This is a genomic window from Aliarcobacter vitoriensis, from assembly GCF_003316695.1.
In the GTDB taxonomy this organism is placed as follows: domain Bacteria; phylum Campylobacterota; class Campylobacteria; order Campylobacterales; family Arcobacteraceae; genus Aliarcobacter; species Aliarcobacter vitoriensis.
The window spans coordinates 57,672-115,342 of sequence record NZ_PDKB01000004.1 but is presented as its reverse complement, the minus strand read 5'-3'; the positions used below and the strand labels follow the sequence as shown (position 1 = coordinate 115,342).

Below are 57,671 nucleotides of genomic sequence, written 5' to 3'. Positions count from 1 at the left end.
AAGTTTATGAGAAACTAAACTATATTTTAAAAGAACAAAAGATAAGTAAAAGAAATTTTTCAAATAAATTAAGAGATTTAGAGCCAAAATTAAAAACAACTGGTAATATACCATCTGAAAATACTATTTATAGTTATTTATCAGGAAGGATAACTATTCCAATAGAATTAATACCATATATTGCAGATGTTTTAAATATAACAGAACAAGAACTTTTTGATACCTCAAATTATTCAAAAAAAAGATATATCAATTATTTTGTAAAAAATATTCAAAAAGTCGATAAAGTTGATTTTGAATATTTTAAGAATTTAATTGATAATAAAATAAATAATAATTTAAAAGAAGATTCTAATGTAGATTTTTATAAGTTAAAAGAACTTTTAAAATATGCTCCAACTAGTTTTATAAATAAGCTAATTGATAGATTAGAAGAATTTAAAACATTGGATAACATAGATTTTAAATAAAAACTACTTACTATTTTTAAATTTCTTATATTGATACAAAATACCATCATCAAAAGCTACCCATTTTGAAGCAGGCAGTTTTGCTTTTTTTAAAACATTATTTGTCCAAGTGTTACAAGTGTGAAATATACTATAACTTCCACTAGCTTCATAAAAAGAGTCATTTTCTCCATATTGTGCAGTTGTTTTTATATTTATTGGTTTATCATTTTCATATTTTAAAGATTCTTTCACACTTTGAACTATTGACAAATATTGCTCTTTTGAAATATTTATAGAGTAAGTTAAATCATCTTCAAAAATATCTTTATAATATGTGATATGAAAAGCTGCATTTCCAAGTCCTGTTCCAGCTATAAGTGCTGTTGAAACTTTTAGTTCAGCCCAAGTTGGAGTATCCAAATAAAACCCTTTATCTCCCCATCCAATAGAAATATATTCAAAATCATCACTTTGACTTTTTGTATCTTCAAAAGGAAAATATTCATTCCAAATAAAAACATAATTTTTTAAAGGAAGTACAATATCTGTATGAACACCATTTGATTTTATAAAAATTTTATAATCACTACCCTTTAATTCATAATTTTGACTAACTCTTGACAACATAAACTCACTTGAAATATATAAAATCACAAATAAAAATATAAATATCAAACTAAAGAATATAGTTTTTAAAAGATTTTTCAAGATAATCTCACTTTCTAATAATTGTTTACTTAATTTTTATATTTTATTTATAAAAGTATGGTTAAAATGACGAAATACAAGCTAAATCAGTAATTTTTATTAATTTGAGGGGAAAATGAAAAGACTTTTTATCGTAAGACATACTACAAAGAATCGTGAAAATCTAAACGAATATGATTATGATATAGAGCTAACTCAAGAAGGAAAACAAAAAGCTCAAGATATGGCAAAAGAGTTAGCTTTGTCAAATCCAAATATTGACTTGATTGTAGCAAGTCCAGCTATACGTACTAGACAAACTGCTGAAATTTTTGCACAAGAGTTGTCTTATGATAAAACAATTATGCTAAATGAAGTTTTATATATGGCATTTGTAAATGAACTAATCGAAACTATAACTTACACTTATGACACTGTTGATACTATGCTCTTAGTTGGTCATAATCCATCTTTAACAGCTTTAGCTTTAACTTTAGTTGGATTTAAAGAGAAGTTTGAAGAAGGTGCTATTATGCAAATAGATTTTGATTGCAATAGTTGGATAGATATAGATAAAACAAATGCAAATTTAGTAAGCTATAAAAAATAGCTTACTTTATATTCTTATCCATCAATGCTATTGTTGCCAAATTTGTAAGTTCCATCAAAGTTTTTGTATCAAGTTGTCTATCACCAATTACAAAAGAGAAGATTTCTACAAAGTTATCTTTACCCCAGTTTCTAAGTTCTTTAACATTTAAAAACTCGTTCGTTGTCAAAACTTCACCTTTTTTATTTTTAATAGTTATTTTTGCACTATCACTATTTTCAAAATTGCCTTTTATACCATCATTATTTTTGATTTGATAACTTACAACTGCATCAAAAATCTTACCAGTTACTAAGCTTCCATCATCAACAACTTTTTTTGGGAAACCACTATCGTTTAAAAATTTATCCCATTTATCTGCAAATAAAGTTGTTGAAGTCAAAAGTAAAATAAAAATTACAAATTTTTTCATATCATTTTCCTAAACAAAATTCACCAAACATTACATCTAGCATCTCATCATTTTCATAAGGTCTTGTAATGTTTGATATTTCATACAATGCTTCTGTTATAAAATGTGCAAAAAACTCCAATTCTCCACTATGCAATGGATTTTTAGATAAGTTTATATTTTCTAAACAGTTTTCAACACTTTTTATTTGTCTTTTTGAAACTAAAGTTAATTCATCTTCTTGTGTATTTTCATCTAATATTTTTTCAACTTTTTTAATAAGTAAATTTATATTGTCTTTTGTTGAAATCTCTATAAAATCAATAATTCTACTTTTATCAAAAGAGTTTTCTAAATCAGATTTATTTAAAACTTTTATAATATTTTTATCACTATTATCATTTAAAAGATTTAAAATTTTTTCATCTTCATCATCACAAATTTTACTATTATCAAATAAAGCAACCACAATATCAGCTTCATTTATAGCTTGAATAGATTTTTCGATACCAATTTGCTCTATTACATCACTTGTATTTTCTCTAATACCAGCTGTATCAACTATTTTTATAATATGAGTTCCTATTTTAACACTCTCTTCAATAGTATCTCTTGTAGTTCCTGCAATATCACTAATAATTGCTCTATCGTAGTTTAAAAGTTTATTTAAAAGGCTTGATTTTCCAACATTTGGTTTTCCAATAATTGCAACTTTAAAGCCACTTAGCATACCTTCTCTTCTTCGACTAGCATCTAAAGTATTTGATAATTTTATTGTGATATTTTCAATCTTCTGATTTATTTTTTCAAATATATCTGTTGGTAAATCTTCTTCAGCATAATCAATACTAACTTCAGTATAAGCTAACATAAAAAGTAAATCTTCTCTTATATCTTCGACAAAATCTTTTAACTCACCTTTTAATTGTCTAGCCAATAGCTTGACAGCATCACTACTTTTTGCCTCTATTATTTTTGATATTGCTTCAGCTTTACTCAAATCAATTTTATTATTTAAAAAAGCTCTTTTTGAAAATTCCCCAGCATTTGCCATTCTAGCACCAAAATCTAAAACAGTATCAACTACTAAATTTGCAATAGCAATCCCACCATGACACTGAAACTCAACAATATCTTCTCCAGTAAAAGAAAAAGGAGCTTTAAAATAGATAATCAAAGCTTCATCAATTAATTCATCATTAGTATTATGTAGATATGAAAGTGTTGCAAAACGAGGTTTCAAACTATCTTTTTTTGAGATTTTTAAAGCTATTTCGAGAGCTTTTTCTCCTGAAACTCGCACTATTGAGATAGAGCCAATTCCAGAAGCAGTAGCAATAGCTACAATAGTATCATCTAAAGTATATTCACTCATCTTTTTGCTTGTACTCATTTACAAGTACATATTTTTCACCTTTGATATTTGTTTTAACAGCAACATATTTATTAGGGAATTCTTCTCTTAATCTTTTTAGTGCAATATGAACTAAAATACCATCTAAAGGTTTTGTTTTAAAACTACCTTTCTCTTTTATCAATTCAATTACAGGATCAAGATATGCACATATAGCTTCTTCTTGATTTTTCAAAAATTCTGCAACTTCAAGTCTTAACATAAGACCATATTTATCATTTATCCAATTAAATAAAATATATGATAGAGCTTTATATCTATAACCTTCTTTTCCTATAAGTAAAGCTGAATCTTCACCTAAAAACTCTATATACAAAGTTTCATTATCATAAAAAGAGACTCTTATATCATCTAATTTAAAACAAGTTGTATCAAATAAAAGATTTAAACCATCTTTTACCTCTTTTAAAATATCTTCTTTAGACTTTTTTATAATAATTTTTGAAATCTCATTTTCTGAATTATCTCCATAAAAATTATCAAAAATCTTCTCTTTTGATTCAACTTTTGGAACTTTTGTAACACTTTCCAAATCTTTTTCAACTATTGGTTCTTCATATATATGTTGATTTGAACTCTCTATTCTTGAACTTACATCTTCTATTTTTACATTTTTATTTTTATAAGATTTTGTAACTAAACTATCTTGTTCTTTTTGAGTTTTACAATAAGCACAAATAATTGCTTTTTTCTTTCCAAACCCTAAAAATCCACTACTTGGTTGTTGAATTACTTCGATTACAAGTTCTGTAATCGAGCAATTAAACTCCAAAGTCGCTAGTTCATAAACCTTTTCTAAACTTTCAGCTTCAAATTTCTTCATCAATTTTTCCTACTTAATTAGCTTTTGCGACTCTTTTTTTCTCAAATATTCTATTCATAGTATATTGTTGAGCAATAGTAAATAAGTTATTTACAAACCAATATAAAGTTAATCCTGCTGGGAACCATATAAAGAAGAATGTGAATATGATTGGTAGCATTTGGAATATTTTCTTTTGTAATTCATCTTGTACTGCTGTTGGTGTAATTTTTTGTTGAATATACATTGTAATACCCATTAAAATTGGTAATACAAAATATGGATCCATCTCTGCTAAATCTTGTATCCATAAAATCCACTCTGCACCTTTTAACTCAATAGCATTAATTAAAACCCTATATATTGCAAAGAATACTGGAATTTGTAAAAGCAATGGTAAGCATCCACCCATAGGATTTGCACCATGCTTTTTATAAAGTTCCATCATATGCATAGACTGTTTTTGTTTGTCATCTTTATATTTAGCTTGAATCTCTTTCATTTTTGGTGCTAATTCTTTAAGTTTTTGCATAGACACCATACCTTTATATGATAAAGGATATAAAACAAGTTTTATCAAAATAGTCAAAATAACAATAGTCCAACCCCAGTTTCCTACATAACTTTGAATAAATTGAAGAAGAGTAAACATAGGTTTTGCAATAAATGTAAACCAACCATAATCAATTACATCTATTAACTCTTTGTTTAAAGCTTCTAAATCTTTATAATTTTTTGGTCCCATAAATCCACTAAAACTAATCGCACTATTTCCGTGAATAAATGCTTGTGGATTATTGTTCTCATCAGGCATAAGAGTAATAGCTAAAGATTTTTGAAAATTATAAACAACAGTTGCATAATATCTATCAAAATTTGATATAAATTTAAGTCCTATTAAATCTTTATTATTTTTTAAATCACTATCTTCTATAACTTCTAGACTATCATCATTTAATTTTGCCATAAAGCCATGAACTGCATACATATCTGCAATTACATCTGGTCTAAATCCATTTGTGATAAAAAATTGTTCATTATTTGTAGAAGTAACTTCTAAATCATAATGTCCATCTGGATAGAAAATGAATTTTTTAGTTAAAACTGTACCACTTAGATTTTGTGTTAAAATTAATTCTTGTTGTTGTGTTGTTGCATCAACATTTGATGAAGTTGCTACCATATCAACTTTAAAAGCTTCATTATTAATATTTCTATTGCTAAATCTAACTTCCAATGGTTTTAATTGATTAGATTTAAATAATTTAATCTGATTTGAATTCTCATCTTTATATTGATGTTCCATTAAAGTTACTTGTGCAACTCTTCCTAAATTATCTATTTCAATAATATTTTTTGCTGTTTTTATTGTAGTAATGATATTTTGACTAGCTTTATCATCAACTATTGGTGCATCTGCACTATTTACTTGAGTAGTAGTATTTGTACTAACTACTTCTGGTGCTTGATTTTGTTGTTGCTCTTGCTCGATTTTAGCTTGAGCCATTCTCTCTTCTTTTTGTGGCTTTAAAACCAAAAACTCATACGCTATAAAAAATACAAAAACCAATACTGTCATTAGTATAAGTCGCTTTTGCATACCATTACTTTGATTCAAATTACTCATTCTATTTCTTCCACTCCCTGTTTTTTACTACTAAATACTTTCCATTTTTTAATGGAACATACCAATATATTATTCTTATTTTTTTATAATTGATATTTTGATTAAATCTCAACTTATTTATAACTGGATAATCAAATCCACCATCAAAAAGTTGATTGCACTTTAAAATGCGTATTATTGTAAAATAAAATGCCTTAAAAAACCCATTATTATCTAGTTGCCATAGTGCATATTGTGAACAAGTTGGATAATATCTACACGAGCCAAAAGAAATTACTGATAAATATTTTTGATAAAACCTTATTAAATATTTAAAAAAGGCTCTCATTTAAGGAGTTCTAATCTTTTTATAGCAAAATCAAAATCTTTTTTTAGTTCTATAAAATTTCTATCTTTGATTGATGATTTTGCAACAAAGATATAATTACCATTTTTTATTTTATTGTCATAAGTTAAAAGTACAGCTCTCATTCTTCTTCTTGCAAGATTCCGTGCAACGGCATTTCCTACTTTTTTAGAAGCAACAAAAGCTATTTTTGTTGTAGTTTGTAAATTAAAAAAAGCGACAAAGCTTGGCGTATGCCAACTTTTGCCGCTTTTGTATAGTTTTGAAAAATCTCTTTGAGTATTTAATCTATACTCTTTGCTTAAACAGCTAATCTTTTTCTACCTTTAGCTCTTCTAGCATTAATTACTCTTCTACCATTTTTTGTAGCCATTCTTACTCTGAACCCGTGAGTTCTTTTTCTAGGAGTATTATGGGGTTGATATGTTCTTTTCATCTTAGTTTTTCCTCAAAATTGCGAAATAAGTTGTGGATTATAGGTAAAATTTACTTAAATTATCTTTAGCTTTAAGATATTTTTACAACAACTTCATCATCTTTTATATCAAATTCTACTTTACTTCCTTCAAAAATCTTATCTTCTAAGATTAAATCAGCAAGTTTATCTTCAACTATTTCATAAATTGCTCGTTTTAATGGTCTTGCTCCATAAACTGGGTCAAAGCCTATTTTAGCAATATACTCTTTTGCTTTTGATGTTAAAGATATAGTTATATCTTTCTCTTTTACTTTCTCTTTTATATTGTTAAATAATATATCTACAATATTTGTAATAGCACTTAAATTTAATTGTTCAAATATCACAATATCATCAAGCCTATTTAAAAATTCAGGTCTAAAATGAGATTTCAATTCATCTAAAACCGCTTTTTTTCTTTGTTCTTTATCGTTAATTTCAATTATTCTTGCACTTCCTATATTTGAAGTTAAAATAATAATTGTATTTTTAAAATCAACTGTAACACCTTTATTGTCAGTTAATCTTCCATCATCTAAAACTTGAAGTAAAATATTAAATACATCTGGATGTGCTTTTTCTACCTCATCAAATAAAATAACACTATAAGGTTTTCTTCGTACTGCTTCAGTTAATTGTCCACCTTCTTCATATCCAACATAACCTGGAGCTGCTCCAACAAGTCTTGAAACAGCGTGTTTTTCCATATATTCACTCATATCAAATCTTATAAGAGATTTTGGGTCATCAAATAAAAACTTAGCTAAAGTTTTTGCACTTTCAGTTTTCCCAACTCCAGTTGGTCCTAAAAATAAAAAACTTCCTATTGGTCTTGAAGTTTCACTAAGCCCTGCTTTATTTCTTTTAATTGCCCTGCTAATTGCTTTTATAGCTTCATCTTGTCCAATAACATCTTGTTTTAAAACTTCTTCAACTTTTAAAACTTTTTGTTTTTCACTATCCATCATTTTATTTACTGGGATTCCTGTCCATCTTGAAACTATACTTGCTATTGACTCTTCATCAACACTATTTCGCAACAGAGTTCCCTCTTTTTGCATTCTATCCCATTTTTCAGAGTTTTCTTTTATTTTTGTTTCAAGTGCTGGGATTTCTCCGTACTCTATTTTTGCTGCTTCTTCAAATTTTGATTCACGTTTTGCAATATTTGCTTTTGTTTTTAACTCTTCAATTTTTGCTTTTAGCTCACTTGTAGCATTAAATGTTTGTTTTTCATTTTCAAATCTAGCCTCAAGATTTTGTTTCTCTTCATTTTTATTTGCTAACTCTTTTTCTATTTCAACAAGTCTCTCTTCATTTTTTTTATTTTTTTCCATTTTAAGAGCTTCTTTTTCTACATTTAAAGTTTGAATCTCTCTTTTAATTACTGAAAGTGCTGTTGGTTCACTCTCTATTTGCATTTTAAGTTCTGCTGCTGCTTCATCTATTAAATCTATTGCTTTATCAGGTAAAAATCTATCAGTTATATATCTATTTGATAGTTTTGCAGCTGCAACCAATGCACTATCATTTATAGTAACATTATGGTGTGCTTCAAGTCTTTCTTTTATACCTCTTAAAATTTGTAAAGCTTCATTTACTGTTGGCTCATCAACTTTTACTGGTTGAAATCTTCGCTGCATTGCTGCATCTTTTTCAAAATATTTTCTATACTCTTTTAAAGTTGTTGCACCAATAGTGTGAAGTTCACCACGAGCCAGACTTGGTTTTAAAATATTTGCTGCATCCATACTGCCTTCACTTGCACCTGCTCCAATAATTGTATGAATCTCATCTATAAAAAGTATTATATTTCCAGCTTTTTTTACTTCATCGATAACTGATTTTAGTCTATCTTCAAATTCACCTCTATATTTTGCTCCAGCAATCAAAGCACTCATATCAAGAGTAATTACTCTTTTATTTAATAAACTTGTAGGAACATCTTTATTTACTATTTTTTGAGCTAAGCCTTCAGCTATTGCAGTTTTTCCAGTACCTGGTTCTCCTAAAAGTATTGGATTATTTTTTGTTTTTCTTATCAAAATTTGCATCATTCTAGTGATTTGTTCATCTCTTCCAATAACAGGGTCAAGTTCACCATCGATTGCTTTTTTGTTTAAATCTATTCCATATTTACTTAAAGCCTCTAAGTTATCATCACCACTATTACTATCTATAGTTTTCCCAGCACGCATAGCTTCAAGTTCTTTTTTTGCCTCTTTTAAATCTATATATTTTCCTAAAACATCTTTTATTGTTTGATTATCAAAGTTTGAAACAAGCCAAGTATCAATAGCTATAAATTTATCTCCATTACTTGCCATTTGACCTTGTGCTTTTTGAAAACTTTCATAAAGCTCCCTTGAAAGTTTTATATTCTCCTTTGTAACACTACTTACACTTGGAAGTTTACTTGCATTTGATTTTGCTTCAAGTTCAATAGCTGCTTTATTTACATTCATTTTATTTAGTAGTTGATTTAATACAGAATTTGTATTTGTCAATAAAGCCCAAAGTATATGCACAACTTGTACTTCTTGGTTTTTATTATGTAAAGCTAAAGCAACACTAGAGTCTATTGTTTCAGCTAGTTGATTTGTCATTTTTTCAAATATATTTTCTTTCATTTAGCACTCCTTATATTTAACTGCCAATAAAATTATATAACTTTAGTCTATCTTTGTCAAGTCTTAATAGAAATATATCTTTTATTATAATACTTTTTAAAAAATTTTTAAAGGCTTTTATGAAAAATTTATGTGGAATTGATGAAGCGGGAAGAGGACCACTTGCGGGTCCAATGGTAGTTGCTGGTGTTATACTTTTAGAAGATATTGTGGGATTAAATGACTCAAAAGTTTTAAGTGAAAAAAAAAGAGAAAAATTATTTGATGAAATAATTGAGAAATCAAAATATCATATAGTTTTTAGTAGTGCTAAAGAAATAGATGAAAAAGGTATAAGCTATTGTCTAAAAAACTCTATTTTAGAGATAATGGAAAATTTAAAAGAGTTTACAAGCGCATTTTTGATGGATGGAAATACAAATTTTGGGATACAAACTTTACAAAAAGAGATAAAAGCAGATGCAAAATATGCACAAGTAAGTGCTGCTTCAATCTTAGCAAAAGTAAGTCGAGATAGATTTATGGATGAAATTTCATCACAATACCCAAAATATGATTTTCACAAACACAAAGGTTATGGAACAAAAGCTCATATTGAAGCTATAGAAAAGTTTGGAAGAAGTGATATTCATAGACACACTTTTAAATTAAAAGCTTTAGGTGAAACTTAATAATATTTTATATTAAGTTCGGTTATAGTTATTAAATTTTTATTTTATTAAGGAGCAAATTTGAAATCAAAAATAAATATTTACACAATTCTTTTAATTGTAATGTTAGCTTTTAGTGGTTGTGATACTAAAATTGAAACAAAAGATGAAATAAGTTTAGCAGGTAAAATTTTCGAATATGATTATGGAACAGCTGGTTATCGTGTAGAGTATAAATCAGATGATGTACTTCACTGGAAAGCTATCAAAGGTGAGGAAACTGGTAGAGAATCTGATGAAGCATATAAAATGCAAAAGCTTGGTGAAAATGTATATTTTGTATCTTGGGTTGAAGCAGATGGGCTTGGTGCAAGTATCGTTCTGAATCTTAAAGAAAATAAAGTGAATGCTTTTTTGAAAATCGATAGAGAGATTATTCCTCTAAGTGGAACAGTAACTATTATAAAATAAATTATTTTGAATAATTCTGAAGTTTTAACTCTGGAATTATTCAAAACAGAACTAGTTTTCAGATATTTCCTTTATGTAGTTTCTTATTTCATATTTTCTATCGTATAGTAAACCTTCTTTTTTCATTCTTTCTCTATCCATAACATCAATTTTTATAGAGTTAAATATTTCATATATATCTTGGTTAAATTGATTTTGCATATTTTTTAAAATTTGTTCTTTTGTTTCATTATTATTTTTAAATATACTATTCTCAGGATTATAGCTGTATGAATAGGATAAATGTAAAAGTTGTTCGTATGTATTTTGGATTGGTTCTAAACTATAAAAGCTACAATAAGTTTCAAACAGTTGAGTAACTATTTTCTTTTTACCAGTAGAAATGTTATATATATTAGAAAGTTCATTCCACTCTAATGTCCTACATTTCATTCCATCTATATAATCTACAAAAGCTCTATTGTATCTTTTTCCATAGCGTTTAGTATATTCTATAATATTTTTATTTTCATTAACTTCTTTCTCAAAAAGTTCAAGATTTTCTTTGTTGAAATATTTATTAGAATCAAAAAGATATGTTTCTGATGAATGTTTGATATGCACCATCTCTTTCATCTCATCTGGAATATCTCGAATCAAAACAATTCTATCTAAATGATCGATAACTTTCCCAGTAAATGGTATGCTCATATTATTTGGAGCACTTACAGACAAAACTTGTCTTTTACTAGAAATCCTTATATTATCAAGCATATTTGTAGTTGATAAATATCCTTCTTCTTTTACTACACAACCAACAAATAAAAAACTTATTAAAATTAATACTACTAGATTTTTCATTTTTTATACCTATAAGTGCTACTAATCATTTTGTTTTAAAGCTAGAGTTTAATAAAAAGTAAGTCTTTAAGATTAGCAAATTTATTAATTTCTTATATATATATTCCTAATGTTAATATTCTAAATCAAATAAATAAATTTTATTTTTTCTCTATAACTCCAGTAAAGTTCTTATAATCAAGATGAGTTTTATATAAATATGAAATATTAATTTGGAAAAATATATTTAAAATAATTATATTAGTTTATTAAATTCTTCTTGTAATAATTGTCTATTCATTTCTCTAATAACTTTTAATGCAATTTGGTATTCTTCTTTTGAAATATTATCAAGGGAACAACATAAATTATGATCCGAAATTCTATCTAATTCATCTTTTAAATCAAATGCTTTTTGACTAGCTGATATAATAGTCGTTCTTTTATCTTTTGGGTGCTGAGACTTTTCAATATACCCATTTTCATTCATTCTTTTTAATATCATAGTTATATTTGAAGCATCTGATGAAGTTTTTTTACAAATTTCGCTCTGGCTCATTGCTTGATTATCAAATAATAATTTTAATATTTGGCTTTGTTCGAATGTTAAATTATATTTCTTAAGCTTTTGTGTCATATTTTTTTTAAATCTTAAATAAACATTCGAAACACTATCTATTATACAATCTTGAATTTCTAAATTATTTTTCATATTTGGAGTATACATTTTTTAAAATTAAACTTTAATTCCTATTATATATTTAACTAAATAGTTAACTCATTAACTATTTAGTTAAATATTGGCATAATTCAATCAACTATTATTTTATAGTTAATTTTAATATAAGGAATATAATTATGCTATTCGTACCTACATTAGAAAGTCTTTGGTTAAGCTGTATATTAGCTATTGCTACAAGTATTATATCTATTACCGTTACACAAACAGAAGTAACTCGTCCGTTAAGAGAATTTCTAAATAAAAAAAGTAAATTCTTTGGATACCTATTTTCTTGTTTTTATTGTCTTTCTCATTGGATTGTTTTTATACTTGTATATTTATATCATATACAATTAGTCCCATCTGAAAATTTCTTTATAAATTTTGCAGTAACAAGCTTCTTTATAATAGGACTTTCTACACTGTTTAGTGGGTTTGTTTTTAAAGTTAAAATTCTTGCAATGAATCGACATAAAGCAGAAATAGACATGTTAGAGAAAATGAAAACTAACTAATAATTAAATCATCCATTTACAAGTTATATTTTGGAAATGGATGATTTTAAAGAGATTAATATGTTTTACTCATATCTTAAAGCTTCGATAGGATTTAATCTTGCAGCCTTTCGTGCAGGGAAATATCCAAACACAACTCCTATTAATGTAGAGAATACGAAGGAAATCAATATTATTTGCTCATTTATGATAAATGGTAATTGCATAACATTTACAACTCCATATCCAATTCCAAGCCCCAAGAAAATACCGATAATCCCACCCCAAGTTGATAAAACTATCGCTTCAACTAAAAACTGCATTAAAACTTCATTTTCCATAGCTCCAATAGCAAGTCGAGTACCTATTTCTCTTGTTCGTTCAGTTACAGAAACAAGCATAATATTCATAATACCAATTCCACCAACAAGTAAAGAAATACCAGCAATAGAACCCAACAAATATGTAAGCATAGTTGTAGTTGATGTCATTGTTTCTAAAATATCTTTCATATCTCGAATATGAAAATTATCTGGCTCTCCTATTTTTATGGCTCTACGCTCTTGCATTAGCGATGTTATATCTGTTTTTGCGTCTTCAATATATTGCTCTTGTGTAATTGATATAATTACAGATGAAACATCTTTCTTACCCAAAATTTTTCTCTGAAACATACTTACAGGAACAATAACTATCTCATCTTGATCATTTCCAAAAGCTGCTGCTCCTTTTGACTCTAAAACTCCTATTACATTACAAGTAATATTTTTTAATCTTATATTTGCACCTATTGGATTTTCATCACCAAAAAGTTGCTTCACTATTGTTGTCCCAATTATACAAGATGATTTTCCACTTGCGATTTCACTATCTTCAAAAGTTCGTCCATCTTGTAAAGCCCACTCTTTAATAATAAAATAGTCATTATCTGTACCTATGACACTTGCAGCATGGCTTTTATTTCCAAAAACTATATTCATTCGTGAAGAGCCTTCAGATGTAGCTGCTTTTATATTTGCAACCTCACTTTTTATAGCTACAACATCTTCATTTGTAAATGGTTTTGAACTATTATCTTCTCTTGGAATACCTCTTCTTTCTTGCCCCACTCGTAAAGTTAGCATATTGCTTCCAAGTTTTGTAATACTATCTCGTACATTTTGAGTTGTTCCATCACCTATCATAACCATGGCTATAACAGAAGCAACACCTATAACAATTCCTAAAATAGTAAGAACTGATCTAAGAATATTTCTTTTTATCTCTTTTATAGCTATTAAAAAAGCATTTACTAACATTATTTAAATCCTTTTTTTAAACTATCTTCTATATGACCATCTCTAAAATAGATTATTCTATTTGCATAAGCTGCCATATCTTCTTCGTGAGTTACCATAATAACAGTTATTTTCGACTCTTCATTTAACTTTTTTAATAAATTCATAATCTCTATACTTTTTATACTATCAAGATTTCCAGTTGGTTCATCTGCTAGTAAAACCAAAGGGTTTGTAACTATTGCTCTTGCTATTGCGACACGTTGCTGTTGTCCACCACTAAGTTCTGCTGGAGTATTTTTTATAACACTTCCAAGCCCTACTTTATTTAAAGCTTCAGTAGCTAAAACTTCTCTTTGTTTTGCTGGAACTTTTCTATATATCAAAGGAAGTTCTACATTTTCTAAAGCTGAAGTTCTTCCAAGGAGATTAAACCCTTGAAACACAAATCCTAAATAATTTCTTCTTAAAAGAGCCATTTGATTTCTGTTTAATTTTTCTACATTTATTCCATTGAACAAATACTCTCCACTTGTTGGTTTATCCAAACAACCAATCATATTCATAGATGTAGATTTTCCACTTCCACTAGCTCCCATAATAGCAACAAATTCACCTTCATATATCTTTAAATCTACTCCATTTAAAGCATGTGTTATATTTTGTCCACTTCCATAACTTTTAACAATATTTTTAAATTCAATTATTGTCTTTTTATTTTGCATTATCACTCTTTTGTGAAATTATTACTAAATCTCCAATATTCAAATCTTTTGATTCAATAGCTGATGACTTTCCATCTGTATCTAAAATTCTTACCATAACTCTTTTTGCTTGCCCATTTTCCAATATAAAAATAGGAGATAAATTTTGTTTACTTAAATCCTTTGTAACAGGTCCTGGTCTATTTGGCATATTTGGACCAGCAAGTTTTACAGGTCCACTACTTGCTTGTTCTTGAACTTTTGGCTTAAATCTCAATGCACTATTTGGAACTAAAATATTATCCTTACTATCTTTTGTAACAATTTTTGCTGTTGCTGTCATACCTGGTTTCAATACTAAATCTTCATTATTTACCTCAACAACTGTTTCATAAGTTACAACTCCATTTGAATCAATAGGATTTAATCTTACTTGCTTGATTTTTCCATAAAATGTTCTATTTGGATATGCATCAACAGTAAATGTAACTGGTAAATCTTTTTTAATATCAGCAACATCAGCTTCATCAATACTTACTATTAAATCCATATTTTTCAAGTCTTTGGCTAATGTAAAAAGTTTTGGAGCAGACATAGTTGCTGCTAAAGTTTGCCCTACTTCAACTTCTCTATTTAAAACTATCCCATCAATAGAAGATTTTACAGAGGCTTTTTCAAGATTTTGTTTATCTGTTTTTACATTTGATTCAGATTGTAAAACTTTTGCCTTTGTTGCTTCAAGAGAAGCCAAAGCTGCTTCATAAGAAAATTTAGAATCATCAAGTTCATTTTTTGATGGATATTTTCCATTTGATTCATTGTACATTTTTAAAGTTCTATCATATAAAACCTTTTTATTTTTCACATTTACTTCACTCTCTTTCAAATTTGCTCTTGCTATTGCTAAAGCCGCCAAAGAGCTATCAACTTGTGATTGTAACTTTACAGTATCAAGCTTTGCTAAAACTTGTCCAACTTTTACTTCATCATTGTAATCAACAAAAATCTCTTTTATTGTTCCTGAAACTTCTATTCCTATTTCAACACTATTTGTTGGATTTATATTTCCTGTTGCACTTACAATTACAGATAAATCACCTTTTTCAACAGCCTTTGTTATATACTCAACTTTTGTTGTTTTATTTGCTGAATTAAATATAAAAAAATATGCAAAAATAAAAGCTACAACTATTACTGTACTTACCCAAATATATAATTTTTTTGAACTTTTTGTTTCATAACTATTTAGTTCATTTATTAAATTTTCATTGCTCATTGTTAATTAACCTTTTATTTTGAAATATAATTTTGCATATTGAAGTTTGATATTTATATCGTTTATTATCATATCATATTCGTTTATCAGTTTTGTATTTTTTAGAATATCTAAATCAAATTCTGAAGTCATTCCAGCATCATTTGAAATTTGATTTGCTGATATCAAATCATCATATAATCTGATATTTTCTTCAATTGTTTTGATATGTTTTTCGTAAGTATCAATTTGATTCAAAATCTGTTCATAATCATATGCTACTTCATTCTTTAAATCATTTACTTGAATTTTCTGTTTTAAATAATCAATTTTAGCTAATTGTATTTTATTTGAACGATTATAATCAAAAAGTGGCATAGAAAGAGTCAAGCTAGTAGTTGATTGTGCATCATCTTTTCTCGTATCTCTTGACATTCTACTAAAATCACTATCACTAGAATTGTAATTAGCATTTGTTGAAAGTGAAACTTTTGGCAAATAATTTGTTTTTGTCTTTTTATAGTTTGTATTTAACATATCAACTTTTGAATCTTCTTGTAAAATATCCAAATTGTTATTTATAAAATCATCTTTTGAAACTTCGCTAAAATCCAAGATTTCTATCTCATCATATTTAAGTTCAGTATATTTAGATAATTCATACTCTTTTTCTTTTAAAGAATTTTCTAAACTGATATTTTCTTTGTATTGGTTGTTTTTTAACATAACTGCATTATTCAATTCAATAATATCAGTTTTTCCAGCTTCATATTGAATTTTTTTGATTATTAATTCAATATCCCTATTTTCCAATCTATATTTACTTTGTGCAATTTGTAACTTTAGTTTTTTAATATCCAACAAAGTAGTATAAATAGTTTGTAAAATTTGCTGATTCTGATTTTCCCAAGATAATAAATCATACTTTAATTTATCTTTTGCATAATCAATTGAAAGTAAAATTCCTCCAGACCTAAAAATATCTTGAGAAAAACCTATTCTTGCAGATTTACCATACCTACTATCATCTGTTCTATCTTTATCAAAATTATGATTTCTATTTACACTTGAACTTATATCGATAGTCCCTATCCAATCGTTTTTCAAAATATCATAATCTGTTTGTATTGACTCTTTTTCAAGTTCTCTTAACTCTTTTTTATCTTTTTGTAAAATATCCAAATTATTTGTATTTGCTAAAGCAATACTACAAAATATTGAAAATAAAAATATTTTATGCAATTTTTGTCCTTAAATTTTGATGTGGAATTATAAGTTTTGATTTTTAACGGTATTTTAACAAATTTTTAATTCATCCTTACATTATGATAGTTATCATTAATATAAAATTAAAGTTTTTTGATTATAATTACAAAAATTTTAGCGTAAAGGAAAAAAATTATGATGGAAAATATAGAGACACTAAAGCATTTAGTTGATTATGGAGTTATAGCTTTACTTGTTGTAATGAGCTTTGTTGCATTCTTCTTTTTTGTAGAAAGAGTACTATTTTATAAAAAGATTGATGTAAAAACATATAAAACTAAAAAAGCTTTGGATGTGGCTTTAACAAAACACTTAACTATCATTGGAACAATTGCATCAAATGCTCCTTATATTGGATTATTAGGAACTGTTTTGGCTATTATGCTTACATTTATGACAATGGGAAGTGGAGAAATTGATGCAGCCAAAATTATGGAAAGTTTAGCTTTAGCATTAAAAGCAACTGCTGTTGGACTTGTGGTTGCTATAGTTTCAATGGTTATGTATAATATTTTAGGAAGATCAGCAGAAGTTTTGGAGAGTGATTATGAAGCTACAGAAATATGATTCAATAAATGTAATTCCGTTTATTGACGTTTTACTTGTACTGTTAGCCATAGTTTTATTAACTTCAACATTTATTACAAGAGGTATTATCCCTGTTGCTTTGCCAAATTCTAGTAGTGCAGAACAACTTAAACCAGATAAAGAAATAGTGATAGTAATAAATGAAAACGGTGAGTTTTTCTTAGAAGATACTCCTATTGTACTTGAAGAATTAGAAAAACAAATTTTACAAAAATCTGTAGAAACACCTGTACATATACATACAGATAAAAATACAAAATTTGAATCATTTGTAAATATATTAGATATGCTGAAAAAAAATACATACTCAAATATTTCAATAGTGACAAAGAAGTAAAAAATGAATAGATACCAAAGTTCATTCATAATTACAAGTATAACTTATGCAATAGTTGGATTTTTTGCATTTTTTGTTTTTGCGAATGCTTTTGTTATAACAGATAAAGCAACTGAAGAGGTTACAACAATCTCTTTAGCAACAATAGAAATGGCTCCTCCACCTGAACCAGAGCCGACTCCACCAGAGCCTGAACCTGAACCAGAGCCAGTTGTTGAGAAACCAACACCCGTAAAAGTCCCTCCTAAGCCTAAAAAACCAAAAAAAGAACAAAAACCTATAGAAAAACCTGTTGAGAAGGTTGTAGAAGCAGCTCCTGTACAACAAGAAGTTCCTGTTGCAGATGTTCCTATTAAGAAAAATGTAAATCCTGCTCAAACACAAAATTTGGAAAATATTTATTTAGCTAAAGTTAAAGCAAAAGTTGAAAAACATAAAGAGTATCCAAGAGTAGCAAAGAGATTAAATCAGACAGGAAAAGTTGAAGTTAATTTTGATGTATTTAAAAAAGGTCATGTAAAAAATGTAAAAATAGTTAAAAAATCTAAATTTGATAAATTAGATGAAGCAACATTAGAATTATTAATTAAAATTGCTATGTTTGAACCAATACCTGATGAGTTAGATAGAGAAGTTTGGAATATAACTATTCCTGTAGATTATCAAATTCAATAAAAAATATTAAAAAGTGTAGTTAATAACTACACTTTTTCTACTAAATCTTTAACAAACTGTACAGCCATTCTTACACCTGTACCACTTGCTCCATATGGATTGTACCCCCAAGGTTTTTCTACAAAAGCAGGTCCAGCGATATCAAAATGTATCCATTTATTTTTATTTTCTTCATAAATAAAGTTATCTAAAAACATTCCAGCAGTTATTGCTCCACCATATCTAGTATTTGAAATATTACAAACATCCGCTATTTCAGATTTGATACATTTTTTTAAATATCTATTGAAATCTAATTTAGTAGCATATTCACCTGAATTTTGGCAAGAATTCAAAGCTTGTTGTTTTAAGCTTTCATTATTTCCCATAATTCCAGTTGTATACTCTCCAAGACCAACTACACAAGCTCCAGTTAATGTAGCAAAATCTAAAATATAATCTATATTTTTTATTGTATCTTGTGCATAACAAAGACAATCTGCAAGAACCAATCTTCCTTCAGCATCAGTATTTCTAACTTCTATTGTTTTACCATTCTTTGCTTTTAAAATATCATCTGGTTTATAAGCATTTCCACCTATCATATTTTCAACTGCTCCAATAATTGCATGTACTTCTATTGGTAGTTTTAATTCAGCAATTACTTTTATACTATTTAAAACAGCAACTGCGCCAGATTTATCAGCTTTCATTGTAACCATAAAATCACTTGGTTTTAAAGACAATCCTCCACTATCATAAGTTAATCCTTTACCGACCAAAACAACTTTTTTTAGTGCTTTTTTTGGCTTATATTTCAAGTGGATCAAATGTGATTCATGGACAGAAGCACGACCAACACTATGCATTGCCATCATATTGTTTTTTTCAAGATATTTTTCTCCATAAACTTCACAATCAAGTTCTAAATCTTTTGCTATCTTTTGTGCTTCTTTTACAAAAATTTCTGGATAAAAATCAGCTGGCGAAGTATTTACCATATCTCTTGCTATATTTACAGCTTTTGATATAGTCAATGATTCTTTTAAAATCGCATTTAAATTAGAGTTTTTTTCTTCAACAACAAAAAACAACTCTTGTTTTTTTATATTTTTTTCACTTTTATAAGTATCAAAACTATAATTTCCTAAAACTGCACCTTCAACTAAAGCTTTAAAATTTTCTTCTAATTTAGTATTTAAAACAATTTTTGCACTTTTAAATTTTGTAGATTTAAATTTTTTAACTGCTGTTGCTATTGAAATAGCTAAAGAATCATAACTATACTCTTCAAATCCAACATATATTTTTTTACTTTCAACCAAAATAGTTGATACTTCATCTTTTGCTTTAAATTCTAATTGTTCTAAAGTATTTTTATCTTTGCTATCAATAATTTCCTCTAAACTATTTATAAAAACTATCTCTAAATCAAAATCTTTATTTTTATTAAGTTCTACAATATTAATCTTCATCTCTTACCCTCTTTTCAATTTTTTTCGTTGCTTTATTAAAATAATAAATTATTCCCCCACCCAAAATAATAGCCAATGGAATAGCCATGTACCAATGTTCTTTTGCCCAATGAAGAACAACCATAATCTGATCTCCAAAATACCAAACAGGAACTATAGTAATTGCTGCCCAGCACCATGCAGAAATAAGGTTTATAAAAGCAAATTTTCTTGCATCATATCTTGTCAAACCTATTGAAATTGGAATAATTGTTCTCATACCATACATATATCTTTGAGTAAAAATTATTGGCCAACCGTGTTTTTTCAATAAAAGATGTGCAAATGCGAACTTTCTTCTTTGCCCTCTTAATCTTTTTAAAACAGATGTTTTATTAAATCTTCCAATATAAAAATATACTTGATCTCCAGCAAATCCACCAAGTCCAGCTACAAAAATAGCCAAGAGAACATTCATAGAACCATCGTGACTTAAAAGACCAGCCATAATAAGACCCATTTCACCTTCAAGCATACTCCACACAAAAAGTATTATATATCCATATTGTTTTAATAAATATATAAACTTTTCTTCTATTCCTTCAACGGGCGCATTATATAAATTGTATGCTAGAAAAGATAAAAATGTTATCAATCCTACTGCAAAAATTTTTCCTGTATAAGGCTGAATTTTTAAAAATAGTTCTCTCATCTTAATCCTTAATCAAAATTTAGTAAGCTTTTTGCTTGAATCATATCTTTATCACCTCGTCCAGATAAACATACAATGATTGTTTTTCCTTTTATTTTCTCTTGAGCTTTTTTCAAATATGCAATAGCATGAGAAGACTCAAAAGCTGGTATTATTCCTTCTTTTTGACTTAACCATACAAAAGCTTCTAAAGCTTCTTTATCAGTTATATTGTCATAAATTACACTTTTGTTATCTTTATGAAATGAGTGTTCTGGTCCAACACCAGGATAATCAAGTCCAGCACTTATACTGTGAGCTTCTAAAACCTGTCCATCTTCATCTTGCAATAAATATGAACATTGACCATGAAGTATTCCAGGACTTCCAAGTGCTAAACAACTACCATGTTTTGGTGTATCAAGTCCTAAACCACCTGCTTCAATACCAACACAAGTAACACTTTTATCTTCTAAAAAATGTGAAAACATACCAATAGCATTTGAACCACCACCAATACATGCAACTACATAATCAGGTAGTTTTTGTTCTTTTTCTAATATCTGCTTTCTTGCTTCATATCCAATAATTGCTTGAAAATCTCGAACCATCATAGGATATGGATGCGGACCTGCAATAGTTCCAATTATATAAAAAGTATCTCTTGCATTTGTAACCCAATATCTAATAGCATCATTCATAGCATCTTTTAAAGTTTTACTTCCACTTTCAACTGCTACTACTTTTGCACCTAAAAGTTTCATTCTAAAAACATTTAATTCTTGCCTTTGAACATCTTTTGCACCCATAAAAACTGTACATTCAAGTCCCATAAGTGCAGCAATAGTTGCTGTTGCAACTCCATGCTGTCCAGCTCCAGTTTCAGCAATAACTTTTGTTTTCCCCATTTTTTTTGCTAATAAACCTTGAGCTATTACATTATTTACTTTATGAGCTCCAGTGTGATTTAAATCTTCTCTTTTTAAATAAATTTTTGCTTCTAGTTCTTCACTTATATTTTTGGCAAAATACAAAGGATTCTCTCGTCCTACATAATCTTTTAATAAATAATTTACTTCTGCCCAAAAATCTTTATCAAATCTATATTTTTTATATGCTTCTTCTAAATCTTTTAAAACTGGCATCAAAGTTTCTGGAACATATTGCCCACCAAAAACACCACCAAATTCACCTTTTTCGTTTGGATCAAAAATACTTTTTTTTGGAATATAATCACTCATAAAAACTTTCCTTAAATCTCTAAAACTGAATAAACTGGTACTAATTTACTCAACTTTTCTTTTCCATCTAAAACTGTAAAATTCATCAAAAAACAACTTTCAACTAAAGAAACATTTAATTTTTGTATTAAATTTGCACTCGCATATGCAGTACCACCACTTACAATTAAATCATCTAATAATAAAACCCTTGCATTTTTTTTATCATTAAAAGCATCTAAATGAATCTCTACTTCATCAAATCCATACTCTAACTCATATTTCTCACAAACTGTTGTACTAGGTAATTTACCTTTTTTTCGCACTGGAACAAAACCTATTTTAAGTCGTGTAGCTAACGCTGCCGCAAAAATAAATCCTCTTGATTCAATTCCTGCAATAAAATCTAAATTATAAGATTTATATCTATTTTCTAAATGATTCATTAAAAGTTCAAAAGCATCTTTATCGTTTAACAAAGTTGTAATATCTTTAAAAATTATCCCAGCTTTGGGAAAATCTGGTACACTTCTTATACTATCTAATAAAATTTTCTTATCTTTCTCATTTAAAACTACATCTTGCCCCAAATTTTATCCTTTGTATAATATAAAGTCGGTTCATTTTAACCAAATAATTATTATGTTTTTATGATAATTTTTAAGAATAAAGCAAATATAATCCTATATTTCAGATAAAGAGCTACTATGAAACTTATTCTTATTTTTATATTATCTATTTACACATTTGCAATAGACTTACAAAAAGCAACTATATATGATGAAAGAAAACACAATATTAACAACTACTATATGAGTGAAAAATTAGATGGAATTAGAGCATATTGGAGTGGAAAAGAGTTACAAACTAAAAATGGCAATAAAATTTTTGCTCCACTTTGGTTTACTCAAAATTTTCCTCCATTTGAACTTGATGGTGAACTTTTTACAAAGCAAAATGATTTTGAAAATATCCAAAGTACAGTATTAAGTCAAAAAGAACCTATTGAATGGAAAAATATTACATATAATATTTTTGAAATACCAAATGTAAAAGGTGATTTTAAAGAACGACTTGATTTTTTAGAAAATTGGTTAAAAGATAATCCAAATAAATTTATAAAAATAATTCCACAAAAAAAGATAAATAGTAAACATGAATTAAATATATTTTTAGATGAAGTTTTAGCAAAAAATGGAGAAGGAGTAATACTCAAAAACTATACTTTGAACTATTTTAGTGGAAGAAGTGAAAATGTTTTAAAAGTAAAAAAGTTTTTTGATGATGAAGCTGAAGTAATTTTTCAAAATTTTAGAAAAGATGGAAGTTTAAAAAGTTTAAAAGTTAGACTAAAAAATGGTGTTGAATTTAATCTAGGAAATGGATTTTCGAATAAAGATAGAGAAAATCCACCCAAAATTGGAAGTTTTGTAACTTTTAAATATTATGATTTAACAAAAAATGGAAAACCAAAGTTTGCTTCTTTTTTAAGAGTTAGACAAAAAGAATAATCAATCAGCTGTTGCTTCATGAATTGATTTTTTAACTCCTTGATAAGCTTCACTTGATGTATCTTTTGTAGCTTTCCATGCTGTTTTACTATCTTGTTTTACTCCACTCCAAGTAGCACAACCTTGAAATAAAATTATCAATATAACTAATAATATACTTTTAAACATATCTTATCCTTTAATCTTAGTCAATATTTTATCTATATTTATACCAAATTTTCTATCAAATTATATTAAATAAGTTTTGGTACAATTTGCCAAAAAATTAAGGGATTTAAAAAACTTATGAAAGAAAATATACAAACAAAAATATGCCATCAAACACAATTTGCTCCTTTTGAAGATATTGCAGGAGCTTCTCATTTTCCTATATATAACACTGCGACATTTGATTTAAAAAAACAAAAAGGTGAAAAAATATACGATTATACAAGAAGTGATAATCCAACAAGAGAAACATTGGAAAATCTTTTCAGCTTTGTTGAAAATGGAGCAGGAGCAGTATGTACTCATACAGGAATAGCAGCGGTTAGCTTACTTTTTGAAACTGTTTTAAAAGCGAATTCATCTATTTTAGTAGAAGCTGATTGTTATGGTGGAACATTTAGGCTATTAAAAGTATTCAAAGAAAAATATAATATTCAAGTAAATTTTGCTGATTTCAATGATACAGATATGGTAGAACATATTTTAAAAACAAATAATATTGATTTAGTTTTATGTGAAAGCCCTACAAATCCAGGGTTAAAAATCATAGATTTAAAACTTATTGCTTCAATATCACATAAATATAATGCTTTATTTGCTGTTGATAATTCACTTGCAACTTTTATAAGTCAAAAACCTTTAGATTTAGGAGCTGATTTTAGTCTATTTTCAACTACAAAATATATTAGTGGACATGGTGGAGTAATAGCTGGCGCAATTGTTGCAAAAACAAAAGAGTTAGCAAATCAAATCCATTACTATGCAAATGCACATGGAAGAAGTCAAAATCCATTTGATGTATATTTAATCTCTTTGGGAATTCCTACTTTAAAAATAAGAATGAAAGAACACGAAGCAAATTCTATAGAAATTGCAAAATTCTTACAAAATCAAGACTATATAGTAAAAGTAACTCATCCAGGATTGGAAAATCATCCTCAACACGCCCTCGCAAAAAGTCAAATGAAATATATGACTGGAGTTTTTTGTGCTGATTTTACAAGTGTTGAATTAGCAGAAAGATTTATAGAAAACAGTAAAATATTTGGTGAAAAATGTTCATTTGGAAGTGCTGATAGTAGAGTTGAAATTCCTGCAAAAATATCTCATGCAAGTTTCTCAAAAGAGGAGTTAAAAGCTATTGGAATAAGTGATAGTACAGTTCGATTTTCTATTGGTTTAGAAGAAGTTGAAGATTTAATAGAAGATATAAAACAAGCAGTAAAATAGATGAACAAAAAGCAATTTTATCCAATACCATGTGGACAAACTCTTCCACAAAATAATATTCACGCAGTATCTACAAGTATGCCAAATCTACAAGATGTGATTGATTATGAAGAGCAAACACCAGAAATTTTAGAAAAGATAACTGTTGCTTATCCAAGATTTATAGTTCATCCATATTTAAAAAAGTTAGCTAATTATTTAAAACAAAAATATAGTGTAGGAGATGAATATGAACTTATACTTTTAAGTAGCCAAAAAGCAATTAAAGTTGTAAGCAATAGATATTTTATACACAATAAATTTGAATTTAATGAACCTTTTGGAGTTATAAAAGTAGTAAAAGGAAGACAATATCAAAAAGTTTTAAAATTTATTCAACATGTAGGATATAACCTATCTTCAAGACTAGCTGAGGATTATTTATATAAAGTCGGAATTATAAATAAGATTCATATTGAAGAACTAGAAGATAAAAATAAGGCAAAAAATATAGTTATTGAAACTTTAGGTAGTGCATATAAACAACCAGTTGAAAATATTTGCTTAAATCCATCTGGAATGAACTCAATATATTGTGCACTAAAAGGAATAAAAAATATTCAAGCAAGAAATGGGCGAACTATTTTAGTACAACTAGGTTGGTTATATCTTGATACAACAAATATAGTTGAACACTATTTTGAAGAGAGTAAAGTTTTTCATGATGTTACAAATATTGATGAATTTGAAGAATTTTTAAAAAAAGATGGGCTAAAAGTTTCAGCAATAGTTACAGAGATTCCTACAAATCCACTTTTGCAAACTGTGGATTTAGAAAGACTAAAAAAACTTTGCAACTCTTACAATATTCCTATCATTGTAGATTCAACTTTTGCAACACCTTATAATTTAGATTTAAATCCTTTTGCTGATATTTATGTTGAGAGTTTGACAAAATTTGCTTGTGGAAATGCTGACGTTTTGATGGGTGCAATTATTTTAAATAAAGATTCAAAAATCTCTCATATTTCAAATGAATTTTTTAAGTATGCTGATGAACCATATATAAAAGATATTCAAAGAATGGCTTTAGAAATAAAAGATTATAAAATAAGAGTAAAAAAAATAAGCCAAAATAGTTTAAAACTAGCTTCTTATTTGGAAAATGCTCCTTTTATAGATAAAGTTTTTTACTGTTTAAGTCCTGATTTTAAAGAGAATTATGAAAAATTAATGATTGATGACAATAGTTTATGTGGGATAATATCTGTAACATTTAAAAAAGATTTTCAAAAAGTTTATGATAGTTTAAATTTTGCAAAAGGTCCAAGTCTTGGAACAGAATTTACACTTCTTATGCCTTACACTTATCTTGCTCACTATGATTTAATTACAAGCCAAAATGGAAGAGAATTTTTAGAAAAAATCAAACTTCCAATAGAACTTTTAAGAATATCTGTTGGAACTGAAAATATAGAAGATATTATAGGAGAGTTTGAGAAAATAAACAATATTTAAGAGTTTTTTACTCTTTTTTATATATGATTTGCTCTATTAAATAATTTTAGGGGAAATTATGGAAATATTGTTAAATGGCACAGTTTTTAAATCTTATAATCTAAAAAATAAAAATCATTCAGAAACTCAAAAATCTTTTGAAGAAAATTTACAAAATAAAACTCAAAAAGCTTATCAAACAAGTATAAACTTTTCAGAAAATAGATCTAAAACAGTTTTTACAGACCCTATAAATGGCAAAAAAGTATCTGTAAACTTAGAAAATAGAACTATTTTAAAGTTAGAAAATAATTTTGGAATAGATAATATAACAAAAGATGAATCTGGAAATATACATCTAAGTGGAGAAGCTCAAAATTTTGTGTCTGCTTGGTTTACAGATATTGCCTATATAAGAGAATTTTTGAAAGCAGATATAAATCAAGATGGTAAATTAAGCCAATTTGAGTATAGTAACACTAAAAATGGTTTTAGTATATTACAATCTCTAAATTTTAAAAAAAATAGTTTAGAGGTTATAAATGAAGTGTTTGACAGCTATATAAAATCTAATTCACAAAATAATATGTATAGATATGAAGATTCTATAATAGCAATAGATGATGAATTAAATCATACTTTAAATATGGATAGTAATTTTGATGGAAAGATAACTTTGGAAGAGTACTATAATATGAGTTATTCTAAAAATGAAAAAATTGTAGATGAAATAAAAGCACAATGGATTACTTCAAAATATTTTCAAAAATTACTTCCTTCAAATATTGTAGAATCACTTGTATATAACTACTTTCAGGAAGCACTAAATTATGCTTTGGATAGTATGGAGAAACAAGAGAGTATAAATAGTGATAATTGGCAAGAGATAAGAGCTAGAAACCATCTAAAATATGATGAGGAAAAAGGTTTACAAATTAATTTAGAGAATTCTTATAATATTGGAAAAATTAAGAAAAAACACAAAGATAGCCATTTGGCTGAAAATCTAGCACAATTTATATTTATGATGATTCAAGCTGAAGCTGGTATTAACGAAAAAGGTTCAGAAGAAGAAATTACAAAACAACAATTTTAATATCAAACATAAAATTAACATATAAATTATAAAATTCTTTGAAATGGTTAATCTAAATAAAATATAATCAGCCTCCTACAAATTTCTGATAAAATTAAAAACCACAACTTCAGATTAGCCATTTTAAACTATTAAACAACATAAAATTAACAATCTAGCATTAATATAGCAATTAAGTTTTACTATTTACTAGTAAAATAACTTTATAAAAGGAGAAAAAATGGAACAAATTGGAATGTTTCCACTTTTTTATTTCCCAGAAATTGGCTCTGCTTGGATTATGGGAATAACAGGGACTATTCATATTTTAGCATCTCACACATCAGTTGGTGCTGCTTTACTTTTTGCTTTTTTAGCACATAAAGCTTATAAAGAAGATAGACCTGAACTTTATGAATATATGAAAAAATATGGTATGTTTTTACTTATTTTTTCTTATGTGGTAGGTTCGATCACAGGTCCAGGAATTTGGTACACAGCAACTGCTGCAAGTCCTAGAGGAATTAGTGCTTTAATTCATAACTTTGTTTGGGTTTGGGCAACAGAATGGGTATTTTTTGTATTTGAAGTAGTTGGAGTTTTTGCACTTGTATATTTTATTAATAAAATAGATAGAAAAACTCATCTAAAACTTACTTATGCATTTGCCTTGGCTTCTGTTGGAACACTATTTTTAATCATAGGAATTATTAGTTTTATGATGTGGCCTGGAAATGATGCTTTCTATCAAACAGGTTCTGTTAGTGATGCTTTCTTTGGTCTTACAACTTTTCCTCATTTATTTCTAAGAATTGGTTTTATGATTATGATGTCTGGAGTTATAGGACTTATTATAGCAACTTCTTTAAGTGATAAAGAATTAAAAAATGAACTTATTAGAAAAATGGGTATTACAAGCTTTATCGGAGGATTTATTACAGTTATTTGCTTTATGTGGTATATGACAACTCTTCCAGACAATGCGAAACTTCTTTTAGAAATGTATATGCCAGATATTATGACTACAAAGCTTATTTTAGTTGTGATTTTTTCTTTATATTTTGGAATTGCTTTACTTAAACCAAATTTCATAAATAGACCAATTGCGGTTGTTATGTTATTTGTAGTTGCTATTTTTGGATTGTGGCCAGGAGAAAAACTAAGAGAAAGTATTAGAAAACCTTATGTTGTTGGTCAATATGTTTATAGTAATCAAATTATGGGAAGAGAAGTTCCAGGTAAAAACATAAAAAATGAAGTTGATATTATAGAAAAAAATGGCTTATTAAAAGTAAATCCTTGGATTCCTGATAGATTAAAAATAATTACAGATAAAAATAGACTAGAAGTTGGAGAACTTCTTACAAAAATTGCATGTTCAAATTGTCACTCACTAGAAATTACTGGTAAATATAGACCTTTATTTGAAAAAATGAATGGCTGGGATAAAGATACCATAAAATCATATATGCAATTTTCATTAGCAACTGGAGCAGTTCCATATATGCCAAAAATTTCACTACCTGAAGAGGAATTTGATGCAATGGCAACTTGGATAGAATCACAATTTAATAAGGAGAAATAATGGATGCAGGAATTTTAAATCTACTTAGAGATCCAGCAGGAGTTCCTTTTTACCCTGTTGTTTTTCAAAGTTTATATGTTTTAACTTGGGCATTACATGCTCTATTTGTATTTTTATCTTTAGGAAGTATGGGATTGTCTTTATATGGAGGGTTTAAACAAAAAACAGATAAAAATTGGGAAATTTTAACAGCTCACTTACTACAAACTGGTAAAATTAGTGTTTCTTTACTGATAGTTTTAGGTGTTGCACCTTTACTGTTTACACAAGTAATTTATGACCCAAACTGGTACACAATAAATACTTTATCAGGTCTTTGGGTTGTAATATTTATATATTGTTTATTAGTTGGATATAGTATGTATTACTGGTACTATTATGCAAATAAAAAACAAAGTTCAGTCAGTAAATTAGTAGGAACAGTGGCATTTTTATTATTAGTATTTTGTGGATTAATAATGCATGTATTTTCAGTTCAAGCTATTCAACCTGAAAAATGGATGCAATGGTACGCTCCCAATGGAATAGTTGATACTTCGGGAACAAACTTTCATCCAGAAACAATTAGATATATTTTCTTTATGATTTTAAGTATTCCTGTTGTTGGATTATTTCTACAAAATTATAGTGACTTTTTAAAATCAAATAAAAGTTTTGATGAAAAATTTATATCTTTTTCGAGAAGTGTAGGTACAAAAATTTCTACTTTTGGATTTATTTTAAGTTTAATTATTTTTATTTTTTGGACTTATTCAATAGATAGATTATATGATATTTTTTCTATTGTTATTTATTTATCTTTTGTTTCTATGATTTTATTATCAAAAAAACTAAATAATAGTTATATTTCAACTATTATTTTTATTGTAGTTTTACTTTTAATATCAGCTTTTAGAGAATACATAAGATATAACATTATGAATAATTTAGGTTATGATATTTATCAATACCCTTTAAATATTGAATGGGCTTCTATTATTATGTTTTTATTAACTTTCTTATCTTTAGGTGGTGTTGGTGTAACTTTTATTGCTTCAATGGCATGGAAAGTTGGAAAGAATAATGGTTATTTTGATGCATCAAAAGATAAAATGGTTACTACTATGGCAAATATATTATTATGGATTTTATCAATTTGGTGTATTGTATATTTTGCTTGGGGATTTTTTACACTATTTAAAAATAGTTTATAAAAAGAGGAGATTTCTGTCTCCTCTTTTTAATCAAATATCTATTTTATATCCATAAGTTCTATGTGATACTATTAAATTATCTCCAATGACTTGTCTAAGTTGATGTATATAAAAACGGATTACTCCATTTTTACTATCACTATTTGCAGGATAAACACCTTTTTCTAAGCTATCAGTTGATACAAAAGAACCCCTGAATTTTAGTAAATATTCAAGAATTAAAGTAGCTTTCTTACCTAAGAATATATCTTTTTTATTAATTAGTACTCTTTTATTAAAAATTTCATATTCAATATTTTTTGTCAAATAGATAGTATCAGTATATACTCTAAATTGCCTTCTTATGAGTGTTTTTATTCTTAGTATAATTTCTGTTTCATTTATAGTTTTAATAACACACTCATCACATCCAGATAAATAAGATAGTTTTACAATACTTTGAATAGAAGTTATTACCATCTTCATAGTAAGATCTTGATAAGAATTTAACATTTTTATTAGTTGAAATCTATTATTTAATGTTTCATCTATATTAAATATATATAAATCATATAGATTCTTATATATCTTTTCTAGAAATTTATCATTATTTATACAAATATCAACTATAAAATTATTATTTTCTAAATTTTTAATAATCCTTGAAATTGATAAATCATTACTTTCTAAAACTAAAATTCTAATTCTACTCAAAAAAATTTTCCTCTTACATATAATTGGGATACGATTTTATAATACATCTATTAATTATCTGTTAGTTTTAAGTATGTAGAATTCAAAAATTTTTATGAAAGAGAAATATGATAAAACAAGCAAATAAAAATAATATAGAAAATATTTCAACTCTTATATACGATGCAATTCATAATGTAGCAAATACATTAACTGGTGAAAATGAAGATAAAAAAATATTAGAAACTTTAGATTATTATGTAAATATGGATATTTGCCGTCTTAGCTATAACAATATTTATACTTATGAAATAGATAATAAAACTGTTGGTATTTTACTAGCTTACAATTCAAATGATGTAGAAAAACTAGATAAGCCTATGCTTGAACATATAAAATCAAAAGATATTTTTTTAGATTCATTTGAAAAAGAGTGTTTTGAAGATGAGTTTTATATAGATACTGTTAGTGTAAATTCAAACTTTCAAGGTCGTGGAATAGCAAAAGAGTTATTTAATTTTGCTACGCACAAAGCAAAAGAGCAAGGGTTTAAAAAACTTTCACTTTTGGTTGATTTTGAAAATCCAAAAGCAAAAGTTTTATATGAAAAATTAGGCTTCCAAGACAATGTCGTTTTAAAAGTATCTGGAAGCCAATTTCATCATATGATAAAAATACTTTAAGCAAAAATCCCAGAACCAACAAGCATTAAAAATGCTAAAATAAACATAAAAATAGGAGCAATAATTTCTACAATATTTACAAACTTTTTAGAGTTTGAAGATATTTTATGTAAACTTACTCCTAAAAACGATGAAGCAAAAATAACTACTGCCATACCTAAACTGATACTTAAACTAGCCAAAAATACTGCAAAATAAGTTTGCAGTAAAAATGCATAAACAAAAAGTAAAACAGTCCCAGGGCAAGGAACTATCCCCGCTGTTAAAACAAATATTAAATCTTGTTTTTTACTTCTTTTTTCTAAAATTATTGGTCTATTAGAATTTTGTTTTACAAAATTAATATTTTGTGAATTTATAGAAAATTGTGTAGCTTCAAAACTAGTATTACAAACTGCACAACAGCAAGATTTTTTCTTTAATTTTCTATACAAAATAAATATTGCCAAAATCATAATAATCACTGCACTTAAAGCTGTAATATATAAAACTGAATCAGCTATAAAGCCACTCAAAACAGTTTTAAGAGCAAATATAGATATTAATACAATTACCAAAGCACCAACAATATGAATAAATGCCGTAAAAAGAGAAATCATAAAAGCTTCAAAATATGTACTTTTTTGTGACGAAAAGTACGAAAATGCTAAAGATTTTCCATGCCCTGGTCCAATAGAGTGAACCACTCCATATAAAAAAGAAGCCAAAAGTAAAAATAGTAAGGCTAATCTATCTCCATTTTCAATATCTACCAAATATTTTTTTACTTTATCTGTAAAATCATCTAAAATATTTTTAGGTTTTTCTACTTTTATCTCTTCTATTGTTTCTTCTTTATTTTCAACATATACATTTTCACTATTGCTTGTCCATTTTTCAACTAAATTTTCACTTTGACTACTTGATTGAACTAAGCTTTTGCTAAATTTTTGTTCACTTAAATTTGGTGCATCAATATCATAAGAAACTTCACTTATATTTGAATTTTTTTTCACACTATATGGAATATCAAATTTTTGGTTTTTATTTTCAAATACGATAAAAAAGAAACCTTCTTTATCAAATATTCTTATTTTAAAAATATTTTTATCATATATCTTTTCTTCTAATTCAATGTTGTATTCAAACATCAATAATTTATCTTTATAATACATTTTATAATCTTTTACTTCAAAAGGTATTTCAGAAGCATTTTCGATTTTATCATAATAAATAGTTGTTATGAAATCTCTAGGAACTAAATAATCAAGTAAACTATTTTCGATAATTTCTAACTCATTTTTATCAAAAGTTTTATTCAAATTCAAATCATAAATGTTTAAAAGTTCTTCACCAAACTCTTTTGCAAATTCCCATCTTATATTTACAGATTTTATATTTTCATTATCAGCTTTTATAGATGTAAATATATGTGTTCGTGGTGTAAAAGTAGAACATAAAGAGCATCCTAAAAGGATACTCTTTAGCACTAAAAATAGTATAAAATATCTAATCATTTGTAACTTTTTGCTATCTCTTTTGCTGTTTTAAGCATATTATCTTTCCAATCTTCACTTAATGGGTCAATCGAAACAACATTTCCTCCGATATTTTGTGAAATTGTTTTTGCACTTTTTTGAGAAAACTGTGGAGCAACAAAAATAATTTTGATATTATGTGTTTTTGCTTCTTCTACAAGCTTTACAAGTTCATTTGGTTTTGGTTCTTTACCTTCTATTTCAATAGAAATTTGACTTAATTCATATTGTTTCGCAAAATATCCCCAAGATGGGTGAAACACCATAAAAGGTTTACCTTTAAAAGGTTCTAAAATATTTTTTATTTCCTTATCTAAGTCATCAAGTTCTTTTATAAAATTTTCATAATTTGCTTTATAAAAATCACCATTTTTAGCATCAATTTTTAGCATTCCTTCATAGATATTTTTTGCCTGAACTTTTACAGAAATTGGATCAAGCCAAGTATGAGGATCTAGTCCATCTTCTCCATGGTCATGGTGTTCATGATGTGGATCATCTTCATCATGGTCGTGATCATGATGTGAGTGTTCAACCATAGCAATTTTTTCTATTCCAATAGTTGTATCAACAAAAAGTGTATTTTTAGCATTTTGCTTAAATCTATCAAGCCATGCTAATTCACTTGGATCACCAACTAAAAAATATGCCTTTGAAGCATTTAATGCTTTCATTTGAGATGGTTTTGGCTCAAAATTATGTGGTGAACTACCAGGTTTTACCATAACATTTATATCAAACTTATCTTTTACAATCTGCTCTACAAAATATTTTTGTGGTAAAATATTCACCGTTAGTTGTGGTTTATTTGCATACAAAACTGATGCAAAAAACATAAATAAAACTAAAATTTTTTTCATATTTTTCCTTTTTATTTTAATGCAACTTAGTTGCAATCAAAATATTAAACTCTTTTTTCTTTAATGCAACTTAGTTGTACAATTACTTTAACTATAATTTTGATAAGATTCTCAAATGAATAATTTAAAAAATATTTCGGATTTTACCAATATAAAATTAACAACTGCTAGAAAATCTATTTTAGAGATTTTAATAAACTCAAATAAACCTTTATCTTACGAAGATATAAAAGTTCAAATTTCTATGGATAAAGCAACTTTTTATAGAAATATTACCATCTTTGAAGATGAAGGAATAGTAGATTCATTTGAATCAAACGATAAAAAAAGGTATTTTGAGATAAAAAAATCACCTCATTCCCATTTTATTTGTAATTCTTGTTCAAAAATTGAGTGTATTCATGAAAATCTAAATCTAAAACTAAAAGATTATAAAATTGAAAATATAATATTAAAAGGTAAATGTAAAGAGTGTAATACAAATGGCTAAGATATTTACAGAAATACAAAAACAACAAATAGCAAAATTAAAAAGTAGGTATGATTTTATAAAAAACTTTGTATCTATTGAAACTCTAAGTGGGATAATCTTATTTTTAGTTACAGTTCTTGCAGTATATATTGCAAATTCTAGCTATTCAAATAACTACTTTGAATTCTTTTCATCATATCTTTCTATAAGTTTTGCAAATTATAGTTTTTCTATGAGTTTACTTCATTGGGTAAATGATGTTTTAATGGCAATATTCTTTTTAGTTGTTGGTATGGAGATAAAAAAAGATATGCTTGTTGGAGAACTATCTAGTTTTAAACAAGCCTCTTTCCCAATTATTGCTGCTATTGGGGGTATGATAATACCAGCACTTATTTATCTTAGTTTAAATAAAGAACATCCAACAGGATTTGGTGTTCCTATGGCAACAGATATAGCATTTGCTTTAGGGATTTTGATGCTTTTAGGAAAAAGAGTAAATATATCTTTAAAACTATTTTTAGTAACTCTTGCAGTTGTTGATGATTTGGGTGCTATTATTGTTGTAGCTATATTTTATACAAGTGAACTTAATTATATATTCTTTTTATATAGTGCTTTAGTTTATGCTTGTTTAATATTTTTAAACTACATTGGTGTTAGAAAAATATTACCTTATATTGTTTTAGGAATTATTTTATGGTTTTGTGTACATAGCTCTGGAATTCACTCAACTATTGCTGGAGTTTTATTGGCATTTACAATTCCTCTAAAAACAAAAAACTTTGATAAAAATTACGAATTTGAAAACGCTCCACTTGATAAACTATCTTTAGCTTTACATAATTTTAGTGCTTTTGTAATAATGCCACTTTTTGCTTTTGCAAATGCTGGAGTTATCATAGATTTTTCAAGTGTTATAACTCATAAGTATATTGTTTTAGGAGTTGCTTTAGGTTTAATTTTAGGAAAACCTATTGGAATATTCACTTTTACATATTTAGCAACAAAACTAAAAATATCTGTAAAACCTGCTAGTGTATCTTGGAGTGAAATTATTGCAGCTGGATTTCTAGGTGGTATTGGTTTTACAATGTCTATTTTTATATCACATTTGGCATTTAGTGATGAAAGTATCGTAAGTGCTGTAAAACTAGGAATTTTTGCTAGTTCTATAACTGCTGCAATAATAGGTGTTATCCTTATTTTATTAAACAATAAAGCAAACAAATACAACTGATAATTAAAATTACTAAATTATTAAGATTTATAATGATAGAATCTCTTAAATAATTTAGTTTTTTATGAGATTAAAGGTGTTATAAATTGGATAAAAATCAAGAAAAAGAGTTTGACCTATTTTTAAATAATTTTAAAAAACAATCTTCTAAAGTGGGTTTAAAAAATACAATTCAAAAAGATTATATTTTAAAAACTCTATTTCTATCAAAAAAGCATCTAACAGCTGAAGATATTTTAGAAGAGATAAAAAAAAATTACAATATTAATATAGGCATAGTTACTATTTACAATACTATAAAATTCTTTCATCAACTAAACCTAGTAAATTTACTAGATATTGGCGATGGAACATTTAGATATGAATTCAACCATAAAACTCATCATGACCATCTTGTATGTACAAATTGCAATCTAATAAAAGAGTTTACAGATGATTTTATAGAAGAACAACAACAAGAAGTAGCAAAAAAACATAAATTTATTCTTAGCAACCATATAATGATTATTTATGGTATTTGCGAAGAGTGTCAAAACTCTGATAGCAATTCTTAATTTATAATAAGTTACATTTAATTTTAAAAACGAAAAAATACAATTTGAAAAAGGAGACTATTGTGATTAAAACAGAAGATATCATAAAAATGGCAAGTTATTTTACAATTATAGCTCATTCACCTGGAAGACTTCGTGTACGGGTAAATCCAAAAATTACAAAAGAGGCTTCAAATATCACTTTGGATGATATTCAAAATCTTCCAAATAAAATAAATGGAATAAAAGAGATAAAAATTAATAAAATAATAGCTTCTGTGACGATTTTATATAATCCAGATATTTTTAGTCCAAAACTATGGGAAGATTTGATAAAATCTGAGAATTTAGATGAACTTACAGTTCTTATAAACAATTTGGCAAAGGAGGTAATTTAATGGCAATTGATTATAATATTTTAATAAACAAAAAAGTTGATACAAACTCAAATGTACCAGTTCGTGATCAAATTTTGCAAATTGCAATTTATGATGAGTTCAAAGCTTACGAAACATACACAAGAATTATTGAGAAATTTGGAAATATTAATCCATTTATAAATATAAAAGAGGCAGAAGCTATACATTATAGTGTTCTAATCCAGCTTATGCAAAAGTATAATGTTGAAGTTCCAATGAATGATTTTTCAACACAAATCATCAATATTCCAAATACAATAATTGAGTGTTGTGAACTAGGTGTTGCAGGAGAGATTGACAATATTGCAATGTACAACAATCTTTTAAATTTTGCAATCGATGATGATATTGTTGATGTATTATTTAAACTTCAAGCAGCTTCATATAATAATCATCTTCCAGCTTTTAGAAATTGTGTGTTTAATCACTATAATAGTGGAGCAACTACTGGAAATCAAGATGATATTATGCAAAAAATGCAAGAGTATCAAGATATTCTAAATAATGTAATGAATGGAAATATAGATGAAAGCCTTATCTCTTCACTATTTTCAAAATTAAATATATCAATGATTGGTGGAGCAGTAAGTGGTGGTGCAATAATTGCACTATTGAATAATTTTTTAGCACAAAATTCAAAAGAAGAGGAGTAAAAAATGGCATTACCTTTTATCTTAGGCTTAGCAGTTGGTGTAGGAGCTATAATAGCTTATAAAAATTCTGATAAATTAAAAGCAAATAGTAAAAAACTTTTTGAGTATGCAAAAGATAGTTCGAAAGAACTTCAAGAAAAAGTAGTTACTGTAAAAGAAAAACTAGAAGAAAAATTACAGCAAAAACCTGAAAAAAAAGAGATTAAAAAAGAAGAAGTAAAACCAAAAAGAAAATATACTAGAAAACAAAAGGAAGTTAAATAATGAAAAATTTTGAAATAAATACTGGAACTCCTAGAAATGTTTTAGGTCATGTAATAAGTGGTGCATTAGCTAGTGCAGTTATTAGTGGAGCAATAAACTACAAAAAATATAAAAATGGTGAAATGAAAAGCTGTGAAGCCATAAAAGATACTACAAAAAGAACTTCACAAGGAGCAATAGCAACTGGAAGTGCAATAGCAACTACAAACTATATTGGTGAAGGAAGTTGGTTAAAAGCTTTAACATCAGCAAGTATAGGAATTGCTGGAATTTATGCTTTAGAATTAGTAGAAGAAAAATTAGAACAAAAATATTTAACAAATCAAAATATAGAAATTGAAGGAGAATAATATGGCAACAAATCAAAATAACCAAATAAATAACAATCAAATCAATGTTAATCCTTATGATACAAATATAAATAATACAAGGGTAAATAATAATCAAAGTGGATTAAATATAAACCAAAATCCATACATTAACCAAAATGTAAATCAAAATACTCAAAATGTTAATAATCCTGTTCAACAAAATAATTCAATTTTGAATGGAGATTTTGTAAAAGGTGCTTTGATTGGAGCAGCATTGACTTATGTATTAACAAATAAAAATGCTCAAGAAAATATTTTTAAAGCATTTGAAAAAGGAAAAGAATTTTTAAGTGCTGGAGTTGAAGAACTTAAAGAGAGAATTGAAGATGCAAAAGCTTCAATGAATGCAACAAAAGAGTTCTAATGAGCAATTTTCTTAAAGTTCATCAAATAAACTTAAGAGCTAGATATAAATTATCAATTTTAAAAGATAGTTTTATTGATGAAAATATTTTAAAAAACTATTTTTTAGATATTGATTTTATAGAAGATGTAAGAGTAAACAAAAAAGCTTACTCTGTAATATTTGAGCTTAAAGAAGATAGATTTTTAGAACTTGAAAATATAATTGAAAATCTAAATAGAGATTTACTTCTGAAGTCTTGTGACAAAAACCCAGCTAGTGTTTGTGTATCTTGTGTAAGCAATGAAGAACCTTCAATAAAAGGAACACTTATTGCCACAAGTGCTTTAATAGCCGAAAGATTCACTACAAATAATACTCTAAAAGCTGGTTTAACAACTGCTGCTTCTATTCCTCTTTTGATTGATGGAACAAAAGAGTTATTTAATGAAGGTTTAACTTCTCATGTTCTTGAAGCAGGAGCAGTCGCTATTTCTATTTATAGAAAAGATTATTTAGCAGCAAACTCTACAAACGCTATGTTAGAACTTGGTGAGTATATTGAGGAAACAACCGTTCATAAAAGTGATGATTTATTAAAAGAACTAGCTCGTCCAAATGTAGAAGAAGCTTGGCTTGAAAAAAAGATAGATGGAAAAGTTAGTGAAGTTTTAGTAAAAACAGAAGATATTAAAGTTGGAGATATTGTTGTTGTAGGAACTGGGAATACTATTCCTATTGATGGACATATATTAGAAGGAACAGGAACTGTAAATCAAGTATCTATGACAGGAGAAGCTGAACCTATTGTAAGAGTTAGAGGAGATAAAGTTTTATCTGGGACTATAGTTGAAGAAGGAAGATTTAGAATTTGGGCTGAACATGTAGGAGCAAATACTGCTACGCAAAGAATTAGGCACTATATTGAAAATTCTTTAAACGAAAAATCATCAGTTCAATTAAAAGCAAATAAATTAGCAAATAAACTAGTTCCTGTAACTTTAGGTTTAGCAACCGCTGCATATATTTTTACAAGAGATTTTGAAAGAGTAGCGTCTGTGCTTCAAGCTGATTACTCATGTGCATTAAAATTAGCAACTCCTGTTGCTTTTAAATCTACTATATCGAAAGCTGGTCATAGTGGAATTATGATAAAAGGAGCAAAATCTGTAGAAGCATTAAGTAGTGCTGATACTTTTGTTTTTGACAAAACAGGAACTTTAACAGCTGGTCAATTAGAAGTTGTAAGTGTTGATTCATATGATGATAATTGGAGCAGCGAAGAGCTACTAAATCTTACTGCTTCGACAGAGGAACACTACTTTCATCCAGTTGCAGAGGCAGTTGTAAAAGCAGCAAAAGAGCGTGGTTTTGTACATATGCATCATGAAGAAGTAGAGTTTATAGTAGCTCATGGAGTAAAAACTGAAGTTGATGGGAAATCTGTAATTATAGGTAGTCGTCACTTTTTAGAAGATGATGAAAAAATAGATTTTTCAAAGTGTAAAGAAAAAATAGAAAAATCCTTAAAAAAAAGTGATACTTTACTCTATATTGGTTATAACGGAAAATTATTAGGAACAATTGGTCTTTCTGATGAATTAAGAGAAAATTCAAAAGAATCTATAAAAAAATTAAAAGATTTAGGTGTAAAAAATATAGTTATGCTAACTGGTGATATAAAATCAAAAGCACTAAAAATAGCCAAAGAACTTGGAATAGAAGATGTAAGAGCTGAACTTTTACCAACAGATAAAGCTAAAATTGTAAAAGATTTGATGAATGAAGGTAAAAAAGTAGCTTTCATTGGCGATGGAATAAACGATGCACCAGCATTAATTTCTGCTCATGTAGGAATATCTATGTTTAGAGGTGCTGATATTGCAAAAGCAACTGCAGATATTAGTCTATTAAAAGATGATATTTCAGCAGTAGTTGAGGCAAAAGAGTATGCAAATAAAACAATGGGATTGATAAATACAAATTTCAATGCAACAGTAGGTATAAATTCTTGTATTTTAGCTGGGGCAACATTTGGATTATTTTCTCCTATAGTAACAGCTGTGTTACATAATGGAACAACAATAGGTTTATTATTAAATTCTATTAAAGGTGCAAAGGTTAAAGAAGCTAAAAAACAATAATTGTTATTAGTTGTATTTAAGGTTATATTGGTAAAATTCTAAGAATTATTATTAAAGGATTTTACCAAATGCCGATTTTATTACCAATAGCAACAGCCTTAACAGCTATTTTAACAGTGAAAACAGTGAAAAAAAGTATTAAAACTTATGAAAGAAGAAAAAAAAGAGATGAAAGAGATAAAATTTGATTTAGAAGTTCAAAGAGAAGTTGCAAAAATAGGTATGACTGCTACTTTAGGTGCAACTGTTGTGACATCAATGTTTATGAAAAATTCTGTTGCAAAAAAAACTCATATTGTTGCAGGAGTAGCTTTTTGTGGTTTTGCATTATGGCATCATATGCTTTATCAACCAAAAAAATCAAATAAAACTAAAGAAAAATTACCAAATATTTTATCAAAAACACCTACAAAATAATCTAAGTTCTTGTTAATTATTTTTTAGATAGAATCCAAAAATTATTGAAGGAAAAATTAGATGAATAAAAGAGTTCTTGTTAAATTTTCAGGAGAAGCATTAGCTGGGTCTGAAGGTTATGGAATAGACACAAAAATATTAGATTACATAGCAAATGAAATTAAAAGTTTAGTTGAATATGGTATTGAAGTTGCTATTGTTATTGGTGGTGGAAATATAATTCGTGGAGTTACAGCTGCTGCTGATGGTGTTATTAAAAGAACAAGTGCTGATTATATGGGAATGCTTGGAACTGTAATAAATGGTGTTGCGATGCAAGAAGCTTTAGAATATAAAGGATTAAGTGCAAGGCTACAAACAGCAATTAAAATGGAAGAAATAGCTGAACCATTCATCGTAAGAAAAGCTATGAGACACTTCGAAAAAGGAAGAGTTGTAATATTTGGAGCAGGCACTGGTAATCCTTACTTTACTACTGATACAGGTGCAACATTAAGAGCTACAGAAATTGGTGCTGATTTACTAATAAAAGCAACAAAAGTAAATGGTGTTTATGATAAAGACCCTATGAAATTTACTGATGCGGTAAAATTAAATACTTTAAGCTATGATAGAGCTTTAGAGGATCACATTAAAGTTATGGATGATACAGCAATTGCACTTGCAAAAGACAATAAACTCCCAATAGCTGTTACAAATATGAATGAAGAAGGAAATTTACTAAGAATCGTAAAGGGTGATTATAGTAGATGTTCTATTGTTAAATAAGTTTAAAAGGAAAATTTTATGGAAAGATTAGAAGAAAGAATTTCAAGAGCTTTAAAGCAAGTTGATAATGACAGATATATTTTGGCTATTGCTGTTGGACAAAGAGCAGATGAGTTAAGTAAGGGTGCAAAACCACTTTTAGAACAAAATACTCAAAAAATGAAATATACAGATATTGCTATAGATGAGATAGCAAGTGGACTTTTAAAAATTGAAGGTTTAATACCTAACAAATAAGTTAAATCTTATTTCAAGTAAATTATATGAATCAATTTTTTAAAGAAGTACAAACCATCAATACTATTGACGGTGCTATAAATAAATTAAAAAGTCAAATTGATATTTCAGATAAACTTTATGAAATTATTAATTTTATTATTGAAGCACATGAAGGTCAATTTAGAAAAAGCGGTGAACCCTATAGTGTACATCCAATATTAGTTGCAACTGTTACTTCAAGCTTCTCAAAAGATGAAGATGTCATTGCAACTGCCCTACTTCATGATGTAGTAGAAGATACTGCTTTTACTTTAGAGTATGTTGAAAGTAAATGGGGTAGCAATGTAGCAAATATGGTTAAGGGGCTTACAAAAGTTGCTGATATTAGAGAAGAAAACTTTGTAACTTCAAAAGATTCTACTGATTCAAAAATAATTTCAGCTGCACTGACTTTTAGAAAAATGCTTATTGCTTCTGTTGATGATCCAAGAGTTTTAATAGTAAAACTTTGTGATAGACTTCATAATATGCTTACTTTAGGTGTTCTTCAACCACACAAACAAAGAAGAATAGCAGAAGAAACTTTGGTTGTTTATGTTCCAATAGCAAATAGATTGGGTATTTCTACACTTAAAAATGAACTTGAAGATTTGTCATTTTTCTATATTTATCCAGAGGAATATAAAAAAATAAATGATTTTCTAAAAGAGCATGAACAGTCTATGCAATTAAGTTTTAATAACTTTATAGCTGTAACAAAAACTCTTTTAGAAAAAAATGGATTTGACATAAATAAAATTAAAATCTATTCAAGAATTAAACATCACTATTCGATATATCTAAAAATGCAAAGAAAAGGCATTACTATTGATGAAGTGCTGGATTTATTTGCTATTAGAATTCTTGTTGAAAATGACATTGACTGTTACAAAGCATTAGGTCACATTCATTTAGAGTTTAAACCTTTAGTCTCAAGATTTAAAGATTATGTTGCAACTCCTAAAGAAAATGGTTATCAAACAATTCATACAACAGTTTTTTATAACTCTAAAATTTATGAAATTCAAATTCGTTCATTTGAAATGAATAAAGTTGCAGAATATGGAATTGCAGCTCACTGGGTATATAAAAGTGGTGCCAAAAATTCTACAAACTTAAATTGGCTTAAATCCTTAGAATTTTCAAATGATAATATTGAAGAGTTTTATTCAGATGCAAAAGAAAACTTATTTAATGATGAAATTATAGTATATTCTCCAAAAGGAGAAGTATTTATACTTCCTATTGGCTCAACTGCATACGATTATGCTTTTGCTATTCATACGGATGTAGGAGAAAAAGCTATTTCATGTTATATCAATAAGATAAAAAAGCCTCTTTTAACAGTTTTGAAAAGTACTGATATTGTATCTATTGAAACTGGAGAGGAAACAATTGCAAGATGTTCTTGGGTAGATATGTTAAAAACTCCAAGAGCAAAAAAACAACTTAAAATTCTTTGTACTCAAAGACAAAAAGAGATAGATAAACTATCTGGAAGAAACATTATTAATACGGTTTTTTCAAGATATTATGAAAATATAGTTGAAGTTTACCCAATTGAAAACTTATATAAAGTTCCTCAAGTTCTTAGCTATTTTAAACACTCAAAGTTACTTTTAGAAAAAAAAGTAGCAAAAGATAAAGGTTTGATGGCTAGATTTAAAATATTAACTAGTAAAATAAAAGAGTATAAATTTGATAATATGCTAATTTACTCAAATTTTAGTATAAATTCAATATCTTTTGAACACTGTTGTCATCCTAAATTTGGAGATGATATTGTTGCTTTTAGAAATGGAAATGAAGCAATAATTCATCATAAAATGTGTGATAAAGCATATTCGAAAATCAAATCAAATCATCAGATGTTATTTTGTACATGGACAAAAAATAGCGTATTTAAATATAAAATGTTAATTAGTATTCCAAATACAAGAGGTCAATTAGCAAAGGTATTTAACTATTTATCTACAAATGAATTTTATATTTTATTTGTATCATTTGGAAGACAAAAACATACATACAACCAATATTGCGAAATAGAATTTGAAACAAATATATCAAATATCGATGAAGTAAAAAGAATAGTTGAGAAAAATATTAAAGTTATAGAATTCTTCTCTTCAAAAGATGCATATAATAAATAAAGGTTTAAAAATTATGGAAAATAAGATTATAGAAGCAATAAATGAAATAAAAAGAGGAACAGCTGAAATAATAGATATTGAAGCTATTGAAAAATTAATAAAAAGATATTTTGAAACTGGAGAAAATTTTTATGTAAAGGCTGGATTTGATCCAACAGCTCCTGATATTCACATTGGACATACAGTATTAATACAAAAATTAGCAACTTTTCAGAAATTTGGAGGGATTGTACAATTTTTAATTGGAGATTTTACAGCAACTATTGGAGACCCAACAGGGAAAAGTGAAACGAGAAAAATATTAAACACAAAGCAAGTTTTAGAGAATGCTGAAACATATAAAGAACAAGTTTTTAAGATATTAGATCCAAATAAAACTCAAGTTGTATTTAATAGCCAATGGTTAAATGAACTTGGAAGTGCAGGAATAATAGCACTTGCTTCAAATTTAACTGTTGCTAGAATGCTCGAACGTGATGATTTTTCAAAAAGATATAGTTCAAACACTCCAATAGCAGTTAGCGAATTTTTATATCCATTACTTCAAGGATATGATTCAATAGCACTAAAAAGTGATATTGAGCTAGGGGGAACAGACCAAAAATTCAATCTTTTAATGGGAAGAACTCTTCAAAAAGCTTATGATATGAAGAAACAACAATCTGTCTTAATGATGCCAATTTTAGAAGGACTTGATGGTGTTCAAAAAATGTCAAAATCTTTGGGTAATTATATTGGTGTTACAGATGAACCTTTTGATATGTTTGGAAAAGTTTTATCTATTAGTGATGAACTTATGTGGAGATATTTTGAACTATTATCATCAAAATCTATAAATGAAATTGAAGATATTAAAAAAGGTGTTGAAAATGGAACTTTACACCCTAAAAAAATCAAAGAAGAACTAGCTTCGGAATTAGTTGATAGATTTCATGGAATTGGAGCAGGAGAATTAGCAAAGCAAGAATTTGAAAAAGTTTTTGCAAAAAAAGATATTCCAACAGATTTAGAAGAGTTCATCTTTGAAGATGAAATATGGATTTGTCAAGCTTTAGTTGATAGTAAATTAGTAGATTCTACTTCTCAAGCAAGAAGAGATATAAAATCAAATGCTGTTTCAGTTAATCAACAAAAAATAAGTGATGATAAACTAAATTTAACTAAAGGCGAGTATATTTTACAAAAAGGTAAAAAAAGTTTCGCTAAGATAGTAATAAAATAAAAAGGGCCTTTGTGAAAATAGGAAAATATGATATAAAGTATCCAATAATTCAAGGTGGAATGGGTGTAGGAATAAGCTGGGATCAACTTGCTGGACATGTTAGTTTAGAAGGTGGTTTAGGTGTGATTTCTGCTGTTGGAACAGGATATTACAAAAAGTTAAGTCCAAAAGTTGAAATAATAACAAGAAAAGATAAACCAAAAGATGTTATAAATTTTTATAGTAAAGATGCTTTAAAAGAAATTTTTGAGAATGCTAGAAAAATTTGTGGAAAACTTCCTCTTGCGGCAAATATTTTATATGCTATAAATGATTATGGAAGAGTAGTTCGTGATGCTTGTGAAGCTGGGGCAAATATTATTATTACAGGAGCTGGAATTCCTACAAATATGCCAGAATTCACAAAAGATTTTCCAAATGTAGCACTAGTTCCTATTGTATCAAGTGCAAGAGCATTAAAGCTTATCTGTAAAAAATGGCAGAGATACAACAAAATTCCTGATGCAGTAATAGTTGAAGGACCTTTAAGTGGTGGTCATCAAGGATTTAAATATGAAGACTGTTTTAAAGAAGAGTACCAACTTGAAAATATTGTTCCACCAGTAATTGAAGAAGCAAAAAATTGGGGAAATATTCCAATAATTGCTGCAGGTGGCGTTTGGGACAAAAAAGATATTGATAAATTTTTAGAAATGGGTTGTGCTGGTGTTCAAATGGCAACTAGATTTATAGGAACACATGAGTGTGATGCTGATGAAAAATTTAAAAATGTTCTTATAGATGCTAAGAAAGATGATATAGTTTTGATGAAATCTCCTGTTGGACTTCCAGCTCGTGGAGTAAAAACGAATCTTCAATTTTCAATAGAGAATCATACTGCACCAAAGGTTCAATGTATTTCAAACTGTGTTGCACCATGTAATAGAGGTCATGAAGCAAAATTAGTAGGATACTGTATTGCTGATAGATTAGGTGCTGCATATAAAGGTGATACTGAAACTGGACTATTCTTTTCTGGTTCAAATGGTTATAAAATTGATAAAATAATATCTGTAAAAGAGTTAATGAAAAAATTGACTAAGGGAGAGTAGTTATTTTAATTAGATTCTTTATTTGTTTAATTTTATTTTTTAATATATCTCTTGCTTCAAGCTTAGAAGAGCAATATAAAGAAGCAAGGATAGAGTTTTTAAAGTCTTCTCTTAAAAAAGATGAAGGTCAAAAAATAAAGGATTTAGAAAGAATTATAAATTTAGGTAAGAAACTAAAAAAAGACACAAGACCTGATGAAGAAAAACTAAAGGTTTTAAATAAAAGAAATGTACCATTATCAAAAAGAGTAGAGTCTAAAACAACAACTCAACAAAATAATAAAATAAATCAGAATACTAAAACTCAGGTTCAACAAACAAATCAAAATAAACAAGCTAATATTATGCACTCTATAAAATCTGTGAATACTTCACAAGATTCTATTATAATCGATTTTAATGTTGATATATCAAAAAGTGATATTAAATTTTTTGAGTTGAAACCTTCTCCATTATACAGAGATGTATTTGATATAAAAGGGTATTTTAAAGATGCTCTTGCAACAAAATTATCAATTCAAGGAGAAGAACAGATAACTATTGGGCAATTTCAACCAGATGTTTTAAGAATAGTTATTTCAGGACAAAATAATCCAGATACATCTTACAGTCTATCAAAAAGACAACTTATTATTGATGTAAAAAGTAAAACAGTTAAAAAAGAGGATACAAAAGTTCAACAATCAAATCAAGTTGTTACTCAACAAGTAGCAATTAAAGAGGATAATAATTTTATTGATACAATAAATGCTATTCGTTTAATAGAATCAAACAGTAATACAATTAATGTAAAATTCAATAAGAAAATAACTCAAAAAGATATAAAATATACAAATATTAAGCAAAGTGGAAATTTTGAATATATTTTTGACATAACAGGGCAATATAAGTTCGCTAATCCTATAAAATTATCTTTGGATAATATTGATAAAGTTATAACAACACAAAATAAAAATAGTGTAAGAATAAGATTTATAAATAAAAATTCTGCTCAAATAAAATATAATTTAATAAATAATGAGTTAATAATTGAAACAACATCTACAAAATCAACTTCAAATCCTACACAACAAACTATAAATCAAGTACAAAATACAACACCAAAAAATGTAAAAAACAAAGTTATAGTTATCGATGCAGGTCATGGAGGAGATGATGTTGGAGCAGTTGGTCCAAATAAAAGATATGAAAAAATTGTCAATCTTGAGGTTACAAAATACCTTGAAAATATTTTAAAACAACGTGGTTACAAAGTTTATCTTACAAGAACAACTGATAAATTTATAAAAGTTATGGATAGAACAGTTTTAGCAAATGAAAAAAATGCTGATCTATTTATATCAGTTCATACAAACTCTATTACTAAAGAAAAAGCAAATACGACAAGTGGAATAGAAACATTCTTTTTAAGCCCAGCAAGAAGTGAAAGAGCAAAAAGAGTAGCAGCTCTTGAAAATAAATCAGATATTAGAGAAATGAATGAAAGTTCAAAAAATGTTTTCTTAGAGAGTCTTAATCGTCCAAGAATAACTGCATCACATAAATTTGCAATAGACGTACAAGCTGGGCTTTTACAAGCTGCTAGAACAAAATATAAAGATGTAAAAGATTCAGGTGTTAGAGAAGGACCATTTTGGGTTCTTGTTGGAGCACAAATGCCATCAATTCTAGTGGAACTTGGTTATATTTCACATCCTGAGGAAAGTAGAAGATTATATGAAAAAGAGTATCAACAACTACTAGCTAATGGTATTGCTAATGGTATAGACTCTTACTTTCTAAAAAACCCTTAATATTTTTTATTAGATTTTCTTGTTTTTTCTTTATTTTTGGGAGTTTTTTTAAAGAGAAAAATTTTACTTTAGAATTTTCCCAAGAAAGATACTCTTTTTTAAGAATATCTTTCTCAAAATATTTATTAATTCCTTCTATATTAGAACTATTTACTAGCCAAATACCAATATCTTTGTCTTCATTTATTTGTTCAAAGTACTCTTCAAAAAGTGCAATATCAACACTTATAGAACTCTCTTCAAAGACTTCTCTTTTTGCACATTCAAAAGCACTTTCATTTCTATTTTTACTACCTTTTAAACAACCCCATCTTGCTTGACTTGCAACACCCAAACACAAAAGAATCTTTATATCCTTTTTATCCACTAAATATGGAACAATACCATAAGTTTTAACATTACTCATTTTTAAAAAACCTAAATATCTTGAATTTTTTTTACATATAAATAAGACGAAATAATAAACCAAACTAGCAAAGGAACTATTATTGAAAACTCAGGAATCAAAACTCCTGAACTTGTAATTTTAAATAGAAAAAAGAATACTCCCCAAATTACTAAAGTTCCAAATACTCCAAATGACACAAATTTTCCTAAATTAAAAAATCTACTATTTAAAGAAGCATAAGCAAATATTAGAAACAATAATGGAATAACAAAAAATGGAATAAACACTTGATTATAAATATTTGTTCTTATCTTTTGGGTATTTACACCTTGTTGTTCAAGGAGTATCCAAGCACTTAAAGCATCAAGTAAAGAGTAATCACTTTTTGTTTCATAAACATTATTTAAAATTTTTGGTTGAAAGCCTTCTAATGTATGTAAAAACTTCTCATTTCTAACTGTTAGCTGAGAGTTTTCATCTATATTTTTAGGTTTAGATATAATTTTTGCATCTATTACATACCATCTATTATTCTGAAAATAAGCTTTTTGAGCAATTATAGTTTCTATAATATCTTCATCTTCAATTTTATAAATATGTATATTTTCAGCTTTTTTTTCCAAAGGAAATAGTTTTTGGAAATATACAAAATGTTCATTATATTTTAAAAAAATATCACTTTTGGTACTAGAAAAATACTCATTATCCAAAATTTTTCTTTTTTGTTCATAAGAGTATGCTAAAGGAGTCATTTGTAAAATAATCAATGAAATAAGTAATATAAAAGATAAAGTTACAATAGGAGAGAAAATATCTTTTCTTTTAGCTCCCAATGCATAAAAAGCCACAAATTCATTATTTTTTATAAATGTTATTAAAGTTACAATCCAAGCAAAAACAATTGATAATGGCAATGCTAAAGTAAGAGTAAAAAAACCATTATAAAATATATATAAAAGTTGTAAATTTGCAGAAGTTGGTACAGATTTAAAATTTTGTAAAAAATCAATCCCTACAAAAAAGACCTCTAATGATATTAAAACTATAAGAAAATTTCTTATATATTTTGTAAGAAGATATTTTGTTAATGTACTCATATTTTACTTCAATGTATACTTAGATTTTACTTCATCAATATCAAACTCTTTTAAAGCTTCAATTGATGTAATAATATGTGGAATAATTCTACTATAAAGTTCTTCTAACTCTTCTTTAGAAAAATTACTCAAAACATAATTTGCAACATCTTCTTTATCTTGTGGTTTTCCAATCCCAACTCTAACTCTTATATAATCTTTACCTATATGGCTATCAAGTGATTTAAGTCCATTATGTCCACCATGTCCACCACCAATTTTAAATTTAATTGCTCCAAATGGTAAATCTAAGTCATCATGTATAATAATAATATTTTCTAAATCAATTTTATAATACTCTTTTATACTATGGACTGCAACGCCAGAGTTATTCATATATGTAATTGGTTTAGAAAATAGATTATAAGCTGATTTTTGTAAGTTTGATTGAAAATTTGGATTGTTTATATTTGAAGTATTCAGATTTTTAGTTATTTCATCAATAACTAAAAACCCAATATTGTGTCTTGTTAACTGATATTTATCACCAATATTTCCAAGACCAACAATTAAATACATATTTAATTATTTAGCTTTGATAACACCAACAACTGGTACTCTAGGGTCTAAATAACAATCTACTGTTTCTGGTAAAGTAATATCTCTAATTAAAATATTATCACCTGTATCTAAGTTTGTTACATCTAATGTTATACCATTTGGAAGATCTTCAATTTTACATTTAACTGGAATTCTTCTTGTATGAAGCATTAAAAGACCTTTATTTTTAAGTCCTTTTGCACTTCCTGTTGTAAAAACTGGAATTTTATACGAAGTTCTAACACCAGCTTGAGCAACCATTAAATCAACATGTAATAAATCTGAAGTAATAGGACATTTTTGGTACTCTTGAACAACTACTTTTAAAGTGTTTCCACCTACTTTTACATCAAAAGTAACAGTAGTTTTGTTTTTCAAATATTTAATAAACTCATTTCTTTTAAATGCAGCAGAAATATTTTCTAAACCTTTACCATAAATATTTGCAATTAAATATCCATCTTTTCTTAAAGCTTTAACAGCTGGTTTTGTTATACTATCTCTTACGATACCCTCTAACATAGTCATCCTTTATTTTGATTTTAAATTGAGTCGGGATTATATAAAAGCTTTACTAAATCTTTGATTAAAAGGTTTATTTATAGTTTATTAATACTCTTTTAGATAGAATATTTACTAAATTTTAAAATCAATAAGGTGAAAAATTATGGTATTACTTGATGGAAAAGCCCTATCTGCAAAAATAAAAGAAGAAGTAAAATTTGAAGTTGAACAAATTGTTAAAGATAAAAAAATAACTCCAGGACTTGCTGTTATTTTAGTTGGAGATGATGCTGCAAGTGCAACTTATGTTGCGAGTAAAGAGAAAGCTTGTAAAGATGCTGGTATTTACTCTGTTGTCCATAAAATGCCTTCATCTATAACAGAACAAGAGTTACTTGAAACTATAAATATGATGAACAATAATCCAAAACTTGATGGTATTTTAGTACAACTTCCTCTTCCAAAACATATAGATACAACAACCGTTTTAGAAAGTATTAATCCACTAAAAGATGTTGATGGTTTTCATCCTTATAATGTTGGAAGAATGGTATCAAATTTAGATTCTTTTTTAAGTGCAACTCCATTTGGTGTTATGAGAATGTTTGAAGAACATAAAATTGATTTAAGTGGTAAAAATATTGTTGTGATTGGAAGTAGTGATATAGTTGGAAAACCTATGGCTTCTCTTTTAATTAATGCAAAAGCAACAGTAACAGTTTGTAATAGCCGAACTAAAGATTTAAAATCTCACACAAAAAATGCTGATATTGTAATTATTGCTGTTGGAGTTCCTTATTTATTGAAAGCTGATATGGTTAAAGATGGAGCAGTTGTTATTGATGTTGGTATAAATAGACTTGAAAATGGAAAACTTGTTGGTGATGCTGATTTTGAAGGGTTAAAAGAAAAATGCTCTCATCTTACACCAGTTCCAGGAGGAGTTGGACCTATGACTATTGCTATGTTACTTAAAAATACAATAAAAGCTGCAAATTTAAGAGAAAAAAGAGAAGCAAAATAGATGTTAAAAAAAATTTATAACTGGTCATCTTCTTGGACTGGAACTATCATAATTGTTTTAGCAATTATATTTTTTATTGCTCAAGCATTTGTAATTCCAAGTGGAAGTATGAGAACTACACTTTTAGTTGGTGATATGCTTTTTGTTAAAAAATTTTCTTATGGAATACCAACTCCTACTATCCCTTGGGTAAATGTAAAAATTCTTCCAGATTTCAATGATAATGGTCACTTAATAGAAGGAGTTAGACCACAAAGAGGTGATATTGTAGTATTTTTTGCTCCTCAAAAAGCCCTAAATGATGGAAGATTACCAGAAGGAACTCACTTTGTAAAAAGAGCTGTTGCTGTTGGTGGAGACACAATATTTTTAAAAGATAAAAATTTATATCTTCATCCAAATGAAGGAAATGACTTTGTAAAAGAACATTTTAGCAACTATGAAACAATACAAATAGGTGAAAAACTTTTTGTAGTAAATCCATATGAAAAAGAGTTTCAAGGTATAAGAAAAAATCCCGATATTATAAAAGGATTTTTTCATCAAGAGTTATTTGATATGCAAATCACTACTATTCCTGATGATGAATTTTTTATGATGGGAGATAATCGTGACTATTCAAATGATTCAAGATTTTGGGGAACAGTTCCATATAAAAATGTAGTTGGAAAACCTTGGTTTATATATTTTTCTTGGGACAAAGATTACAAAATAAGATGGGATAGAATGTTTAAAACTATTCAGACTATTCAAGATGAAACAATTTTTGATATGAATTTTAAAGAAGATAGCAAAGGAATCTACTAATGAAATATTTTATAGCTGCTGATCATGCAGGAATAGAGATAAAAGCTTTCATAAAAGATTTGTTTGAAAAAAAAGGTCATATAGTTGAAGATTTAGGACCTTTTTCAAAAGATAGAGTTGATTATCCTGATTTTGCTGCACTTGTTTGTAAAAAAGTTTTAGAAAATGATGGTTCATTTGGGATTTTGATTTGTGGAAGTGGAATTGGCATGAGTATGGCTGCAAATAAATTTGATGGCATTCGTGCAGCACTTTGCCACAATGAATATAGTGCAACAATGGCTAGACAACACAACGATGCAAATGTGATTTGTCTTGGTGAGCGAGTTAGTGGTGAAGGCATTATAGAAGCTATCATAAATGCTTGGGATAAAGCAAAATTTGAAGCTGGAAGACATACTCAAAGAGTTGAAAAAATAAATGCTTTAAGTAAAATTGGAAGTTGTAGAGTATAAAAAAGGATTTATTATGAGTGATTGGCAAGTTTATTTAATGATGGCTGTGATTGTAGGAGCTATGCTTTTTGCTCATAAACTAATGTTTTTTGATAAAAAAGACAAGGATAAAAAGTGATAAATCCAAAAATTATCGACTATATTTTTTCAAGTGCATCTATTCAAAGATGGAATGATTATCCAAGAATGGTTGATTTAGTTGAACTTGATAAACAAGCTCATAAATTTATAATTGCTTATTTTATAGCAAAACTAGAAAATGATATAAACTTTACACATTTAATAGAAGCTGGTATTTTCGAATTTTTAAGACGAGTAGTCGTAACGGATATAAGACCAGATGTATTTAGAAAAGCTTTACAAAAAAAATCACAAGAGATTAATTCTTGGGTTATTTCAAAACTAAAACAATCTCTTGAAACTATTGATAATGGCGTATTTTTACAAAAATTTGAAGAATTTTTAAATAATCCAGATATTTATAAAAAAGAGAGATTTATACTTAAAGCTGCTTCATATCTTTCTACGAAATGGGAATTTTCAATTGTTTATCAAACAAGTCAGTTTTTAAGTGATATTGAAGATGTAAAAAAAAGTGTGGATGAAGAACTCGAAGATTATTATGAATTAATTGCTGTTAGGAAAATAGCTTTAAATAAAAAATTAGCAAAAATTGTTGATTTAAGTGGAAGATTAAGATTTCAAAAACGATGGGCACAAACTCCAAGAATTCCTGAAACTTCAGTTTTAGGACATATGCTTACAGTTGCAATATTTTCATATTTTTTCAGTCTTGAAGTAAAAGCTTGTGATAAAAGACTTCAAAATAACTTTTTTACAGCCCTATTCCACGATTTACCTGAAGCTTTAACAAGAGATATTATAAGTCCAGTAAAATATAGTGTGGATGAACTTTCTGATATTATTGCTGAATATGAAGTTGAAAAAATAAAAGATGATATTTTACCAAATATTCCAGAGAATATAAGAGATGAATTTTCTTACATTTTAGGTATATATGACGGAATAAAAGAAGAATTTGCAAATAAAATAAAAATAGATAATAAAATTGAAATAGTTGATGATATTTCAAAATATAATATAGATAAATATGAAGCTATTGATGGACTTGCTTTAAAACAATGCGATAAGCTATCTGCTTTTGTGGAAGCTAGTTTATCTATCTCTCATGGAATAAAATCAAAAGAGTTAATAAACGGAAAAAAAGAGATTTTAAAAAGTTTAAAAGAGATAAATGGAGTTGATTTCAAGCAAATCGCTTCAGAAATAGATAAAGAATTTGGAAGTAATGGACAAGTTCAAACTACTTTAGATTTTGATTAATATATCAAAGAGAGCTTTTAAAAGCTCTCCCATTCATCATCTTTACTACTATCTTTTATAGTTGTTGGTTTTTTTGAAGATTGTGGAGTTGATATTTTTTTTGTATTATTTACAATTTGAATATTTTTTGTATCTTCTCTTTTAGTTCCTATATCTTTTTCTTTAACCTCATTTTTTCCTATAAACTCTTTAGAATTTGCATCTTCTACTATTAATTTTGCTATATTATCATTTGATAAAGCAATATCATGAGCTTGAGATGCTACCATTGCATTTTGTTGTGTTTGTTGGTCTAGCTGATTTACTGCATCATTTATCTGTTCAATTCCAAGTAATTGTTCTTTTGAAGCATTTTGAATATCAGAAATCAAATTCATAGTTTGAGATATATTTTCATTTAATTGTTTATATCCTTCTATCATATTTGTAGCTATACCTTTACCTTCATTTGCTTTTGAAGTCGCAAGTTCAACAATATCTTTTATCTCTTTTGCTGCTTCTGCACTTCTTGAAGCTAGATTTCTTACTTCTTGAGCAACTACAGCGAATCCTTTTCCAGCTTCACCTGCTGTTGCTGCTTCTACAGCTGCATTTAATGAAAGAATATTTGTCTGAAATGCTATATTATCTATTACTCCAATTGCTTCGTGAACAAGCGTTACTTGTGTATTTATCTCATCCATTGCAATTGTTGTTTTATTTGCTAACTCTTCACCTAAACTTGCTGATTTTGTAACTCCACTTGAAAGATTTGACATTTTTGCAATACTTTCCGTATTATTTCTAATATTTGAAGTAATCTCTTCTAGTGCTGCTGCTGTTTCTTCCAAAGAAGCTGCTGCTTCATTTGAACTTAAATTCAATTTATCTACATTTGCCAAAAGTATCATAGAACTTTTATCTAAAGTTAAACCATTAGACTTGCTTTCTTGAAGCATAGAAGTTACAGAATCTCCTAAAGAGTTAATACCATTTGCTAATGATAAAAGCTGTTCTTTAATACCATTTGTTGGAACTCTTTTCATATAATCATACTTCGAATATTTTTCTAAAACATCTAAAATATTTTCAATATTTGTTTCTAAAACATTACCCATATTATTTATAACATTTTTAAGTTGAGTTAAAGCAGGATTTGATACTTCAGTATTTAATCTTTGACATAAATCTCCTTGTTCAAATTCACCTAAAACAGAAATTGTTTCATCTATTAATTTTCTATCTTCTTCTATACCTTTTCTTGTTTTAACTATATTTTCATTTACAACTTTACTCATAGCCCCAAATTCATCTTTTGCACTATCATCAAGTAATTCAGCAGTTGATTTTTCTCTATTTAAATATGCAAAAAATCCTAATAAACCATCTTTAAATTTTTCTATAGAGTTCACTACAACATTTGAAATAATCACAGAGATGATTATAAATAATATAACAGAAAGTACAATAACAGTTATTAACATACTATTCATAGTTGCATCAGCTTCGTCTCTTAATTCTATTCCTTTTTTAGATATTTGTGATGCTTTATTTTGTATTAACACACCCATTTCTGCCATTTGTGTTATTTTAAGTGCAACAGCTGGTTCTTCTTTTAAAATACCATTTTTATAATCACTAATTTTTTCTTTTGAATATGATAAAAATCCTTTTTCATAATCACTCAATAATGATAAAATTTCATTTGCTAATTTTATATTACTTGTATCAGTGTAACTAGCAGCTGCTTGTTTCATATTATTCTCAAGATATTTTATATCTTCAATTACAACTTTTTCTGTTTCTTGTGTCGATGTTCTCATAAATTGTAAAACAGAGAACCTAGTCTTAACCATATCTGAAACAAACTTCTCAGTAGCGATTGAAGCTGAATTTCTAGCTTCATATATACTAACATAGTATCTATATACAGTTATCATTACTCCAACTATTATTATAAATAATATAGGGAATAAAAACAATTTTTTCCTTGTGTCCAATTTGTTTAACATAATTTGCGTCCTTTTATATTTTAATTATTATGTAACTCATAATAAATACCTTAATCTTAATTTATATTTCTGATAACGATTTTAAAGATTTTAGCGGATAAATATTACAAAAAAACCACTAAATAAAAACTTATAAGTAGTTTGATATAATATGTTCTAATATAAGAAAAAGGAATAATATATGCAAATTATCATCGGTATTGCAATTTTTATCGTCATTATTACAGTAATACTTTTTAAAGTAAACGATAGATTTGAAAAGAGAGAATTCATAATTTTATTAATAATAATATTTTTAGTAACAATTGGAACAATTTTATATGAAAAATCAAAAGATAATTATTTACCAAACATATTTAAAGAGAAATATGAAAAAGATAAAGATATTAGAATAGAAAGCCTTAATTATGAACTTTTAAACAATAAAGTTGTAAGTTCAAAAGATAAATTCATATATAATTTCACATACCTAATAACAAAAGATGACAAAATCTTTTTGTGTACAATGAATAATGTAGAAATAAATAAAGTACAAAATCTTTTTGTATTTAAAAATTTTGCAAATTTAAAAGAAGAGTGTATTGAAAAATAACTCTTTTTTTTACGCAGGTTTAAAACTGCTTTTAGTTTTGCAAACTTGCGGAAAATAACACTTATCACACTCAGGTTTAACTGCTTTACAAATATATCTTCCAAATAAAACCATCGCTTGATGAAAAATATGTAAATCACCTTTTAATTTTTTTACTAAGTCAGCTTCAGTTAGAGTTACATTTTTAGCATCACTTAATCCCAATCTATGAGAAACTCTAAATACATGAGTATCAACAGCCATAACATTTGCACCTTCAAACTCTATCATAAAAACATTTGCTGTTTTATTTCCAACACCTGCAAGTTTCATCAATTCTTTTTGATTATGTGGAATATTTCCATCATAATTCATTATCACACTTTGTGCCATTTTTACAATATTTTGTGCTTTATTATTGAAAAAAGAGCAAGAATTAATGATTTTTTTAACATCATCCAAATTTGCAACTGATAACTCTTTTACACTTGGATATTTTTCAAATAATGCTGGAGTTATAATATTTACTCTTTTATCTGTACATTGCGCTGATAAAATAATAGCTATTAGTAGTTCATAATCATTTTTATAATTTAACTCTGTTACAGCATCACTATAATTTTCTAAAAATGCTTGTTTGATTATTTCTATATCTTGTTTTGTTGCTTTTTTCATCTTACATCTCTTTAATCTTAGCTATCTCATCTCTTAATCTTATTGCTTCTTCAAAGTTTAAATCTGATGCAG

The 57,671-nt window shown here is 27.2% G+C and carries 65 protein-coding genes and 1 pseudogene (2 of these 66 cut by a window edge); 36 read left to right on the top strand and 30 right to left on the bottom strand.

Annotated elements, in window-relative coordinates; all coding sequences use genetic code 11:
• Positions 1 to 470, top strand: the 3' portion of a protein-coding gene (locus tag CRU91_RS03400) for a helix-turn-helix domain-containing protein (protein WP_113893387.1). The gene continues 4 nt to the left of window position 1, outside the view; only the last 470 of its 474 coding nucleotides appear in the window; its start codon lies off the left edge, out of view; the stop codon is at positions 468 to 470.
• A gap of 3 nt (positions 471 to 473) precedes the next feature.
• Here the strand turns inward: CRU91_RS03400 and CRU91_RS03395 are convergent, their stop codons facing one another.
• Positions 474 to 1,160 carry a TIGR02117 family protein gene (locus CRU91_RS03395; protein ID WP_235826937.1) on the bottom strand — a complete coding sequence of 229 codons (687 nt, stop codon included), beginning with the start codon at positions 1,158 to 1,160 and terminating at the stop codon, positions 474 to 476.
• Between the two features lie 115 nt (positions 1,161 to 1,275).
• Between CRU91_RS03395 and CRU91_RS03390 the strand changes: the two genes are divergently transcribed.
• Positions 1,276 to 1,749: a SixA phosphatase family protein gene (locus CRU91_RS03390; RefSeq protein WP_113893385.1), complete on the top strand. Its 474-nt coding sequence runs from the start codon at positions 1,276 to 1,278 to the stop codon at positions 1,747 to 1,749.
• A 1-nt stretch (position 1,750) separates the two neighbouring features.
• On the opposite strand, the gene CRU91_RS03385 is transcribed toward CRU91_RS03390, so the two are convergent.
• The 8 genes from CRU91_RS03385 to CRU91_RS03350 form a co-directional block, all read right to left on the bottom strand.
• Positions 1,751 to 2,161, bottom strand: a complete 411-nt coding sequence (locus CRU91_RS03385; RefSeq protein WP_113893383.1) for a hypothetical protein — start codon at positions 2,159 to 2,161, stop codon at positions 1,751 to 1,753.
• Position 2,162: 1 nt separating this feature from the next.
• A complete protein-coding gene (gene mnmE, locus CRU91_RS03380) occupies positions 2,163 to 3,515 on the bottom strand; it encodes a tRNA uridine-5-carboxymethylaminomethyl(34) synthesis GTPase MnmE (RefSeq protein ID WP_113893482.1) in 1,353 nt (450 codons plus the stop codon).
• Positions 3,508 to 4,377, bottom strand: coding sequence for a Jag N-terminal domain-containing protein (locus tag CRU91_RS03375; protein WP_113893381.1), 870 nt, complete (start codon positions 4,375 to 4,377; stop codon positions 3,508 to 3,510). The genes mnmE and CRU91_RS03375 overlap by 8 nt, the downstream gene beginning before the upstream one ends.
• Positions 4,378 to 4,390: 13 nt before the next feature.
• Positions 4,391 to 5,983, bottom strand: a complete 1,593-nt coding sequence (yidC, locus tag CRU91_RS03370; RefSeq protein WP_113893379.1) for a membrane protein insertase YidC — start codon at positions 5,981 to 5,983, stop codon at positions 4,391 to 4,393.
• 1 nt (position 5,984) lies between these two features.
• Positions 5,985 to 6,311, bottom strand: coding sequence for a membrane protein insertion efficiency factor YidD (yidD, locus tag CRU91_RS03365; RefSeq protein ID WP_113893377.1), 327 nt, complete (start codon positions 6,309 to 6,311; stop codon positions 5,985 to 5,987).
• Entirely contained in the window at positions 6,308 to 6,643 is a 336-nt protein-coding gene (gene rnpA, locus CRU91_RS03360; RefSeq protein WP_113893375.1) for a ribonuclease P protein component, read from the bottom strand. The genes yidD and rnpA overlap by 4 nt, the downstream gene beginning before the upstream one ends.
• Positions 6,631 to 6,765, bottom strand: coding sequence for a 50S ribosomal protein L34 (rpmH, locus tag CRU91_RS03355; RefSeq protein WP_004509857.1), 135 nt, complete (start codon positions 6,763 to 6,765; stop codon positions 6,631 to 6,633). Before rpmH ends, rnpA begins: the two co-directional genes overlap by 13 nt.
• Before the next feature lie 71 nt (positions 6,766 to 6,836).
• On the bottom strand, positions 6,837 to 9,416 hold the full coding sequence (locus CRU91_RS03350) for an ATP-dependent Clp protease ATP-binding subunit (RefSeq protein ID WP_113893373.1): 2,580 nt from the start codon (positions 9,414 to 9,416) through the stop codon (positions 6,837 to 6,839).
• 119 nt (positions 9,417 to 9,535) lie between these two features.
• Between CRU91_RS03350 and CRU91_RS03345 the strand changes: the two genes are divergently transcribed.
• Both CRU91_RS03345 and CRU91_RS03340 read left to right on the top strand, forming a co-directional pair.
• Positions 9,536 to 10,087 (top strand): ribonuclease HII, encoded by a 552-nt coding sequence (locus CRU91_RS03345; RefSeq protein WP_113893371.1) that lies wholly within the window; start codon positions 9,536 to 9,538, stop codon positions 10,085 to 10,087.
• 60 nt (positions 10,088 to 10,147) lie between these two features.
• The gene (locus CRU91_RS03340) at positions 10,148 to 10,537 is read left to right on the top strand and encodes a phenolic acid decarboxylase (protein ID WP_113893369.1); all 390 of its coding nucleotides are present in this window, start codon (positions 10,148 to 10,150) and stop codon (positions 10,535 to 10,537) included.
• Positions 10,538 to 10,588: 51 nt separating this feature from the next.
• On the opposite strand, the gene CRU91_RS03335 is transcribed toward CRU91_RS03340, so the two are convergent.
• A complete protein-coding gene (locus tag CRU91_RS03335; protein WP_113893367.1) occupies positions 10,589 to 11,377 on the bottom strand; it encodes a hypothetical protein in 789 nt (262 codons plus the stop codon).
• Positions 11,378 to 11,612: 235 nt separating this feature from the next.
• Entirely contained in the window at positions 11,613 to 12,068 is a 456-nt protein-coding gene (locus CRU91_RS03330; protein WP_222718379.1) for a MarR family winged helix-turn-helix transcriptional regulator, read from the bottom strand.
• 146 nt (positions 12,069 to 12,214) lie between these two features.
• On the opposite strand from CRU91_RS03330, the gene CRU91_RS03325 reads away from it, so the two are divergent.
• Complete coding sequence (locus tag CRU91_RS03325; RefSeq protein ID WP_113893363.1) at positions 12,215 to 12,592, top strand: DUF1360 domain-containing protein; 378 nt, start codon at positions 12,215 to 12,217, stop codon at positions 12,590 to 12,592.
• Between the two features lie 65 nt (positions 12,593 to 12,657).
• Here CRU91_RS03325 and CRU91_RS03320 read toward each other — a convergent pair whose 3' ends face one another.
• From CRU91_RS03320 to CRU91_RS03305, 4 genes are read right to left on the bottom strand one after another with little or no spacing between them, the layout of a single operon-like run.
• A complete protein-coding gene (locus tag CRU91_RS03320; protein ID WP_113893361.1) occupies positions 12,658 to 13,869 on the bottom strand; it encodes an ABC transporter permease in 1,212 nt (403 codons plus the stop codon).
• Complete coding sequence (locus tag CRU91_RS03315; RefSeq protein WP_306458726.1) at positions 13,869 to 14,573, bottom strand: ABC transporter ATP-binding protein; 705 nt, start codon at positions 14,571 to 14,573, stop codon at positions 13,869 to 13,871. Before CRU91_RS03315 ends, CRU91_RS03320 begins: the two co-directional genes overlap by 1 nt.
• Positions 14,563 to 15,828 (bottom strand): efflux RND transporter periplasmic adaptor subunit, encoded by a 1,266-nt coding sequence (locus CRU91_RS03310; protein ID WP_113893359.1) that lies wholly within the window; start codon positions 15,826 to 15,828, stop codon positions 14,563 to 14,565. The genes CRU91_RS03315 and CRU91_RS03310 overlap by 11 nt, the downstream gene beginning before the upstream one ends.
• A 6-nt stretch (positions 15,829 to 15,834) precedes the next feature.
• Complete coding sequence (locus CRU91_RS03305; RefSeq protein WP_113893357.1) at positions 15,835 to 17,049, bottom strand: TolC family protein; 1,215 nt, start codon at positions 17,047 to 17,049, stop codon at positions 15,835 to 15,837.
• A 162-nt stretch (positions 17,050 to 17,211) separates the two neighbouring features.
• Here CRU91_RS03305 and exbB point away from each other — a divergent pair, with 162 nt between their 5' ends.
• The 3 genes from exbB to CRU91_RS03290 are packed head-to-tail and all read left to right on the top strand — an operon-like array spanning position 17,212 to position 18,673.
• Entirely contained in the window at positions 17,212 to 17,640 is a 429-nt protein-coding gene (gene exbB / locus CRU91_RS03300; RefSeq protein WP_113893479.1) for a TonB-system energizer ExbB, read from the top strand.
• Entirely contained in the window at positions 17,621 to 17,998 is a 378-nt protein-coding gene (exbD, locus tag CRU91_RS03295) for a TonB system transport protein ExbD (RefSeq protein ID WP_113893355.1), read from the top strand. The genes exbB and exbD overlap by 20 nt, the downstream gene beginning before the upstream one ends.
• Before the next feature lie 3 nt (positions 17,999 to 18,001).
• Positions 18,002 to 18,673, top strand: coding sequence for an energy transducer TonB (locus tag CRU91_RS03290; protein ID WP_113893353.1), 672 nt, complete (start codon positions 18,002 to 18,004; stop codon positions 18,671 to 18,673).
• Between the two features lie 26 nt (positions 18,674 to 18,699).
• Here the strand turns inward: CRU91_RS03290 and CRU91_RS03285 are convergent, their stop codons facing one another.
• The 4 genes from CRU91_RS03285 to CRU91_RS03270 are packed head-to-tail and all read right to left on the bottom strand — an operon-like array spanning position 18,700 to position 22,607.
• Positions 18,700 to 20,127 (bottom strand): leucyl aminopeptidase, encoded by a 1,428-nt coding sequence (locus CRU91_RS03285; protein WP_113893351.1) that lies wholly within the window; start codon positions 20,125 to 20,127, stop codon positions 18,700 to 18,702.
• On the bottom strand, positions 20,117 to 20,818 hold the full coding sequence (locus CRU91_RS03280) for a DedA family protein (protein WP_113893349.1): 702 nt from the start codon (positions 20,816 to 20,818) through the stop codon (positions 20,117 to 20,119). The genes CRU91_RS03285 and CRU91_RS03280 overlap by 11 nt, the downstream gene beginning before the upstream one ends.
• An 8-nt stretch (positions 20,819 to 20,826) precedes the next feature.
• Entirely contained in the window at positions 20,827 to 22,038 is a 1,212-nt protein-coding gene (gene trpB / locus CRU91_RS03275; RefSeq protein WP_113893347.1) for a tryptophan synthase subunit beta, read from the bottom strand.
• Between the two features lie 11 nt (positions 22,039 to 22,049).
• Positions 22,050 to 22,607, bottom strand: coding sequence for an adenine phosphoribosyltransferase (locus CRU91_RS03270; protein ID WP_113893345.1), 558 nt, complete (start codon positions 22,605 to 22,607; stop codon positions 22,050 to 22,052).
• A 117-nt stretch (positions 22,608 to 22,724) separates the two neighbouring features.
• On the opposite strand from CRU91_RS03270, the gene CRU91_RS03265 reads away from it, so the two are divergent.
• Entirely contained in the window at positions 22,725 to 23,528 is an 804-nt protein-coding gene (locus CRU91_RS03265; RefSeq protein WP_113893344.1) for a DNA ligase, read from the top strand.
• Here the strand turns inward: CRU91_RS03265 and CRU91_RS12195 are convergent, their stop codons facing one another.
• On the bottom strand, positions 23,529 to 23,696 hold the full coding sequence (locus CRU91_RS12195; protein WP_222718378.1) for a hypothetical protein: 168 nt from the start codon (positions 23,694 to 23,696) through the stop codon (positions 23,529 to 23,531). It abuts the gene before it with no gap.
• A 117-nt stretch (positions 23,697 to 23,813) separates the two neighbouring features.
• On the opposite strand from CRU91_RS12195, the gene CRU91_RS03260 reads away from it, so the two are divergent.
• The 5 genes from CRU91_RS03260 (at position 23,814) to CRU91_RS03240 (ending at position 30,294) form a co-directional block, all read left to right on the top strand.
• Positions 23,814 to 24,965: a trans-sulfuration enzyme family protein gene (locus CRU91_RS03260; RefSeq protein ID WP_113893342.1), complete on the top strand. Its 1,152-nt coding sequence runs from the start codon at positions 23,814 to 23,816 to the stop codon at positions 24,963 to 24,965.
• The gene (locus CRU91_RS03255) at positions 24,966 to 26,462 is read left to right on the top strand and encodes a PLP-dependent transferase (RefSeq protein ID WP_113893340.1); all 1,497 of its coding nucleotides are present in this window, start codon (positions 24,966 to 24,968) and stop codon (positions 26,460 to 26,462) included.
• Positions 26,463 to 26,520: 58 nt separating this feature from the next.
• On the top strand, positions 26,521 to 27,537 hold the full coding sequence (locus CRU91_RS03250) for a hypothetical protein (RefSeq protein ID WP_113893338.1): 1,017 nt from the start codon (positions 26,521 to 26,523) through the stop codon (positions 27,535 to 27,537).
• A 220-nt stretch (positions 27,538 to 27,757) separates the two neighbouring features.
• Positions 27,758 to 29,101, top strand: a complete 1,344-nt coding sequence (locus CRU91_RS03245) for a c-type cytochrome (RefSeq protein ID WP_113893336.1) — start codon at positions 27,758 to 27,760, stop codon at positions 29,099 to 29,101.
• Entirely contained in the window at positions 29,101 to 30,294 is a 1,194-nt protein-coding gene (locus tag CRU91_RS03240) for a hypothetical protein (protein WP_113893334.1), read from the top strand. The genes CRU91_RS03245 and CRU91_RS03240 overlap by 1 nt, the downstream gene beginning before the upstream one ends.
• Positions 30,295 to 30,324: 30 nt before the next feature.
• On the opposite strand, the gene CRU91_RS03235 is transcribed toward CRU91_RS03240, so the two are convergent.
• A complete protein-coding gene (locus CRU91_RS03235; protein ID WP_113893332.1) occupies positions 30,325 to 30,987 on the bottom strand; it encodes a response regulator transcription factor in 663 nt (220 codons plus the stop codon).
• Positions 30,988 to 31,094: 107 nt separating this feature from the next.
• Here CRU91_RS03235 and CRU91_RS03230 point away from each other — a divergent pair, with 107 nt between their 5' ends.
• On the top strand, positions 31,095 to 31,649 hold the full coding sequence (locus tag CRU91_RS03230) for a GNAT family N-acetyltransferase (protein WP_113893331.1): 555 nt from the start codon (positions 31,095 to 31,097) through the stop codon (positions 31,647 to 31,649).
• Here the strand turns inward: CRU91_RS03230 and CRU91_RS03225 are convergent.
• Both CRU91_RS03225 and CRU91_RS03220 read right to left on the bottom strand, forming a co-directional pair.
• Complete coding sequence (locus CRU91_RS03225) at positions 31,646 to 33,145, bottom strand: nickel/cobalt transporter (RefSeq protein ID WP_113893330.1); 1,500 nt, start codon at positions 33,143 to 33,145, stop codon at positions 31,646 to 31,648. The two genes, CRU91_RS03230 and CRU91_RS03225, sit on opposite strands and share 4 nt — an antisense overlap.
• Entirely contained in the window at positions 33,142 to 34,026 is an 885-nt protein-coding gene (locus CRU91_RS03220) for a metal ABC transporter solute-binding protein, Zn/Mn family (RefSeq protein ID WP_113893329.1), read from the bottom strand. Before CRU91_RS03220 ends, CRU91_RS03225 begins: the two co-directional genes overlap by 4 nt.
• A 115-nt stretch (positions 34,027 to 34,141) precedes the next feature.
• On the opposite strand from CRU91_RS03220, the gene CRU91_RS03215 reads away from it, so the two are divergent.
• The 16 genes from CRU91_RS03215 to CRU91_RS03140 all read left to right on the top strand — a co-directional run bounded on the left by CRU91_RS03215 (position 34,142) and on the right by CRU91_RS03140 (position 48,164).
• On the top strand, positions 34,142 to 34,516 hold the full coding sequence (locus tag CRU91_RS03215) for a Fur family transcriptional regulator (protein WP_113893328.1): 375 nt from the start codon (positions 34,142 to 34,144) through the stop codon (positions 34,514 to 34,516).
• Positions 34,509 to 35,738 (top strand): Na+/H+ antiporter NhaA, encoded by a 1,230-nt coding sequence (nhaA, locus tag CRU91_RS03210; protein ID WP_113893327.1) that lies wholly within the window; start codon positions 34,509 to 34,511, stop codon positions 35,736 to 35,738. Before CRU91_RS03215 ends, nhaA begins: the two co-directional genes overlap by 8 nt.
• An 86-nt stretch (positions 35,739 to 35,824) precedes the next feature.
• Complete coding sequence (locus CRU91_RS03205; protein WP_113893325.1) at positions 35,825 to 36,292, top strand: Fur family transcriptional regulator; 468 nt, start codon at positions 35,825 to 35,827, stop codon at positions 36,290 to 36,292.
• 62 nt (positions 36,293 to 36,354) lie between these two features.
• Positions 36,355 to 36,669 (top strand): hypothetical protein, encoded by a 315-nt coding sequence (locus tag CRU91_RS03200; protein WP_113893323.1) that lies wholly within the window; start codon positions 36,355 to 36,357, stop codon positions 36,667 to 36,669.
• Positions 36,669 to 37,343 (top strand): ferritin-like domain-containing protein, encoded by a 675-nt coding sequence (locus tag CRU91_RS03195; RefSeq protein ID WP_113893321.1) that lies wholly within the window; start codon positions 36,669 to 36,671, stop codon positions 37,341 to 37,343. The genes CRU91_RS03200 and CRU91_RS03195 overlap by 1 nt, the downstream gene beginning before the upstream one ends.
• Before the next feature lie 3 nt (positions 37,344 to 37,346).
• Positions 37,347 to 37,607: a hypothetical protein gene (locus tag CRU91_RS03190; RefSeq protein WP_113893319.1), complete on the top strand. Its 261-nt coding sequence runs from the start codon at positions 37,347 to 37,349 to the stop codon at positions 37,605 to 37,607.
• Entirely contained in the window at positions 37,607 to 37,957 is a 351-nt protein-coding gene (locus CRU91_RS03185; protein WP_113893317.1) for a hypothetical protein, read from the top strand. The genes CRU91_RS03190 and CRU91_RS03185 overlap by 1 nt, the downstream gene beginning before the upstream one ends.
• Position 37,958: 1 nt before the next feature.
• Positions 37,959 to 38,342 carry a YtxH domain-containing protein gene (locus CRU91_RS03180; protein ID WP_235826936.1) on the top strand — a complete coding sequence of 128 codons (384 nt, stop codon included), beginning with the start codon at positions 37,959 to 37,961 and terminating at the stop codon, positions 38,340 to 38,342.
• Positions 38,342 to 40,465: a heavy metal translocating P-type ATPase gene (locus tag CRU91_RS03175; protein WP_113893315.1), complete on the top strand. Its 2,124-nt coding sequence runs from the start codon at positions 38,342 to 38,344 to the stop codon at positions 40,463 to 40,465. The genes CRU91_RS03180 and CRU91_RS03175 overlap by 1 nt, the downstream gene beginning before the upstream one ends.
• Before the next feature lie 147 nt (positions 40,466 to 40,612).
• Positions 40,613 to 40,882, top strand: a complete 270-nt coding sequence (locus tag CRU91_RS03170; protein ID WP_235826935.1) for a hypothetical protein — start codon at positions 40,613 to 40,615, stop codon at positions 40,880 to 40,882.
• A gap of 60 nt (positions 40,883 to 40,942) precedes the next feature.
• Positions 40,943 to 41,650, top strand: coding sequence for a UMP kinase (gene pyrH, locus CRU91_RS03165; protein ID WP_113893313.1), 708 nt, complete (start codon positions 40,943 to 40,945; stop codon positions 41,648 to 41,650).
• An 18-nt stretch (positions 41,651 to 41,668) separates the two neighbouring features.
• A complete protein-coding gene (locus tag CRU91_RS03160) occupies positions 41,669 to 41,887 on the top strand; it encodes a DNA-directed RNA polymerase subunit omega (protein WP_113893311.1) in 219 nt (72 codons plus the stop codon).
• Positions 41,888 to 41,913: 26 nt separating this feature from the next.
• Positions 41,914 to 44,058 (top strand): RelA/SpoT family protein, encoded by a 2,145-nt coding sequence (locus CRU91_RS03155; RefSeq protein ID WP_113893309.1) that lies wholly within the window; start codon positions 41,914 to 41,916, stop codon positions 44,056 to 44,058.
• A 13-nt stretch (positions 44,059 to 44,071) separates the two neighbouring features.
• Positions 44,072 to 45,280: a tyrosine--tRNA ligase gene (gene tyrS, locus CRU91_RS03150; protein ID WP_113893473.1), complete on the top strand. Its 1,209-nt coding sequence runs from the start codon at positions 44,072 to 44,074 to the stop codon at positions 45,278 to 45,280.
• An 11-nt stretch (positions 45,281 to 45,291) separates the two neighbouring features.
• Entirely contained in the window at positions 45,292 to 46,371 is a 1,080-nt protein-coding gene (locus CRU91_RS03145) for a nitronate monooxygenase (RefSeq protein WP_113893307.1), read from the top strand.
• A 344-nt stretch (positions 46,372 to 46,715) separates the two neighbouring features.
• Complete coding sequence (locus tag CRU91_RS03140; RefSeq protein ID WP_113893305.1) at positions 46,716 to 48,164, top strand: N-acetylmuramoyl-L-alanine amidase family protein; 1,449 nt, start codon at positions 46,716 to 46,718, stop codon at positions 48,162 to 48,164.
• Here the strand turns inward: CRU91_RS03140 and CRU91_RS03135 are convergent.
• Genes CRU91_RS03135 through CRU91_RS03120 form a run of 4 tightly spaced genes read right to left on the bottom strand, consistent with a single transcriptional unit; the run spans position 48,127 to position 50,750 of the window.
• Positions 48,127 to 48,570 carry an NUDIX domain-containing protein gene (locus CRU91_RS03135; RefSeq protein ID WP_113893304.1) on the bottom strand — a complete coding sequence of 148 codons (444 nt, stop codon included), beginning with the start codon at positions 48,568 to 48,570 and terminating at the stop codon, positions 48,127 to 48,129. The genes CRU91_RS03140 and CRU91_RS03135 overlap by 38 nt on opposite strands.
• An 11-nt stretch (positions 48,571 to 48,581) precedes the next feature.
• On the bottom strand, positions 48,582 to 49,649 hold the full coding sequence (locus CRU91_RS03130) for an LptF/LptG family permease (RefSeq protein WP_113893303.1): 1,068 nt from the start codon (positions 49,647 to 49,649) through the stop codon (positions 48,582 to 48,584).
• A 3-nt stretch (positions 49,650 to 49,652) separates the two neighbouring features.
• Positions 49,653 to 50,207, bottom strand: coding sequence for an aminoacyl-tRNA hydrolase (pth, locus tag CRU91_RS03125; protein ID WP_113893301.1), 555 nt, complete (start codon positions 50,205 to 50,207; stop codon positions 49,653 to 49,655).
• Between the two features lie 6 nt (positions 50,208 to 50,213).
• Positions 50,214 to 50,750 carry a 50S ribosomal protein L25/general stress protein Ctc gene (locus tag CRU91_RS03120; protein ID WP_113893299.1) on the bottom strand — a complete coding sequence of 179 codons (537 nt, stop codon included), beginning with the start codon at positions 50,748 to 50,750 and terminating at the stop codon, positions 50,214 to 50,216.
• Positions 50,751 to 50,895: 145 nt separating this feature from the next.
• On the opposite strand from CRU91_RS03120, the gene folD reads away from it, so the two are divergent.
• From folD to CRU91_RS03100, 4 genes are all read left to right on the top strand, one after another.
• Positions 50,896 to 51,756: a bifunctional methylenetetrahydrofolate dehydrogenase/methenyltetrahydrofolate cyclohydrolase FolD gene (gene folD, locus CRU91_RS03115; RefSeq protein WP_113893297.1), complete on the top strand. Its 861-nt coding sequence runs from the start codon at positions 50,896 to 50,898 to the stop codon at positions 51,754 to 51,756.
• A complete protein-coding gene (lepB, locus tag CRU91_RS03110; protein ID WP_113893295.1) occupies positions 51,757 to 52,563 on the top strand; it encodes a signal peptidase I in 807 nt (268 codons plus the stop codon).
• Entirely contained in the window at positions 52,563 to 53,018 is a 456-nt protein-coding gene (rpiB, locus tag CRU91_RS03105; protein ID WP_113893293.1) for a ribose 5-phosphate isomerase B, read from the top strand. Before lepB ends, rpiB begins: the two co-directional genes overlap by 1 nt.
• A gap of 114 nt (positions 53,019 to 53,132) precedes the next feature.
• The gene (locus CRU91_RS03100) at positions 53,133 to 54,362 is read left to right on the top strand and encodes an HD domain-containing protein (RefSeq protein WP_113893291.1); all 1,230 of its coding nucleotides are present in this window, start codon (positions 53,133 to 53,135) and stop codon (positions 54,360 to 54,362) included.
• 17 nt (positions 54,363 to 54,379) lie between these two features.
• Here CRU91_RS03100 and CRU91_RS12550 read toward each other — a convergent pair.
• A pseudogene (locus tag CRU91_RS12550) lies at positions 54,380 to 55,108 on the bottom strand (methyl-accepting chemotaxis protein); the annotation flags it as partial.
• Positions 55,109 to 56,534: 1,426 nt separating this feature from the next.
• Between CRU91_RS12550 and CRU91_RS03090 the strand changes: the two are divergent.
• Positions 56,535 to 56,945 (top strand): hypothetical protein, encoded by a 411-nt coding sequence (locus tag CRU91_RS03090; RefSeq protein WP_113893287.1) that lies wholly within the window; start codon positions 56,535 to 56,537, stop codon positions 56,943 to 56,945.
• A 9-nt stretch (positions 56,946 to 56,954) separates the two neighbouring features.
• Here the strand turns inward: CRU91_RS03090 and nth are convergent, their stop codons facing one another.
• Both nth and uvrB read right to left on the bottom strand, forming a co-directional pair.
• Positions 56,955 to 57,599, bottom strand: coding sequence for an endonuclease III (gene nth, locus CRU91_RS03085; protein WP_113893285.1), 645 nt, complete (start codon positions 57,597 to 57,599; stop codon positions 56,955 to 56,957).
• Position 57,600: 1 nt separating this feature from the next.
• Positions 57,601 to 57,671 carry the end of an excinuclease ABC subunit UvrB gene (gene uvrB, locus CRU91_RS03080; RefSeq protein WP_113893283.1) on the bottom strand. Its footprint extends 1,903 nt past the window's final position, so the window shows 71 of its 1,974 coding nt (coding positions 1,904-1,974); its start codon lies off the right edge, out of view; the stop codon is at positions 57,601 to 57,603.

Coding starts and splice junctions, on each gene's coding strand:
- CRU91_RS03390 (WP_113893385.1), top strand. CDS start 1,276: ATGAAAAGACTTTTTATCGTAAGACATACTACAAAGAATCGTGAAAAT.
- CRU91_RS03385 (WP_113893383.1), bottom strand. CDS start 2,161: ATGAAAAAATTTGTAATTTTTATTTTACTTTTGACTTCAACAACTTTA.
- mnmE (WP_113893482.1), bottom strand. CDS start 3,515: ATGAGTGAATATACTTTAGATGATACTATTGTAGCTATTGCTACTGCT.
- CRU91_RS03375 (WP_113893381.1), bottom strand. CDS start 4,377: ATGAAGAAATTTGAAGCTGAAAGTTTAGAAAAGGTTTATGAACTAGCG.
- yidC (WP_113893379.1), bottom strand. CDS start 5,983: ATGAGTAATTTGAATCAAAGTAATGGTATGCAAAAGCGACTTATACTA.
- yidD (WP_113893377.1), bottom strand. CDS start 6,311: ATGAGAGCCTTTTTTAAATATTTAATAAGGTTTTATCAAAAATATTTA.
- rpmH (WP_004509857.1), bottom strand. CDS start 6,765: ATGAAAAGAACATATCAACCCCATAATACTCCTAGAAAAAGAACTCAC.
- CRU91_RS03350 (WP_113893373.1), bottom strand. CDS start 9,416: ATGAAAGAAAATATATTTGAAAAAATGACAAATCAACTAGCTGAAACA.
- CRU91_RS03345 (WP_113893371.1), top strand. CDS start 9,536: ATGAAAAATTTATGTGGAATTGATGAAGCGGGAAGAGGACCACTTGCG.
- CRU91_RS03335 (WP_113893367.1), bottom strand. CDS start 11,377: ATGAAAAATCTAGTAGTATTAATTTTAATAAGTTTTTTATTTGTTGGT.
- CRU91_RS03330 (WP_222718379.1), bottom strand. CDS start 12,068: ATGAAAAATAATTTAGAAATTCAAGATTGTATAATAGATAGTGTTTCG.
- CRU91_RS03325 (WP_113893363.1), top strand. CDS start 12,215: ATGCTATTCGTACCTACATTAGAAAGTCTTTGGTTAAGCTGTATATTA.
- CRU91_RS03320 (WP_113893361.1), bottom strand. CDS start 13,869: ATGTTAGTAAATGCTTTTTTAATAGCTATAAAAGAGATAAAAAGAAAT.
- CRU91_RS03315 (WP_306458726.1), bottom strand. CDS start 14,573: ATGCAAAATAAAAAGACAATAATTGAATTTAAAAATATTGTTAAAAGT.
- CRU91_RS03310 (WP_113893359.1), bottom strand. CDS start 15,828: ATGAGCAATGAAAATTTAATAAATGAACTAAATAGTTATGAAACAAAA.
- exbB (WP_113893479.1), top strand. CDS start 17,212: ATGGAAAATATAGAGACACTAAAGCATTTAGTTGATTATGGAGTTATA.
- exbD (WP_113893355.1), top strand. CDS start 17,621: ATGAAGCTACAGAAATATGATTCAATAAATGTAATTCCGTTTATTGAC.
- CRU91_RS03290 (WP_113893353.1), top strand. CDS start 18,002: ATGAATAGATACCAAAGTTCATTCATAATTACAAGTATAACTTATGCA.
- CRU91_RS03285 (WP_113893351.1), bottom strand. CDS start 20,127: ATGAAGATTAATATTGTAGAACTTAATAAAAATAAAGATTTTGATTTA.
- CRU91_RS03280 (WP_113893349.1), bottom strand. CDS start 20,818: ATGAGAGAACTATTTTTAAAAATTCAGCCTTATACAGGAAAAATTTTT.
- trpB (WP_113893347.1), bottom strand. CDS start 22,038: ATGAGTGATTATATTCCAAAAAAAAGTATTTTTGATCCAAACGAAAAA.
- CRU91_RS03265 (WP_113893344.1), top strand. CDS start 22,725: ATGAAACTTATTCTTATTTTTATATTATCTATTTACACATTTGCAATA.
- CRU91_RS12195 (WP_222718378.1), bottom strand. CDS start 23,696: ATGTTTAAAAGTATATTATTAGTTATATTGATAATTTTATTTCAAGGT.
- CRU91_RS03260 (WP_113893342.1), top strand. CDS start 23,814: ATGAAAGAAAATATACAAACAAAAATATGCCATCAAACACAATTTGCT.
- CRU91_RS03255 (WP_113893340.1), top strand. CDS start 24,966: ATGAACAAAAAGCAATTTTATCCAATACCATGTGGACAAACTCTTCCA.
- CRU91_RS03250 (WP_113893338.1), top strand. CDS start 26,521: ATGGAAATATTGTTAAATGGCACAGTTTTTAAATCTTATAATCTAAAA.
- CRU91_RS03245 (WP_113893336.1), top strand. CDS start 27,758: ATGGAACAAATTGGAATGTTTCCACTTTTTTATTTCCCAGAAATTGGC.
- CRU91_RS03240 (WP_113893334.1), top strand. CDS start 29,101: ATGGATGCAGGAATTTTAAATCTACTTAGAGATCCAGCAGGAGTTCCT.
- CRU91_RS03230 (WP_113893331.1), top strand. CDS start 31,095: ATGATAAAACAAGCAAATAAAAATAATATAGAAAATATTTCAACTCTT.
- CRU91_RS03225 (WP_113893330.1), bottom strand. CDS start 33,145: ATGATTAGATATTTTATACTATTTTTAGTGCTAAAGAGTATCCTTTTA.
- CRU91_RS03220 (WP_113893329.1), bottom strand. CDS start 34,026: ATGAAAAAAATTTTAGTTTTATTTATGTTTTTTGCATCAGTTTTGTAT.
- CRU91_RS03215 (WP_113893328.1), top strand. CDS start 34,142: ATGAATAATTTAAAAAATATTTCGGATTTTACCAATATAAAATTAACA.
- nhaA (WP_113893327.1), top strand. CDS start 34,509: ATGGCTAAGATATTTACAGAAATACAAAAACAACAAATAGCAAAATTA.
- CRU91_RS03195 (WP_113893321.1), top strand. CDS start 36,669: ATGGCAATTGATTATAATATTTTAATAAACAAAAAAGTTGATACAAAC.
- CRU91_RS03190 (WP_113893319.1), top strand. CDS start 37,347: ATGGCATTACCTTTTATCTTAGGCTTAGCAGTTGGTGTAGGAGCTATA.
- CRU91_RS03185 (WP_113893317.1), top strand. CDS start 37,607: ATGAAAAATTTTGAAATAAATACTGGAACTCCTAGAAATGTTTTAGGT.
- CRU91_RS03180 (WP_235826936.1), top strand. CDS start 37,959: ATGGCAACAAATCAAAATAACCAAATAAATAACAATCAAATCAATGTT.
- CRU91_RS03175 (WP_113893315.1), top strand. CDS start 38,342: ATGAGCAATTTTCTTAAAGTTCATCAAATAAACTTAAGAGCTAGATAT.
- CRU91_RS03170 (WP_235826935.1), top strand. CDS start 40,613: ATGAAAGAAGAAAAAAAAGAGATGAAAGAGATAAAATTTGATTTAGAA.
- pyrH (WP_113893313.1), top strand. CDS start 40,943: ATGAATAAAAGAGTTCTTGTTAAATTTTCAGGAGAAGCATTAGCTGGG.
- CRU91_RS03160 (WP_113893311.1), top strand. CDS start 41,669: ATGGAAAGATTAGAAGAAAGAATTTCAAGAGCTTTAAAGCAAGTTGAT.
- CRU91_RS03155 (WP_113893309.1), top strand. CDS start 41,914: ATGAATCAATTTTTTAAAGAAGTACAAACCATCAATACTATTGACGGT.
- tyrS (WP_113893473.1), top strand. CDS start 44,072: ATGGAAAATAAGATTATAGAAGCAATAAATGAAATAAAAAGAGGAACA.
- CRU91_RS03140 (WP_113893305.1), top strand. CDS start 46,716: ATGCACTCTATAAAATCTGTGAATACTTCACAAGATTCTATTATAATC.
- CRU91_RS03135 (WP_113893304.1), bottom strand. CDS start 48,570: ATGAGTAATGTTAAAACTTATGGTATTGTTCCATATTTAGTGGATAAA.
- CRU91_RS03130 (WP_113893303.1), bottom strand. CDS start 49,649: ATGAGTACATTAACAAAATATCTTCTTACAAAATATATAAGAAATTTT.
- pth (WP_113893301.1), bottom strand. CDS start 50,207: ATGTATTTAATTGTTGGTCTTGGAAATATTGGTGATAAATATCAGTTA.
- CRU91_RS03120 (WP_113893299.1), bottom strand. CDS start 50,750: ATGTTAGAGGGTATCGTAAGAGATAGTATAACAAAACCAGCTGTTAAA.
- folD (WP_113893297.1), top strand. CDS start 50,896: ATGGTATTACTTGATGGAAAAGCCCTATCTGCAAAAATAAAAGAAGAA.
- lepB (WP_113893295.1), top strand. CDS start 51,757: ATGTTAAAAAAAATTTATAACTGGTCATCTTCTTGGACTGGAACTATC.
- rpiB (WP_113893293.1), top strand. CDS start 52,563: ATGAAATATTTTATAGCTGCTGATCATGCAGGAATAGAGATAAAAGCT.
- CRU91_RS03090 (WP_113893287.1), top strand. CDS start 56,535: ATGCAAATTATCATCGGTATTGCAATTTTTATCGTCATTATTACAGTA.
- nth (WP_113893285.1), bottom strand. CDS start 57,599: ATGAAAAAAGCAACAAAACAAGATATAGAAATAATCAAACAAGCATTT.